General features: G+C 33.7%; 52 protein-coding genes (1 of these 52 running past the window's edge). 32 read left to right on the top strand and 20 right to left on the bottom strand.

The window, feature by feature from the left end:
• From mnmE to gndA, 4 genes are all read left to right on the top strand, one after another.
• Positions 1-1,288, top strand: partial view of a tRNA uridine-5-carboxymethylaminomethyl(34) synthesis GTPase MnmE gene (mnmE, locus tag F5ESL0228_RS08140; protein ID WP_122023438.1) — the 3' portion only. Its footprint begins 98 nt before the window's first position; 1,288 of the gene's 1,386 nt are visible here — the last part of the coding sequence; the start codon falls outside the window, past its left edge; it ends in the stop codon at positions 1,286-1,288.
• Positions 1,289-1,298: 10 nt separating this feature from the next.
• Positions 1,299-3,197 (top strand): tRNA uridine-5-carboxymethylaminomethyl(34) synthesis enzyme MnmG, encoded by a 1,899-nt coding sequence (gene mnmG, locus F5ESL0228_RS08135; RefSeq protein ID WP_122019538.1) that lies wholly within the window; start codon positions 1,299-1,301, stop codon positions 3,195-3,197.
• Positions 3,198-3,461: 264 nt separating this feature from the next.
• A complete protein-coding gene (spxB, locus tag F5ESL0228_RS08130) occupies positions 3,462-5,264 on the top strand; it encodes a pyruvate oxidase (protein ID WP_122023437.1) in 1,803 nt (600 codons plus the stop codon).
• Between the two features lie 106 nt (positions 5,265-5,370).
• Positions 5,371-6,756, top strand: a complete 1,386-nt coding sequence (gene gndA, locus F5ESL0228_RS08125) for an NADP-dependent phosphogluconate dehydrogenase (RefSeq protein ID WP_122023436.1) — start codon at positions 5,371-5,373, stop codon at positions 6,754-6,756.
• Positions 6,757-7,371: 615 nt separating this feature from the next.
• On the opposite strand, the gene F5ESL0228_RS08120 is transcribed toward gndA, so the two are convergent.
• From F5ESL0228_RS08120 to F5ESL0228_RS08050, 15 genes are all read right to left on the bottom strand, one after another.
• The gene (locus F5ESL0228_RS08120) at positions 7,372-7,650 is read right to left on the bottom strand and encodes a hypothetical protein (RefSeq protein ID WP_122019527.1); all 279 of its coding nucleotides are present in this window, start codon (positions 7,648-7,650) and stop codon (positions 7,372-7,374) included.
• A 93-nt stretch (positions 7,651-7,743) separates the two neighbouring features.
• The gene (locus tag F5ESL0228_RS08115) at positions 7,744-9,054 is read right to left on the bottom strand and encodes an NCS2 family permease (RefSeq protein WP_122019524.1); all 1,311 of its coding nucleotides are present in this window, start codon (positions 9,052-9,054) and stop codon (positions 7,744-7,746) included.
• A 125-nt stretch (positions 9,055-9,179) separates the two neighbouring features.
• Positions 9,180-10,634: a DASS family sodium-coupled anion symporter gene (locus tag F5ESL0228_RS08110; protein WP_122023435.1), complete on the bottom strand. Its 1,455-nt coding sequence runs from the start codon at positions 10,632-10,634 to the stop codon at positions 9,180-9,182.
• 101 nt (positions 10,635-10,735) lie between these two features.
• Positions 10,736-12,043: an NCS2 family permease gene (locus F5ESL0228_RS08105; RefSeq protein ID WP_122023434.1), complete on the bottom strand. Its 1,308-nt coding sequence runs from the start codon at positions 12,041-12,043 to the stop codon at positions 10,736-10,738.
• A 377-nt stretch (positions 12,044-12,420) separates the two neighbouring features.
• Positions 12,421-13,266 carry an amino acid ABC transporter substrate-binding protein gene (locus tag F5ESL0228_RS08100; RefSeq protein WP_122023433.1) on the bottom strand — a complete coding sequence of 282 codons (846 nt, stop codon included), beginning with the start codon at positions 13,264-13,266 and terminating at the stop codon, positions 12,421-12,423.
• Positions 13,267-13,279: 13 nt separating this feature from the next.
• The gene (locus F5ESL0228_RS08095) at positions 13,280-13,921 is read right to left on the bottom strand and encodes an amino acid ABC transporter ATP-binding protein (RefSeq protein ID WP_122023432.1); all 642 of its coding nucleotides are present in this window, start codon (positions 13,919-13,921) and stop codon (positions 13,280-13,282) included.
• Positions 13,922-13,937: 16 nt separating this feature from the next.
• Positions 13,938-14,579 (bottom strand): amino acid ABC transporter permease, encoded by a 642-nt coding sequence (locus F5ESL0228_RS08090; protein WP_122023431.1) that lies wholly within the window; start codon positions 14,577-14,579, stop codon positions 13,938-13,940.
• Positions 14,580-15,287: 708 nt separating this feature from the next.
• Positions 15,288-15,977 (bottom strand): deoxynucleoside kinase, encoded by a 690-nt coding sequence (locus F5ESL0228_RS08085; RefSeq protein WP_122023430.1) that lies wholly within the window; start codon positions 15,975-15,977, stop codon positions 15,288-15,290.
• Between the two features lie 15 nt (positions 15,978-15,992).
• A complete protein-coding gene (locus tag F5ESL0228_RS08080) occupies positions 15,993-16,640 on the bottom strand; it encodes a deoxynucleoside kinase (protein ID WP_122019501.1) in 648 nt (215 codons plus the stop codon).
• A gap of 542 nt (positions 16,641-17,182) precedes the next feature.
• A complete protein-coding gene (locus F5ESL0228_RS08075; protein WP_122023429.1) occupies positions 17,183-17,701 on the bottom strand; it encodes an Asp23/Gls24 family envelope stress response protein in 519 nt (172 codons plus the stop codon).
• A 29-nt stretch (positions 17,702-17,730) separates the two neighbouring features.
• Positions 17,731-17,910: a DUF2273 domain-containing protein gene (locus F5ESL0228_RS08070; protein WP_122023428.1), complete on the bottom strand. Its 180-nt coding sequence runs from the start codon at positions 17,908-17,910 to the stop codon at positions 17,731-17,733.
• Positions 17,911-17,921: 11 nt separating this feature from the next.
• On the bottom strand, positions 17,922-18,476 hold the full coding sequence (gene amaP / locus F5ESL0228_RS08065) for an alkaline shock response membrane anchor protein AmaP (RefSeq protein WP_122019489.1): 555 nt from the start codon (positions 18,474-18,476) through the stop codon (positions 17,922-17,924).
• Positions 18,477-18,627: 151 nt separating this feature from the next.
• Entirely contained in the window at positions 18,628-19,350 is a 723-nt protein-coding gene (locus tag F5ESL0228_RS08060; protein WP_122023427.1) for a glucosamine-6-phosphate deaminase, read from the bottom strand.
• A 168-nt stretch (positions 19,351-19,518) separates the two neighbouring features.
• Positions 19,519-21,864, bottom strand: a complete 2,346-nt coding sequence (locus tag F5ESL0228_RS08055) for an ABC transporter ATP-binding protein/permease (RefSeq protein ID WP_122023426.1) — start codon at positions 21,862-21,864, stop codon at positions 19,519-19,521.
• Positions 21,865-21,992: 128 nt separating this feature from the next.
• Positions 21,993-23,060 carry a YdcF family protein gene (locus F5ESL0228_RS08050; protein WP_122023425.1) on the bottom strand — a complete coding sequence of 356 codons (1,068 nt, stop codon included), beginning with the start codon at positions 23,058-23,060 and terminating at the stop codon, positions 21,993-21,995.
• Positions 23,061-23,241: 181 nt separating this feature from the next.
• On the opposite strand from F5ESL0228_RS08050, the gene F5ESL0228_RS08045 reads away from it, so the two are divergent.
• Positions 23,242-23,919 carry a CPBP family intramembrane glutamic endopeptidase gene (locus tag F5ESL0228_RS08045; protein WP_122019562.1) on the top strand — a complete coding sequence of 226 codons (678 nt, stop codon included), beginning with the start codon at positions 23,242-23,244 and terminating at the stop codon, positions 23,917-23,919.
• A 168-nt stretch (positions 23,920-24,087) separates the two neighbouring features.
• Here the strand turns inward: F5ESL0228_RS08045 and F5ESL0228_RS08040 are convergent, their stop codons facing one another.
• The 3 genes from F5ESL0228_RS08040 to cbpB all read right to left on the bottom strand — a co-directional run bounded on the left by F5ESL0228_RS08040 (position 24,088) and on the right by cbpB (position 27,407).
• Positions 24,088-25,959 carry a heavy metal translocating P-type ATPase gene (locus tag F5ESL0228_RS08040; protein ID WP_122023424.1) on the bottom strand — a complete coding sequence of 624 codons (1,872 nt, stop codon included), beginning with the start codon at positions 25,957-25,959 and terminating at the stop codon, positions 24,088-24,090.
• Between the two features lie 138 nt (positions 25,960-26,097).
• A complete protein-coding gene (locus F5ESL0228_RS08035; protein ID WP_122023423.1) occupies positions 26,098-26,676 on the bottom strand; it encodes a hypothetical protein in 579 nt (192 codons plus the stop codon).
• 260 nt (positions 26,677-26,936) lie between these two features.
• Positions 26,937-27,407, bottom strand: coding sequence for a cyclic-di-AMP-binding protein CbpB (cbpB, locus tag F5ESL0228_RS08030; RefSeq protein ID WP_122019468.1), 471 nt, complete (start codon positions 27,405-27,407; stop codon positions 26,937-26,939).
• A 997-nt stretch (positions 27,408-28,404) separates the two neighbouring features.
• On the opposite strand from cbpB, the gene F5ESL0228_RS08020 reads away from it, so the two are divergent.
• The 16 genes from F5ESL0228_RS08020 to rbsU all read left to right on the top strand — a co-directional run bounded on the left by F5ESL0228_RS08020 (position 28,405) and on the right by rbsU (position 43,805).
• Positions 28,405-28,557: a teichoic acid D-Ala incorporation-associated protein DltX gene (locus F5ESL0228_RS08020; RefSeq protein ID WP_122019459.1), complete on the top strand. Its 153-nt coding sequence runs from the start codon at positions 28,405-28,407 to the stop codon at positions 28,555-28,557.
• Positions 28,558-28,570: 13 nt separating this feature from the next.
• Positions 28,571-30,085 carry a D-alanine--poly(phosphoribitol) ligase subunit DltA gene (gene dltA / locus F5ESL0228_RS08015; protein WP_122019456.1) on the top strand — a complete coding sequence of 505 codons (1,515 nt, stop codon included), beginning with the start codon at positions 28,571-28,573 and terminating at the stop codon, positions 30,083-30,085.
• A complete protein-coding gene (gene dltB / locus F5ESL0228_RS08010) occupies positions 30,085-31,323 on the top strand; it encodes a D-alanyl-lipoteichoic acid biosynthesis protein DltB (protein WP_122023422.1) in 1,239 nt (412 codons plus the stop codon). The genes dltA and dltB overlap by 1 nt, the downstream gene beginning before the upstream one ends.
• 35 nt (positions 31,324-31,358) lie before the next feature.
• Positions 31,359-31,598 (top strand): D-alanine--poly(phosphoribitol) ligase subunit DltC, encoded by a 240-nt coding sequence (gene dltC / locus F5ESL0228_RS08005; protein WP_122023421.1) that lies wholly within the window; start codon positions 31,359-31,361, stop codon positions 31,596-31,598.
• Positions 31,591-32,898, top strand: coding sequence for a D-alanyl-lipoteichoic acid biosynthesis protein DltD (dltD, locus tag F5ESL0228_RS08000; RefSeq protein WP_122023420.1), 1,308 nt, complete (start codon positions 31,591-31,593; stop codon positions 32,896-32,898). Before dltC ends, dltD begins: the two co-directional genes overlap by 8 nt.
• Entirely contained in the window at positions 32,898-33,854 is a 957-nt protein-coding gene (locus F5ESL0228_RS07995) for a serine hydrolase (RefSeq protein WP_122023419.1), read from the top strand. The genes dltD and F5ESL0228_RS07995 overlap by 1 nt, the downstream gene beginning before the upstream one ends.
• A 232-nt stretch (positions 33,855-34,086) precedes the next feature.
• A complete protein-coding gene (locus F5ESL0228_RS08565; RefSeq protein ID WP_255409569.1) occupies positions 34,087-34,212 on the top strand; it encodes a hypothetical protein in 126 nt (41 codons plus the stop codon).
• A gap of 108 nt (positions 34,213-34,320) precedes the next feature.
• On the top strand, positions 34,321-34,764 hold the full coding sequence (locus tag F5ESL0228_RS07990; RefSeq protein WP_233553588.1) for a DUF975 family protein: 444 nt from the start codon (positions 34,321-34,323) through the stop codon (positions 34,762-34,764).
• Positions 34,765-35,159: 395 nt separating this feature from the next.
• Entirely contained in the window at positions 35,160-36,404 is a 1,245-nt protein-coding gene (arcA, locus tag F5ESL0228_RS07985; protein ID WP_122023418.1) for an arginine deiminase, read from the top strand.
• Positions 36,405-36,436: 32 nt separating this feature from the next.
• The gene (gene argF / locus F5ESL0228_RS07980; RefSeq protein WP_122023417.1) at positions 36,437-37,483 is read left to right on the top strand and encodes an ornithine carbamoyltransferase; all 1,047 of its coding nucleotides are present in this window, start codon (positions 36,437-36,439) and stop codon (positions 37,481-37,483) included.
• Positions 37,484-37,485: 2 nt separating this feature from the next.
• Positions 37,486-38,919 (top strand): arginine-ornithine antiporter, encoded by a 1,434-nt coding sequence (gene arcD / locus F5ESL0228_RS07975; protein WP_122023416.1) that lies wholly within the window; start codon positions 37,486-37,488, stop codon positions 38,917-38,919.
• Between the two features lie 23 nt (positions 38,920-38,942).
• Complete coding sequence (gene arcC / locus F5ESL0228_RS07970; RefSeq protein WP_122023415.1) at positions 38,943-39,884, top strand: carbamate kinase; 942 nt, start codon at positions 38,943-38,945, stop codon at positions 39,882-39,884.
• A gap of 110 nt (positions 39,885-39,994) precedes the next feature.
• Complete coding sequence (locus tag F5ESL0228_RS07965; RefSeq protein WP_122019420.1) at positions 39,995-40,717, top strand: CdaR family transcriptional regulator; 723 nt, start codon at positions 39,995-39,997, stop codon at positions 40,715-40,717.
• Positions 40,718-41,567: 850 nt separating this feature from the next.
• Positions 41,568-42,482 (top strand): ribokinase, encoded by a 915-nt coding sequence (rbsK, locus tag F5ESL0228_RS07960; protein WP_122019401.1) that lies wholly within the window; start codon positions 41,568-41,570, stop codon positions 42,480-42,482.
• Between the two features lie 25 nt (positions 42,483-42,507).
• Positions 42,508-42,903: a D-ribose pyranase gene (rbsD, locus tag F5ESL0228_RS07955; RefSeq protein WP_122019398.1), complete on the top strand. Its 396-nt coding sequence runs from the start codon at positions 42,508-42,510 to the stop codon at positions 42,901-42,903.
• A gap of 14 nt (positions 42,904-42,917) precedes the next feature.
• Entirely contained in the window at positions 42,918-43,805 is an 888-nt protein-coding gene (rbsU, locus tag F5ESL0228_RS07950; protein WP_122023414.1) for a ribose/proton symporter RbsU, read from the top strand.
• 344 nt (positions 43,806-44,149) lie between these two features.
• Here the strand turns inward: rbsU and F5ESL0228_RS07945 are convergent, their stop codons facing one another.
• Positions 44,150-44,380 carry a hypothetical protein gene (locus F5ESL0228_RS07945; protein ID WP_122023413.1) on the bottom strand — a complete coding sequence of 77 codons (231 nt, stop codon included), beginning with the start codon at positions 44,378-44,380 and terminating at the stop codon, positions 44,150-44,152.
• Between the two features lie 156 nt (positions 44,381-44,536).
• Here F5ESL0228_RS07945 and F5ESL0228_RS07940 point away from each other — a divergent pair, with 156 nt between their 5' ends.
• From F5ESL0228_RS07940 to F5ESL0228_RS07890, 11 genes are all read left to right on the top strand, one after another.
• On the top strand, positions 44,537-45,853 hold the full coding sequence (locus tag F5ESL0228_RS07940; RefSeq protein ID WP_122023412.1) for a PTS sugar transporter subunit IIC: 1,317 nt from the start codon (positions 44,537-44,539) through the stop codon (positions 45,851-45,853).
• Positions 45,837-46,700, top strand: a complete 864-nt coding sequence (locus tag F5ESL0228_RS07935; protein WP_122019380.1) for an alpha/beta hydrolase — start codon at positions 45,837-45,839, stop codon at positions 46,698-46,700. Before F5ESL0228_RS07940 ends, F5ESL0228_RS07935 begins: the two co-directional genes overlap by 17 nt.
• Positions 46,697-49,228, top strand: a complete 2,532-nt coding sequence (locus F5ESL0228_RS07930; RefSeq protein ID WP_122023411.1) for an AAA family ATPase — start codon at positions 46,697-46,699, stop codon at positions 49,226-49,228. The genes F5ESL0228_RS07935 and F5ESL0228_RS07930 overlap by 4 nt, the downstream gene beginning before the upstream one ends.
• A gap of 205 nt (positions 49,229-49,433) precedes the next feature.
• Positions 49,434-51,512 (top strand): ATP-dependent Clp protease ATP-binding subunit, encoded by a 2,079-nt coding sequence (locus F5ESL0228_RS07925; protein WP_122023410.1) that lies wholly within the window; start codon positions 49,434-49,436, stop codon positions 51,510-51,512.
• A gap of 152 nt (positions 51,513-51,664) precedes the next feature.
• On the top strand, positions 51,665-52,339 hold the full coding sequence (locus F5ESL0228_RS07920) for a hypothetical protein (protein ID WP_122023409.1): 675 nt from the start codon (positions 51,665-51,667) through the stop codon (positions 52,337-52,339).
• Positions 52,340-52,520: 181 nt separating this feature from the next.
• A complete protein-coding gene (locus tag F5ESL0228_RS07915; RefSeq protein WP_122023408.1) occupies positions 52,521-52,934 on the top strand; it encodes a hypothetical protein in 414 nt (137 codons plus the stop codon).
• Between the two features lie 14 nt (positions 52,935-52,948).
• Positions 52,949-53,596, top strand: coding sequence for a hypothetical protein (locus F5ESL0228_RS07910; RefSeq protein WP_122023407.1), 648 nt, complete (start codon positions 52,949-52,951; stop codon positions 53,594-53,596).
• A 137-nt stretch (positions 53,597-53,733) separates the two neighbouring features.
• Entirely contained in the window at positions 53,734-54,606 is an 873-nt protein-coding gene (locus F5ESL0228_RS07905; protein ID WP_122023406.1) for a hypothetical protein, read from the top strand.
• 116 nt (positions 54,607-54,722) lie between these two features.
• On the top strand, positions 54,723-55,049 hold the full coding sequence (locus tag F5ESL0228_RS07900; protein WP_122023405.1) for a hypothetical protein: 327 nt from the start codon (positions 54,723-54,725) through the stop codon (positions 55,047-55,049).
• Positions 55,050-55,073: 24 nt separating this feature from the next.
• On the top strand, positions 55,074-56,303 hold the full coding sequence (locus F5ESL0228_RS07895) for an MFS transporter (RefSeq protein WP_122023448.1): 1,230 nt from the start codon (positions 55,074-55,076) through the stop codon (positions 56,301-56,303).
• Between the two features lie 176 nt (positions 56,304-56,479).
• Positions 56,480-57,088, top strand: a complete 609-nt coding sequence (locus F5ESL0228_RS07890) for a recombinase family protein (RefSeq protein ID WP_122023404.1) — start codon at positions 56,480-56,482, stop codon at positions 57,086-57,088.
• Between the two features lie 166 nt (positions 57,089-57,254).
• Here the strand turns inward: F5ESL0228_RS07890 and F5ESL0228_RS08650 are convergent, their stop codons facing one another.
• Positions 57,255-57,341 carry a putative holin-like toxin gene (locus F5ESL0228_RS08650; protein ID WP_369916880.1) on the bottom strand — a complete coding sequence of 29 codons (87 nt, stop codon included), beginning with the start codon at positions 57,339-57,341 and terminating at the stop codon, positions 57,255-57,257.
• Between the last annotated feature and the right edge of the window lie 330 nt (positions 57,342-57,671).

Below are 57,671 nucleotides of genomic sequence, written 5' to 3'. Positions count from 1 at the left end.
CGTAGAAATTGCCAATAGGGTTTTTAAAGGTGGTAATCTACTTAAAGTTTCAAGCCATACAATTCATTATGGGCATATCATTGACCCAGAAAATAATCAGGTGATTGATGAGGTCATGGTGTCCGTGATGCTTGCACCCAAGACTTTTACACGTGAAGACATTGTCGAAATTAATTGTCATGGTGGGATTGTTGTAACCAATCGTATTTTGCAACTGTTGTTAAAAAGCGGTGCCCGGATGGCTGAACCGGGTGAATTTACTAAGCGGGCCTTTGTTAATGGTCGAATTGATTTAACCCAAGCTGAAAGTGTCATGGATATTGTTCGGGCTAAGACAGATCGGGCTCGGCAAGTCGCGGAAAAGCAACTAGAAGGTGGATTGCTGAAAAAAATAAGAGCTATGCGCCAACAAATTTTAGATACATTGGCCAATGTTGAGGTCAATATTGACTATCCTGAATATGATGCGGATACAATTACTGCTGAACAGATTACCAAGGTTTCAAAAGCAGTTATCGAAAAAATTGATGAAATGTTGAAAACTGCTACTGAAGGCACGATATTACGTAATGGCTTAGCCACTGCTATTATTGGTCAGCCAAATGTTGGTAAATCATCCCTTCTTAATTATTTAACAAAAAGTGACACAGCAATTGTTACCGATGTTGCAGGTACTACAAGAGATACGCTAGAAGAATATATTTCAGTTAAGGGTGTTCCACTTAAATTAATTGATACGGCAGGAATTCGTGCTACCGATAACAAAGTGGAAAAAATAGGAGTTGAGCGCTCGAAGCAAGCATTGGCTCAGGCAGATTTAGTTTTATTACTCTTTGACGCAAGTCGAAAATTATCGTTAGAAGATCGAGCATTAATTAAAGCGACTAATCATAAAAAACGAATAGCTGTTTTGAATAAAACAGATTTAGGTCAAAGAATCAGTGTAGAAGAGATTAAGAAGCTAACTGGTAGTAAAGTAATAGCTACATCTATTTTGCATGAGAAAAACCTTGATCTATTAGAACAAGCAATTAATGAACTTTTCTTTAGTGGAATAGAAAATTCTAATGATCAAATAATGGTAACTAATCAGCGTCAAGTAGGACTACTTGAAAAGGCTAAAAAACAGCTTCAGGACGTAATAGCTGCATTAGATAGTGAAGTCCCACTAGATATTGCTCAAATTGATTTTACGGGTGCTTGGAATACACTGGGAGAAATAACTGGTGAAAGCAGTCCAGATGAACTGATTAATGAATTATTTAGTCAATTTTGTTTAGGAAAATAGGTGCAAAAAGATGATTAAAAGTTACGATTCGAACGATTACGACGTAATCGTTGTGGGTGCTGGGCACGCAGGCTGTGAAGCCGCATTAGCTAGTGCAAAAATGGGTGAAAAGACCTTGCTGTTAACGATTAGTTTGGATATGGTTGCTTTTATGCCATGTAACCCTTCGGTTGGCGGCCCTGCCAAAGGAACGGTTGTGCGTGAAATTGATGCACTTGGTGGTCAGATGGGTAAAAGTATTGATGCCACGTATATTCAAATGCGAATGCTTAATACGGGTAAAGGACCTGCTGTGCAAGCACTTCGAGCTCAAGCAGATAAGTGGAAATACCATGAGCATATGAAAAATGTGATTGAGAACACTCCAAATCTTACATTACGTCAGGCTACGGTTGATGAACTGATTGTAGAAAATGGAATATGTAAAGGACTAATTACTAATACTGGCGCTAGATATTATGCAAAAAGTGTTGTTTTAACCACTGGAACATCTGCACGTGGTCGAATCTATATTGGTGAATTAAATTATTCATCAGGACCTAATAACACGATTCCAGCTATCAAGTTATCTGAAAATTTAGAGAAATTGGGGTTTAAGTTGCGGCGCTTTAAGACTGGAACCCCACCACGTGTTAACAGCAATACGATTGACTATTCTAAAACAGAAGAGGAACCAGGGGACAAAACACCGCGTCATTTTTCTTTTGAAAGTAGGGATGAAGATTATCTCAAAGAGCAGGTTTCTTGTTGGATGACATACACTAATCAAGCAACGCATGAGATTATTAATGACAATCTGTCGCGCTCACCGATGTTTTCAGGTCAAATCAAGGGAGTGGGCCCACGATATTGCCCTTCGATTGAAACAAAGATTGTTCGTTTTGCAGATAAACCACGGCATCAGATTTTTCTTGAACCAGAGGGAAAGGATACAAAAGAAGTATACGTTGGCGATTTTTCAACCTCAATGCCAGAAGAAATACAACTAAAAATGTTACACTCCGTTGCGGGTCTTGAGCATGCAGAAATGATGCGACCGGGTTATGCAATTGAATATGATGTGGTTGATCCATGGCAACTTAAACACACGCTAGAAACCAAGATAATTAAAAACTTATTTACTGCAGGCCAGATGAACGGTACTTCTGGATATGAAGAAGCAGCTGGTCAGGGATTAATTGCTGGAATTAATGCAGCGCTGCGTGCTGCTGGCAAGCCTGGGTTTACTTTAGGGCGTGATAAGGCTTATATCGGCGTTTTGATTGATGACTTGGTTACTAAGGGAACCGAAGAACCCTACCGATTGCTTACTTCAAGGGCAGAATACCGTTTGATTTTGCGTAATGATAATGCTGACTTGCGATTGACAGACTATGGTTACGAATTAGGACTCATTTCGCAGCAACGTTATGATCAATTTTTGACCAAAAAAGAGCAGATTAAGAAAGCAACTAATGTGCTTCAAAATATTACAATTCATCCTGAAAAAAAGGTGCAAAAATATTTAACTCAAATTGGTGAAGGGCAAATGACTGCAGGTATTAGAGCAGACCTCTTTTTACGACGCCCACGTGTCAAAATTGTCGATATTGAACAATTGAGTGGGGTGTCTATTTCGAATGATCGCTATGTTAAAGAACAAATTGAAATTAATGTCAAATATGCTGGTTACATTCAAAAAGAACAGCAACAAATTGATCGATTGCATCGGCAAGAAGCTAAAAAAATTCCAACTAAGATTGATTATGAAGCGATTGAAGGCTTGGCAACAGAAGCACGTCAAAAATTTGAGAAAATCCGTCCAGAAACTATTGCTCAAGCAGAGCGAATTTCAGGAGTTAATCCAGCTGACATTGCCATTTTAAGTGTTTATGTTCAAAATGGTCATTACGCAAAAGTAAAAAGATAAATTTAGCAAAAATTTAAAAAATATTTTATAAAAAAATTTAAGGAAAGTGGTACATAAATATCGACTCAATGATCAGGCAATCACAAGTATAAAAACTGATATTATAGAAAATGGATAAAAAATAATTAAACTTTGTGAAACTTATATTTTTATATAGCGCTTACATATTTGTAATAGCTTAGAATTTAATATACTTGAAATTGTGAAATTATATGTTTTAATACAGTATGTAAGTAACATGTATTTAAGGAGATGCACTTTAAAATGGCAAAAATTAATGGCTCAAATGCTATGCTCCAAGTTTTATTGGACTGGCACATTGATCATATTTATGGTTTCCCAGGTGGTTCATTCGATTCAACAATGAATGCTATCCACGATTTCAAAGATAAGTTAAGATACATTGAGGTTAGACATGAGGAAGCTGGTGCTTTAGCGGCAGCAGCTGAATATAAGTTCACTGGTAAAGCTGGAGTATGTTTCGGTTCAGCTGGACCTGGTGCTGTTCACTTGATGAATGGATTATACGATGCTAAATACGACAAGGTACCAATGGTAGCTATTATTGCTAACGTACCAACTAGTCGCCAAGATATTGACTTCTTCCAAGCTTTTGATGAAAAGCCTTGGTTTGATGCAGTTGCTGTTTGGAATCACCAAATTAAAACTGCAGATCAAATTCCTGGAATGATGGATGAAGCTCTTCGTCAAGCTTATGCTAAGAAGGGACCAGCTGTCTTAATTATTCCTAAGGACTTTGGTTGGGATAAGATTAATGACAACTTCCGTGTAACATACAACACTATTTCAAGTATTCCTAACTATGCTGCTCCTAAGAAGGAAGACATTGATGCAGCTGTTAAAGTATTAGCAGAAGCTAAGAACCCAGTTGTATACTACGGTATAGGTATGAAAGGTCATGGGGATGTATTAAAGGCTTTTGCAGAGAAGTTCAAGACACCATTACTTTCATCAGTTATTGCTAAGGGTATTGTTGAAGACGAATTTCCTGCATACATGGGTTCAATTGGTCGTGTTGCTCCAAAACCTAGTGATGATATTCAAATGCATGCAGATGCTGTAATTTGGGTTGGTAACAACTCACCATTCTCAGTATTCTTCTTTGATCCTAAAGCTAAGGTTGTTCAAATTGATGTTGATTCTGAAAAATTGGGTAAACGTCACAATGTTGAAGTTCCAATCTTAGCTGATGGTGCTAAGACTTTGCAAGCAATTATTGATGCTGGTGAAGCACGTGAAGAATCACCACTTTATAAGGCAGCTATTGATGATCGTAAGAACTGGGAAGATTGGGAGCACAGTTTCGATGACTCCGATGAAATGCCAATTCGTCGTGAACCAATTTTTGATGTTATTAATAAATTTGCTGATGACAATGCTCAATTTGCTATTGATGTTGGTAACATCAACATTGACTTCCAACGTTTGGTAAACTTACATGACGAACAAACTTGGGCAACTTCAGGCTTATATGCAACTATGGGCTTTGGTTCACCAGCTGCAATCGCAGCAGCAACTGTTCATCCAGACCGTGAAGTTTGGAACTTAGGTGGTGACGGTGGCTTTGCAATGATGAGTCAAGAATTATTGACAGAAGCTCGTTACAACATGCATATTCTTAACGTTGTATTCACTAACGAAACTTTAGGTTTCATTGAAGCTGAACAAGTTGACCAGTCACACCAACCATTATCAGGTGTTATTATGCCAGATAATGATTGGGCAAAGGTTGCTGAAGGTATGAACGTTAAGGGTGTAACTGTACGTACTAAGAAGGAATTTGAAGACGCAGTTAAGGAATTTAAGCAAATGGATGGACCAATGTTAATCGACATCAAGTTCACTCATGACATGCCATACTCAACTGAATTGAATACCCTTGATGATCCAGACTTTGTTAAGAAGTATCAAGCACAAGACTTGAAGCCATTTAGCTACTTTGCTGAAAAATATGGTTTAGATACTGATACTGCTTCAGGCGCTTCAGAAACTGAAGAAGAACCAGAAGAAGAGTCAGACACTACTTCAGGTGCTTCGGAACATTAATAAAATTAATTTGTAATAAAAAAGCGAAACTTTTTGAAAGTTTCGCTTTTTTTCATCCTTACAAGTATAATAATAGGGAATGATTTTTAACAGTGGAGGAATAAATATGCAACAATTTGGTGTTATCGGTCTATCAGTTATGGGTAAAAATCTAGCTTTAAATGTTAGAAATAATGGTTTCTCCGTTTCTGGTTTTAGTATTGATAAACAAGAAGTTGATGCTTTTGCAAAGTATGAAGATAAAAAATTAAAACCAACTTATTCTTGGAAAGAATTTGTTAATTCATTAGAAAAGCCGAGAAAAATTTTAATTCAGATTATGGCTGGTAAACCAGTTGATGAAACTTTAGATAAATTACTACCTTTACTTGATAAAGGAGATATCTTATTAGATGGTGGTAACTCAAATTTCCATGATACTAATCGACGGTTTCATAAGATGCAGGAGCATGGTCTCCATTTTATTGGTATGGGAGTATCAGGTGGCGAAGAAGGTGCCTTAAATGGCCCAGCTTTGATGCCTGGTGGTGATGAAGCAGCCTACCGCAAAGTTGCACCTATTTTAGAAGCAATCGCTGCTAAGAACGCTGAGGGCCAACCATGTGTTAGTTTTATCGGACCAGAAGGAAGTGGCCATTACGTTAAAATGGTTCATAATGGTATCGAATATGGCATTATGCAAGAATTTTCCGAAGTTTACGATATTTTGCGTAAAGTTGCTGGAAAATCTAACAATGAGATGTCAAAGATCTTTGCTGATTGGAATCAAGGTTTAGTTCAAGCATATCTTAGTGAAATTACTTCTGAAGTTTTGAAGCAAAAAGATGAATTGACTCCTGATTACGTAATTGACCATATTTTGAATGTTGCTTCATACAAGGGTACAGGCAACTGGATGCTTGAAGATGGTGTTCACCTCGGAGTACCAATTAGCGTAATCGCTGAAGCTGTGCTTGCTCGGTTCATGTCAAAGGCTACTACGCGTGAGGGCAAAGAAATTAAATGGAACGGGGAAATTCCGACAGATCTGATTACTAATTTGGAAAAAGCATTACAATTAAGCCAAGCTGTAGCCTATGCTCAAGGATTTCAACAACTTAAGATGGCGGCTGATGCTTACAAGTGGGATTTACGCTATCCAGCAATTGCACAATCATGGGAAGCTGGATGCATTATTCGTTCATCAATGCTTAAAGATATTGAGAAAGCATTTGCAAATAGCAATAAGCTTGATAATATGTTCCAAGACTCTTACTTCAGTGACTTAATGGAAAAGAATATTCCTGCATTGCGGAAAGTTATCGAACTTGCTACTATAGCTGGTATCCCAACACCAACTTTAAGTGCATCATTAAACTACTTAGAATCAATTTTTAATCCAAGTTTGCCAGCTAACTTAATTCAAGGTCAGCGTGATTATTTTGGTGCACATACTTACTTGAGAAATGATCGTGAAGGTGTTTATCACACTGAATGGTATGAAGAAAAATAATTATGTTACACGTGTAACATAAGGCAGTTAGTAATAATTAAATGAGTCCCTGAATTGGACTATGTTGTAAATGTTTATCATATTAGGGCTTGTAGTTGATATTTAATCGGCGTCAAGCCCTTTAGTCTGCACATGATTTGTTCGTTATTTTGTACAAGATTTACAATAGGCAACTGTAGATTTTCTATTGAAGTCGTCCCTTGTTAGTTTTATTTCGAGGTCTGGGGGGTTGATATTATATTTGCTTTTTTGTATCTACGTGGCTAATTGATAAAATATTAAACTTTTAAGTCTAAATTTAATGGCTAAATTTCTCAAAGAAATATGGTTGGTCAAGGCTTGTTTTTGTACGGACTAAATTAAGGTTAGAAAGTAATGATGATAAAGTTTATCAATAATTTTCAAGCAATTGAAAAAATCAAGGTGATGGTTTTAGTTAAATGATTATTTAGCCATTAATGAAAAGGTTCAATTTTTGATCTTTTAGATAATTTAATCATAAAAAAGTCCCAAAAGTTATTTAACTTTTGGGGCTTGCTTCATGATTCTAACAGTTTTAAGTTGATAAAAAATTAGTTGCTATGTTACACGTGTAACAACTTTACTTCAGACGTTTTAAACTAAAAAAAGGTAAGCAATTACTAATAAAATAATACCAATTAAATAATCAATTAAGGCAGCAATACCTTTTTTGTGGAAATGGTAATTAGTTCTAAAAGTATGCTTATTAAACCAATAATCTATACTAAATGAAATTATTGCTACTATAAAAATAAAGCCTAGACCAACCATCATTTTGTAATAATTGGAACTAAAGATCAAATTTAAACTAGGAAGTATGGCCAAAATTGTGAACGATAATGCAACTTTATAATTATTATAAAATTTATTCATTCATAGTTCCTCTTAGTTTGTTAACTATAATAGCTTATTTTTAATATTTATATTATAAAAAAGCCATGTTGTCAAGGCTTTAATAAATTGATTTTACATGTTGGTTATTAAGAAAAAGATAATAAATACTATAAACAAGACATACATCATTGGTGAAACTTTTTTGGCTTGTTTAGATGCAATCATCGTAATGGGATAAGCAATCATCCCTAAAGCTAAACCATCTGAAATGCTGTAAGTTAAAGGCATTCCAATAACAGTTAGAAAAGCTGGAAAGGCAATTTCGAATTTGTCCCAGTTAATTTTTTTAAGATTACCAGCCATTAAAACACCAACTATAATTAATGCAGGTGCTGTAACTGTGGTTGGAATTACGGCTAATAATGGGCTAAAAATCATACTAATTAAAAAGAAGATACCAATAAAAATTGCCGTTAAACCTGTACGTCCGCCCATAGCTATTCCGGCACTTGATTCAACTGAAGTTCCAAGTGGAGCCGTACCAAGAACTGCACCCTCAACCATTGCTAAGGAATCAGATAAAAAGGCTTTTCCAATACGCGGAATTTTGCCATTTTGATCTACCATACCGGCCTGTTCGGTCATCCCAATTAAGGTTCCAGCAGTGTCAAAAAAGGTAACTAATAAAAATGTTAGAACAACCATAAATAGTTGCGGTGTATTGATATCTTTAATGTGGAAAATAGCTTGACCAAAAGTTGGAGTAATACTTGGTGCCCTGGCTATAATTGCCTTTGGAACGGCAATTTGTCCGATTATAACGCCAAAAACTGCGGTTACAACCATTCCAATAAAAATTGAACCAGGTACATTTAAGGCCATTAAGATGACGGTTAGAGTCAATCCAAAAAGTGTGATCCAAACTGCCGGTGTGTTAAATTTACCTAAAGTGACTAGATTAGATTCACTATTGACGATTAGCTTACCATTTTGTAAGCCTATAAAAGCAATAAATAAGCCAATTCCGGCAGAAATAGCATATTTTAAATCTTGAGGGATTGCATCAACTACTTTTTCTCGTAGTTTTAAAACGGTAATTAAAATAAAAAGGACTGAGGCAACTAAAACCGCTGCGAGCGCTGTTTGCCAATTAATGTGCATGCTGCCACAGACGTTATAAGCAAAAAAGGCAGCGCTGCCTAGCGTTGGAGCTAAGGCAATCGGGTAGTTTGCTACTAGTCCCATAATAAAGCAGCCAATTGCAATTGATAATGCAGTAACTGTAAAGGCAGCTCCCTTATCAATTCCTGCTGCATGTAAAATGTTCGGGTTAACAAAAAGGATGTAGGAGAGGCTGACAAAGGTGGTTAATGCAGCAGTTAACTCACGTTTGACAGTGGTATGAGCATCGTTTAAATGAAAGACTTTTTCTAATGTCATCATTTTTCCTCCAAAAAATATTTAAATAATAAAAATACATTATCTAGTGTAGCATAAGCGTATGATTCTAATGAAAAATAATTACAAGAAATCAAAAAAACGAATCTTTTTAGATTCGTTTTTTGAAATTACCACATACCGATAATCTTCATCCATGCTAGCCCGATGATTCCGTAAACCAAGATGTAAAAAATACCAAAGATAAAACTTAACTTCCACCATTCATTTTGCTTAACATATCCTGATGATGCTAAAACAGAAGCTGCTGGACTAGAGTAGTGGGTAGTTGATCCCATGATCGCTGAAAACATTGCCAAAAATTGTGCTGCCATTACTTTAGGGGCACCAGCAGCAATGGCAACTGTTAAAAGCGGTAAATACATTGCAGAGTTATGTGCAGTGGCACTTGCAAATAGGTAATGGGTATAAAACAGTACTAAAGCTAAAATTATTAAAGCAACTAGCCAATTAACTCCTTTAATTTCAGCAGCAATACTGCTAGAGATCCAACCAATGAAACCAAATTGAGTTAACTTTTCTGCCATAAAAACAAGAATAGAAAGCCAAATTAGAATATTCCAAGCTCCTGTTTCACTTAATAAGTCTTTAGGTGAAAGAACACCAGTAAGTAACAATAAAGTTACAGAGACAAAGGCAATTAGAGTGGCATCAATTCCTAATGTACTAGAAAGCATCCATAGAATTAGTGTAATGGCAAAAATTATCGCCATCATTTTTTCAGGTATGGTTAACTTACCCATTTCTTTAAGCTGATCTGTTGCCCACTCTCTTGCATTTGGAGTTTCTTTAACCTCGGGAGGATATAATTTGTAAATAAAATATGGCACTGTAATTAAGCAAATAGCAGCAGGTACAATACTAGCCATTAGCCATGGCATCCAGCTTAGTGTAACACCAGCTTTGCTAGCTAAAGCTACGGCAATTAAGTTTGGGGCACAAGCTGTCATGAATAGTGATGATGTAATAATATTAACTTGGAATTCAGTAAAGACAAGGTAAGAACCCATTTTTTTCCGTGAAGGATCATTAGGTTTTGAACCAAATGTATTTGCTAAGGACTTAATTAATGGATAAACAACACCACCTGCTCTGGCAGCATTAGAAGGTGTAGCTGGGGAAACAAGTAAGTCAATTGCTCCAATCGCATAACCAAGACCTAAGGATTTATGTCCAAACCATTTAACAAAATAAAGGGCAATTCTTTGACCTAAACCTGTTTTAACAATTCCACGTGAAATCATGAATGCCATAACGATTAGCCAAGCTGACGAGTTGGCAAATGCATTAATTGCTCCCTTTTCAATTACCTTGCCATTTACTACTTTATCAGCTAAGGGCACTATGCCTAAAACAATAGTTAAAGTAAAACCAATTAAAGTAACACCACTAATAGAAAGTGGTAAAGTAATACAGCCAGCAATAGTAGCAATAAAAATTGCTAACATATGCCATGCTGCAACTGTTACTCCAGCTGGACGTATAGGGGTAGTGAACCAAAAGATTAAACCTAATACAATCGGCATAATGAATTTTTTATAATCGATATTTTCAAGTGCTTTCATAAAGACCTCTTTTGAAATTTGGGTTAATATATCAATGCAAAATAACATATACTACATTTGCACATTTTACCATAGATATATTTTGTTTAATAGTAAAGTCTTTAGAAATTTAGAACCCATAAGAAGATGATAAAGACGATGAATAAGATCCACATCATAGGGGTGATTTCTTTACCACGTTTAGCGGCAATCATACATATTGGGTAGGTAATTATTCCAAGAGCCAGACCGTCAGAAATTGAATAAGTCAGTGGCATTCCAATTAAAATTAAAAAAGCAGGGACAGCGATCTCCATTTTATCCCAATGTACGTGCAAAGTATTTTGAGCCATTAACACGCCAACAATGATCAATGCTGGGGCGGTTACGTGAGTTGTAAACAAGCTTAATAGAGGACTAAAAATCATTGAAATTAAGAAGAAAATGGCTACAAAGACAGCAGTTAAGCCAGTGCGCCCACCGACAGCAATTCCAGCACTTGATTCTACGAATGCACCTACGGGTGAAGTTCCTAAAATTGATCCCACCATCATTGCTGTAGAATCTGAAGTTAATGCTTTACCAACTCGGGGCATTTTATTATTTTTCATAAAACCAGCTTGCTGTGCCAAGCCAATTAAAGTACCAGCTGTGTCAAAAAAGGTGACAAGTAGAAAAGTTAAAACGACAACCCACATTTGAAGTGAATTAATGTCTTTTATGTGAAAAACAGCTTGCCCAAAAGTTGGCGCAATACTTGGTGCTAAAGAAATCATCTTATTAGGTAATGCAATTTGACCAGTTATAACACCAAAAATGGCTGCTAAAACCATTCCGATAAAGATAGCACCAGGAATATTAATAATCATTAGAATAACTGTTATTAATAATCCAAAAATAGTAATCCAAACTGCAGGATCATGCAATGAGCCAAGACCAACTAAGGTAGACTTATTACCAACGATTAAACCGCCATCTTGCATACCTAAAAAGGCAATAAAAAGACCAATTCCTGCAGAAATGGCAAATTTTAAATCTGCAGGGATTGCATTGATGATTTTTTCTCTTAGTTTAAACATGGTAATTAAGATAAAAATTATTGAAGCAACAAAAACAGCTGCTAATGCGGTTTGCCATGAAACATGCATGCCCACACAAACGGTGTAAGCAAAGAATGCGTTAATACCTAAAGCGGGAGCTTCACCTATCGGATAGTTAGCGACAATCCCCATCAGTGCAGTTCCTAGAGCACTAGCTAAAGCTGTTGCAGTAAAAACGGCTCCCTTGTCCATTCCACTAGCGCCTAAAACACTTGGATTAACAAACAAAATATAAGACATGCTTATAAAAGTCGTCAGGCCCGCTAAAAATTCCACTTTTATACTTGTTTTATATTTATTAAGCTGAAAATAGCTTTTTATAAAATTCATTTGATTACTCCTATAGATAAATGTTCGTATTTTTTGATGAATTAAACAACTTCTATAGTGTAACACTGACACAAATTAATGTAAACACGAATTATATGTGAAAATAATTTTTAAATATAATATTATTTACTGAGTAACTTTAGATAATAAAGTCACAAATTAACTTAAATTTTGTAATAGCCAATTCAATTAAGTAAAATTATGGCTATAAAGAAGATATTAGAGAATATGAAATGACCAAGATGTAAGTATTTCCTGGGAAATATCCATAAAAGCATAAATTGTTTCGATAATTTGCTTGGGGTAAAAAATTTAATAATGCGGCATGTCTACTAGTTATTGAGTTAAGATCAACTGTTAAGATTGTTTTCGGGATATTAGTTATTCAATAATGGTGATTGTGCACGATTGCCAAACCATTTATCATTAATTTTTTTTAGAGTTCCGTCTTGACTGAATTTATTCAAAGCATAGTTAATCTTTTTTTGGAGAAAATGATCGTTTTTCCGAAGACCGACTGCAAATTCTTCTCTTGAAAATGGGGTTGCAACTTCAGTAAATTGTGCCGGATTTTTTTGATGAGAAATATAGTAATTTGCATAGGTACTATCAATTAGGAGCCCTTGAATACGGTGAGCAGTGAGATCAATGAATGCATTTGTAAATGAATCATAAAGAATAGGGGTTTGATTTTTTATCTGATTTTTAAAAATTGTAGGGTAGTTCATTACATCGTTATATCCAGAAGAGCCTGTTTGGACGCCCAAAGTTTTATTCTTCATTGCTTGAGGACGATTGATTTTATTCTTTTTCAATGCTACTAAAACTTGTGAGCCATATAAATAAGTTTTACTAAAAGAAACTTTTTCTTCTCTAGCAGGTGTCTTGCTAAAACCGTTCCAAATCAAATCAATTGTGCCATTACGTAGTTCTGTAGTGTTCATTGACCAATCTATTGTTTGATAATTTACTTTTAAACCATATAATTTGAAAACAGCATTGGCTAAATCAACGTCATAACCAACTAATTGGCCGTTGTTTAGTCGAAAATCTATAGGTACAAATGTATCATCAATTCCAATGGTAATATAGCCTTGCTTTTTGATACGTTCCCAGTTGTCAGTAGAGTTAGTATGCTGGCCAATAGTAATGCCACTACAAGCAGATAAAATCAAACTACAAATAAATAATAATATTAAAGTCACAAAACGTTTAGTCTTCACTCAGATTACCTTCTCATTTATCTAAAGCATTAACTGTAAAAACCATATCAGCGATTTGATTAGCAAACTCCATATCATGGGTAACAATAATTTGTGTTATTTGATTTTGGCTTTTTAGTTGTAAAATGATATCTGCAATTTTGTTTCGTAATGCTGGATCCAATGCAGAAGTTGGCTCATCGTAACATAAAATTCGAGGTTTCATAGCCATTGCTCGAGCAATGGCTACTCGTTGCTTTTGTCCTCCGGAAAGTTGGTAAGGATATAATTGTTCTGCGTTAACTAAGTCAAGTTCATTAAGCAGTTTTCGAGCAGTTTCTTGAGCGACGGAAAGTTTTTCTTTTGATACTAGGGTTGGAGCGAGCGTTATATTATCGATTACTGTTAGGTTAGGAAAAAGTTCGTAGTTCTGGAAGACAACGCCCATAATTTGTTCATTTTGACGAGGTTGAGTTGGGTTGAACTCTTTGTTATTCCAATAAAAATGTCCCTCATCGACTTTTTCAAGTCCATTAAGACAGCGTAGTAAGGTGGTTTTACCTGCACCAGATGAGCCAACAATTGCAAGAATTTGTCTATCAGGGATTGTAAGATTAAGCTTATTTAGAATAACTTTTGAACCAAATTTTTTAGTAATATTTTTTAATTCAAGCATAATTTTTCCTTTTCACTTATTTCCACTTTGAATAATTTTGTTCTATTTGCTTCAATAGAAACGAAATTAAGCCAGTCATTATCAAATAAATAACACCGACTAGGATAAGAGGAATTAAGGTGACATCACGTGCTGTTGCAACATTTCCGGCTCGTAGAAGTTCGCCTAATCCAATTACGTAAACCAAGGAAGTATCTTTAACAAGATTAATGATTTCATTGCCGATTGACGGTATCACAATTTTGTTTACTTGGGGAATAATAACGTGTTGAAGGGTTTGCCAGGAGTTAAGTTGGAGAACACGGGCACTTTCATATTGACCTGTAGGTACGGATTGAAAACCGCCACGAAAAATTTCTGCAAAATAAGCAGAATAATTAATAATTAAGGCAAATAAAGCGGCATCATAACGTTGGAAAATAATTCCAATGATTGGTAACCCATAAAAAATGAAAATAAGCTGCAGTAATAAGGGAGTTCCGCGCATAATCCAGACATAAAATTTCAAGAACAGCCTTAAGAGCTTAAAAGGAGACAATAAGCCTATACTAACAATAATTCCTAAAGGAATAGAAATAATAATTGTCCAGAAAAATAAAAGTAAAGTCATTTGCGCACCTGAAAGTAAAGAAGGCAAGATTGAGATAATGTAATTCATTGGTTAACTCCTTTATAATTCATTTTTCCAGTAGGTGCATGTTTTATTAGCTGTTGTGATCAAACATGCAAGAAATTATCTATAAGCATAACATAAATGATCTAAAGTTGATGTTTTAATTACCAATATTAACAGCTTTTCATGCAAAATGAATTTCAATTGAATTGAGACATATAAGATATTGCTCAAATAAGTATTAACAATTTAGTTTTTCTGCTAGATTGACATGATTTTCAAATTCTTACTCGTTTTTATATTTCTAACGTCTTTAGGAATAATATTAATCAAAGATATGTAAAATGAGTTGTAACTAATTGAGCAAAAGATTTACTGGACACTAATCATTGAAGTTTATAGTTAAAAGGTTATGCCCGCCACTATTTCACACCAAGGACTAGAAATTTCTTAATTTAAGAACTTAAAATTTCTATTTTGGTCCATGATTCATAGGATTATGCAACTCTTAATGATTCTTAATTGTGAAATGTTTTACGGCTTTGAGAAAATTTGAAAAATCTTGATAAACTAGAAGATGTAATTAAAGACTACGTTGAGTATTGCAATGCAAAAGAAATAAGGACAAATAAAAAGGACCAATCCTGATCGAATATCAAGAATTAGTCCTTAACTAAAAAATTAATAATTTATTCTAATCTAGAAAAAAGAATATTGTCTTTTAGACTGACTGTTTTTTAATTAGGTTGTATATTATTGTTCTGCAATTTCAATTTCAGTTGATTTATCCCATGATTGAGGTAATTTTCCAATCTCTTTTAACTTTTTAACAATTTGATCTAGAACAATTTTCCTGTCTTGGTCATTGGTAATAAAGTCAAGCTGATCGCCATCAATTTCCATTTTGGGCGAGTGATCATAATTTTCATACCATGGCTTATAATAGCGTAATAAGCGTTTATAATAGTCTTCAAGCGTTGCATCATAACTAAGTTGCTCATAAGGACGACCACGTTTTTTAATTCTTTTAAGCATTGTATTATATGACACTTTAATGTGAACTAATAAATCAGGGTTCTTTTTTGGCATATGATTAAGCTCAGTCATCATATTATTTAAAAGTTCATAGTATGTGTCAATTTCTTCTTTAGTTGCACGGCCTATATCGGCATTCATCTGGAAAAAGAGAGCATCTTCATAAATTGAGCGATCAAGAACATTATTGTCATCAGTCAATGCATCTTTGATACTTCTAAAACGTGTGTTTAAGAAAAATACTTGTAATAAAAAGGCATAATTTTTAGGATCTGCATAAAAGAGTGGTAAGACGGGGTTATCATCAACACTTTCATAAAAAGGTTTAGTTCCTAAATAATTAGCTAAAATACTGGTTAAACTGGATTTACCGGCTCCAATTGGCCCACTTAAAACAATAACTGTCATCACTTTCCTTCTTCATTATAAATTTCCAATCGTAAGCAGTTTATCGTCAATTTGCTTTAAAACTTCTTTTTTAGCAGTTTCATCGAGGATAAAATCAAACTGATCACCATCAATTGACATTTTCGGTGATGCGTTATAACTTTCATACCATGGCTCGTAATAATTAATCAAGCGCGAATAATAATCCTTTAAGCTGGGGTCCGTACTTATCTGCTCGTAAGAGCGACCGCGCTTTTTGATTCTATTTAGCATGGTATCAAGTGATACGTGAATATAGATCAATAAGTCAGGTTTTTTACTCGGATTACCTGGAGTATCTTCCAGCATATTTTTCAGCAAACTATCGTAAATTTTAAATTCTGTTGGATCAGCAACAGAATTTTCCGCATTCATTTTAAAGAAGAGAGCATCTTCATAAATTGAACGATCCGAAACACTGTTCTTTTCCTTAATTGCTTGATTAATTTGAGCCAAACGATGGTTGAGTAGATAGATATTAAGCAAAAAAGTATATCGTTTCATATCTTGATAATACAAGGGAAGGACCGGATTATTATCAACTCCCTCATAGAAAGCTTGTGTACCTAAATGTTCAGCTAAAATACTGGTTAAACTGGATTTACCGGCTCCAATTGGCCCACTTAAAACAATAACTGTCATCACGTTCTTTCTTAAATACTATATCTTGATTACTTTCTAGTTTAGTACAATATATAGTGGCAAACAAGAGGAAAATAAATTGAAATTGGATGGCAAATGTCAAGTGATTTTGTATAATACAGTACAATTTTTTGCTTGTCTATTGATCACAAAACATGTTACACGTGAAACTTATAAAAATCTTGGTTGAAACTCGAAAGAGATGTAGTTATGAATTAATCTCACGCAATTGAGGTGTTTCATAATTGTTAGACATACTGAGATACACCTAAATAATGATTATTACTCAGACTGTGTTTAAAAAAGTGACTGCTATAATGATGTTTTTGGAGAAACAGCTGTTTACTTAGTTGAACTGTAATTATCTGAACGATTTTATGATCAGCTTGTTAGGATAAATCAAATGGATACTTAAATTTATGTATATTGTTTTAACAATATTAAAAGATCTAACAAATAAAATACACGCCCCAATAAATATTGGGATCGTGTATTTAAAACTAATTAGTAAATGTTAAACTTTTTGATTACACCCCAGTTAAAGTTTAGTTTACTCTATTAGTCATTTGTTTTTTTTTTATATCTTCTGTCTTATCGTCAATTTTGTTTTCAACTTTATCTACGCGGCTACCAATTTTTTCTTTAGCATCTTTGGTTGTGCCAGTGATTTTGTCTTGCAAGCTAACGGAATCTTTTTCATGTTGCTCTTTAGTCTTAATATCGACAACAGTAACATTGACTTCAACTGTATCCAAGCCGGTCATTTCTTTGACTTTATCAAAAATCTTTTTCTTGATTTGGTCATATAACTTGGCTATTTCAACACCGTATTCTGCGACAATTTCAATGTCAACGGCAACTTGCTTTTTGCCAACTTCAACATTGATGCCATTGGTAACATCGTCGGTATTAACGATTTTATCAGCTAAGTTTGAGAAGAAACCACCATTAACTGTTAGGAGTCCTTTAATATCAGATAAAGCAATTCCAATAATTTTTTGAATTACCTTTGAATCATAATTTAAGTCACCTTTAACTTCGTGTTTTGAATTATTTTCTGTCATATAAATTTCCTTTCATATGTTTATTTTGTTTATTTGTTTTTTAAATTTTTAAGCAATGGTCCATAATGACCAACTAAAGCACCAACAACTAACATTACTATTACAAAAATCGTCTTAAAAAATCCCAATCCTATAAAGCAAAATGCTAATAGTATTCCAAGTATTGCACCACTTATTTCTGGAAAGTACTTTTGTAAATTTTCTTTCATTTCTGCCTCCTTTATTGAACTCGTTGTTCTGATTTAGCAGAAGAATGATAGTTTACAAATTTGATTTTGATTTTGGGCTTCTGCTCAATTCCTAAATATTGTTTGAGGTTTTTTTCCAGTTCTGCTAAATAATCATTAAGCAGGTTTGATACGTTTTCACTAGAACCGAGATCACCACTAATCCGTATTTTAATTTTACGATTAGTTAACCTTGAATCAACCTTGGCTTTGTTCAAATATGGTAAGTCCGCTAAAGAATTCATCACATAACCATTAATTGCTTTACTGGTGATTTTAACTTGTCCGTCCCGCTTATGAATTAAATTGAAGTATCGTTGTACTGGCCAGAATAAGATGGTTATCAAACTAATAACTAGTATTAAAAGGATAACTGCACTGATACCTACTAAGTACCAGGAAAAAATTGGGTTAAGCTTACCTAATGAAGGCAAGCTAATCTTTAAATATTGTTGCCAAAGATTATTATTTTCCCAAAGAAGGTAAACTGGTATGGGTAATAATAAAATTATCCAGAGGATCAGTAACCATTTTTTACTCCGCTTCAATTAATCACCATCCTTTCTTAGTATATCCTAATTATAATACACAATATTTAGTCAGCCTAATGATATGCACCAATCATATACAATATTGCGTTAATATATTAAAATAAAAAGAGCTACTTAAAGCAGCTCTTTAAAAAGGTATGATAAGATATTAACGATAATTTTCAGTTAATTTGCTTGCGGCTTCTTGATCCACAATTAAAGTAACGTTGCCATGATTTTGTAAAATGGAGGCAGGGACTTCTTCAGTTACTGGCCCCTCAACCATCTTCTTGACAGCATCGGCTTTATTTTCGCCAAAAGCCATGATTACAATCTTTTTAGCAGACATAATATTAGCAATTCCCATACAAATTGCAGATTTAGGCACTTCGTCAATATTGCTGAAGAACCGAGAGTTAGCTTTAATAGTGTTTTTGGTTAGTTTCACTTCATGAGTGACTGAATCAAAAGAGGTTCCAGGTTCATTAAAAGCGATGTGACCATTTTGTCCTAGACCAAGAAGTTGGATGTCGATTGGATTGTCCTGAATGATCTGGTTGTAATCAGCAGAAGTACCCTCAGGATCCTTGATAGCTTTAATGCCATCAGGTACATATGAATTCTTAAATGGCTTTTGTTCAAATAAATGCTTTTGCATAAAATAATGATAGCTTTGGTCATTATCGGCTGAAAGGCCAACATATTCATCTAAATTGATACTAGTCAATTTGCTGTTATCTAAATTGCTCTTAGTCCATTGTTGATAAAGATCTTCAGGCGTGGAACCAGTGGCTAAACCGATAACTTTAGCACCACTTTCGATGCTTTTTTGAAAGATTTCAAACGCTTTTGTACTTGCCTCAGCTTTATTACCTGTAATTATAACTTTCATATGTATTCCTCCCAAAATAACTAAATTAATTATAAATTGGTATATGCCAATTTGTCAATAGAAGAAATCTTATTCCACTAATTTTTAATATTAAGAAATATGAAAAGAGGTGTCATTGTTTCACATGTAACAATGACACCCCTTTTTGCTATCCTTATTTTGGGAAACCTATTCACTTCTTAAAGCAATTGCCGCATCTTTTCTAGCAGCCATTCTAGCAGGCAAGTGGCCTCCTATCATGGTTAAAATTGTCGAAATAATAATTAAAATTAATGCATGAAGTGGATTTAACTGGGCAACATTTGATAGGTCAGTTATGGAATACAGTATGCTGTTAATTGGAAAAATCAGTAGCCAAGCAATGATAATTCCTAAAATTCCTGAGAAAACACCCAAAATAAATGTCTCAGCATCAAAAACGCGTGTAATATCTTTTTTTCTTGCTCCTAAGGCTTTCAAAATACCAATTTCTTTTGTTCTTTCTAAAACTGAAGTATAGGTTAGAATACCAATCATAATCATTGAAGTTACCAATGAAATTGCTGCAAAAGCAACTAATACTGTAGTGATTCCGTTAAGCAAGCCACCAGTCATTGATGTCACTGCACTAGACATATCGGTGTAAACAATTTGATCTTTTTTATTCTTTCCTTTATTCCATTTGTCTAAATAGTTTAAAACTTTAGTTTTTGAATCAAAATTATTTGGATAAATCATAATTCCTGCAGGAATAACTGAGCCACCAATTGATTGGAGCATTTGCTTTTTAGCAGCGGAGGTCATGCTTTGACCAGTCATCACGTTTTGATCAGATTTTTGTTGAGCTTTGACAATAGCAGATTTTTGGTTTTGCTTAATAATCTTTAATGCCAAACGGTCATTATATACAATTCCGTGAGACAGAAGCTCCATAGAATCTTTACTTTTAGGTCTAATTACACTAACAATTCGAAGTTTAATATTGCTACGGTTATACATTTCTTGGTCTACCTTTTTCGGAATAAACATCCCAGTAGGTAATTGCTGATAATAATTATTGTTATCAATAATTTTAAACTCTCGACCAACTAACTTATTAAGGTCAACTTTGTCACCATCTTTAATGGTAAAACCAAGATTTTTAAGCACATTATCAATAACGGTGTTTTGATCATCTACAACTAAAACTAAATCAGTTAATTTTTGGGGCCAAGTGCCAGACAATAAATGATAGTTTTCTTTTAAAATATTACCTTTACTTTTATCAAGTGTAGTTGGAAAAACTGTTGAGCCCATGAATGACATGCCAGCAGCTTGGGTTTGTATTTGAGAATATGCTTGTGACATCGTGGAACCCGCTTCTAATGGAGAAAATTGTACGCGCTTAATTTTACCATTAACTTTTCCTAAAAGATTCAAGTTTACAGCAACTTGATAAGAAATATTATTTGCATAGTCCGGATTAATTCGTTTTACATAATTAATATAACTTTTTGAAATTTTATTTCTATGGGCATTTTGTTGCGCCTTAGCTTTTCTAACAGTCACATAACCCCGATTTTTGACTACCTGATCGGTATCATTTTTTGAGGAAAAACTATCTAAGTTAGTAGCACTTTGAGTGATAGAAACTGGATACTTAGCTAATGCTTTGCTCATTGTTGTGTCTATCTGTTTTTGAAAACCATTAGATAAAGCTAATACAATTGCAATTGAAATAATACCAATGCTTGAAGCAAATGCAGTTAAAGTGGTTCTTCCTTTTTTAGTTAAAATATTGGTAAAACTAAGTTTGATTGCATTCCAATATGACATTTTCGTCCGCTTTAAGTTGAAGGTGTCACTTTCATCAGTTGGTGTGAATGGATTAGAATCATTCAATATCCTACCATCTTGAAAATTAACAATTCTAGTTGCATATTCTGTGGCTAGCTCCGGATTGTGTGTAACCATTATAACTAAGCGATCCTGAGATAGCTTTTTAATCAACTGCATAATTTGTTCTGATGTTTCAGTATCTAAAGCACCTGTCGGTTCATCACAAAGTAAAATGTCAGGGTTATTAGCTAATGCTCTAGCAATTGCTACTCGTTGCATTTGACCACCCGATAATTGATTGGGGTTTTTGTGAACCTGATCTTTCAATCCAACTTGTGTTAGGGCATTAATTGCACGCTTATGACGTTCAACTGTTGAGATCCCAGATAGATTCATTCCTAGTTCTACATTGGCACTGATTGATAAGTGTGAAATTAAGTTATAGTTTTGAAAAACAAAGCCAACAGAATTATTTCGATAAGCATCCCAGTCAGTCTCTTTGAAATTTTTAGTTGATTTGCCATTGATAATCAAGTCGCCACTGTCATATCGATCAAGTCCGCCAATAACATTTAACATTGTTGTCTTGCCAGAGCCACTAGGTCCTAAAATAGCCACAAATTCTTGGTTACGAAATGAGACAGAAATGTCATTCAATGCATGAGTTGATGTATCTCCAATATGATATGTTTTGCGTAAATTTTTTAATTGTAACATATTTATTTCCTTGTATAAATTATTAGTAAGTTATAGATTAATAGACACTAGTTTAACATTTCTAAAAATTAAAGCCCACGTAAACTATAAATTAAAATTACTTTTTAGTAAGTGAGTTCAATTTATATCTACCATATAAGGTTGATCACTGTTGCTAAAGTGAAAAAAAGCAGTATTGCAATAGTTATAATTAAATGACGCTTTTTATTAATTAGTAAGACTCCTACAAATTCCCTCATAATTGCGTTTGGTAAAAAGTAAAATCTAGTATAACAACCAATTCCATTAGCGTTTAATCCGGCTGCTTTAGCAATAAGCGAAGCACGAAAAATATGGTAGTTGTTACTGAAAAATTTTGCTCGATATTTTGAGCTTCCAAAGTCTTGAAAAGCAAGGCTAGACGAAAAAAGCATATTTTGGTAAGTATTTTTAGACCTACTTTCACATAAGATAAGATTCGGATTAATACCTTGGTCAATTGCGTATTCAGCCATTGCTTGGGCTTCGGAAATATCTTCATCATTACCCTTTCCGCCTGACATGATGAATTTAGGTGCTTTGTTTCCTTTTTTTATTTGCTTATCAGCATATTGAATAGCACAATTAATGCGAGTTGCCAACAGGGGAGTTACTTTTTTGCCATTAGACAAGCCAGCACCTAAAACTATTAAATAGTCTTGATTATATTGTCGGGGAACAAACTGATATAATAAAAGATTAATGAGAAAGTTATAGGCCACAAGAACTAAATAAATAATAATACCCGCTGGTGCTAGGGAAAGGAACTTAATCCAAGAGGGTAGTTGCCTAAACGGACCAATGATTAGTATCCACAAAATCAAGATGGCAAACCCAAGAAAAAGTGTTAGTAGATTACCAATTGTATGACTTTCATGGTGCCAAACGATATATGCATTCCAGAGAAAAAAGATCCAAGAAAAAGCAAGTAACAATACGAATAGACTAATAACTAAACCTATTAAAATTTTATAAGTTAAAATCAAAAAATGAGAATTGGTTATCAGAATTAAAGCAGATAACCAAACAATTGCTAAAAAAAGGAAAAAGGTAAAGAAAATACCATTAATTAATCGACGTGGTTCAATTAGCCAAAAGGTTAAAAAAAGAACAAACGATATAAATACAATTATTGAAAGCCAGCTGAACGACTTTGCCTGACTAAAAAAACTAACCATAATTATTACCTTATAATAAATATATCAATATCATAATTGAATTGCCCAAGATTTAGTGATTGTTATCAATTTTGAAAAAATGTTTCGAACTTTTTAAAACGTGACAATTACTGTCAAAAGTTAAAGGATGATATACTTGATAAGCAAGCAAAATCAAATTTTAAGAATAGGATGTTAGATGATGAAAAAAGCAATTTATTTCCTGGGGAATATTATTATCATGATTGTATCTTTTCTTTTATACTCTTTCGTTCAGCCACTGTATTTTTATCCTCAGAAAGTTATGCAGAAATATCATCTTGATGTAAATGTATATATGATAACCGTAGTGACAATTACCGTCTTGGTATTATCTCTATTATTTTATCTTTATCGTGGCCAATTGAGAAGGAAAAATGTTTGGAAATATAATGCAAGTCCACATTGGGACATGCACCGTTTGCTAGTTGCATGTCTTGGTTTTATTTTACTAATTTGCGTAAGCATAGGGATACCTATCTTACTGGGTATTAACGGACATACGACTTCAGCCAATCAAATGCAGCTAAATGAAATTTCGCAAAAAGCAGGTGTTTACTTTAGACCGATGGTAGTTATAGTTGCACCGCTTTTTGAGGAAACTATTTTTCGTGGCATGCTATTTAATACCTTTTTTGGGAATAAAAGTATTTTAAATAAATGGTTAGGAATTATTGTGAGTGGCTTTGTTTTTGGCTATGCTCATAACCCCGCCTTTACCAAGTTTCTTTTCGTATATTGGGCATTAGGAAGCATATTAGCATGGGTATATGTGAAGACTAAGGACTTGCGCTATTCAATAATGGCTCATATTTTATATAATTTTTTGGGTTTTATTTGATAAATACCTAACAATTTTATTATAAATGATTATTTTGGTTATAAAGCCAAAAATATGTAAGTAAATTAACACTTTAATTAACAAAATAAAGGGAGTCAAAAAGTTAGACAACTTTTTGACTCCCTTTAAGGATTATTAGCTATTTTAGATATATTTTTTATTTAGCAATTATTTACTTGGTAAAATTCCTGTTTCTGCCATGGTTTTGGGTTTTGTTTTAGCAAGTAAGGCTAAACTAATTGAAATCATATCAACAATTTCTTGTAAAATAGCTCCCCAAAAAGCTGGAATAACTCCTGTGAATGCAATTAATTCAATAATAACAACTATTGTAATAGCAGTTAAAACATCGATATTTGCTACTTTCATAGTATGTTTGGCAATCGCTATAGCATCATTAATTTTAGACAGGTCATTTACCATAATGATGGCATCAGCACTTTCACTGGCCGCTGAGGCTCCCTTAGCTCCCATTGCAATTCCTACATCTGCAGCTGATAAGCTTGGTGCGTCATTGATTCCATCTCCTGTCATTACAACTGGTCGCTGGTCTGTTGGCACGTTTTTAATAGCTTCAATTTTTTGTGCTGGTAATAAGTTATAACGAATATCATTAACGCCAACATCTTGACCAATTTTGGTGGCAACATCTTTGTGATCACCGGTTAGCATCATAATATGTGCATTACTCTGCCTTTTTAGTCGAGCAACTGTTTCGGCACTTTCTGGTCGAACTTGATCTTTAAAGGTAATATAGCCAGCGTACTTGTCATCAATTGAAATGTAAATAGCGGTTGAATTAACTGCTTGAATAGATTTATCAGGTTCAATGAAACTAAGTTTTCCAACCTTGACGGTATGTCCTGCAACTTTTCCGCTGATTCCTTGGCTAGTCGTTTCCTGAATATCGGTAGCAGGTTGCAGTAAGCTTTTATCAGTAGCATCAACTAATGAATTAGCGATGATATGTGTTGATTGCTGTTCAACGCTCGTCGCATAGCTTTGAATAGTTTCTTTACTATAATTACTTCCATTATCAGCAGGAACAATTTCATCGATAACTAATTGATTTTCAGTGAGTGTTCCAGTTTTATCAAAGGCAAATGTTTTTGCAGTTGCAAGTTTTTCGATTGTTGGTCCAGACTTAACAATAATGTGATTTTTAGACATTGAACTCATTCCAGAGACAATGGCAACTGGAGCCGCAATTAATAGAGGGCAGGGTGATGCGACAACCATTACTTCGGCAAAATTAACTGGATTTCCTGAATGAATCCAAGCAGCAATTCCGATCGTTAAAGAAATAATTGTAAAAGGTACAGCGTAACGATCTGCCATTTTAACAAATTTTGCTGGTTGTGACTGAGAAGATTTAACTAGTGAAACAATAGTTTGATATTCCGAATCGCTGGCTTTTTTATTAACAACCATTTCCACAGCAACACTACCATTAATTGAGCCAGACATTAATTCATCGCCAATTTTTTTATTAACCGGAATAGATTCACCAGTAAGTGATGATTGATCAAAGCTGGATTCGCCATTAACGACATAGCCATCGACAGGAACTTGTTCACCAGGTTTGATTAAAACATGATCATTGACCTGAAGTTGATCAACAGCAACTGAAATCAATTTATTATTTACAATTTTATTAGCGATTGTAGGAGAATTACTTAATAAGGACCGTAGTTCTTTATCAGCTTGACCAGTTGCATAGTCTTCTAAAGTTTGACCACCAGTCATCATGATGAGAATCATCCATTCAGCCCAGTAATCACCAATTAAAATTGTTGAAACGACAGCAATGATAGCTAAAATATCAACACCATATCGACCAGATTTAAAGTCACTCAAAATTTCATTAAATAACGAAATAGACATCATAATTCCCACCAGATCAATTAAGATTGTTTGAATTGGAAATTGTAATTTGCCAATTTCAAATAAGCTACTAGGATGAATGCCGAATTGACAAATGAGTCCAATAATACCGATAACTAGTACAAGAATAAATTTCCACTGCTGTTTTAAATTCATAAATTATTTTGCCTCCTACAAACTGATTTATATATTTTAAATTCTATCACTAAATATTGCGATTTAATTAGAATAAGTCTAAATTATTAATATATAGCCTGCACTTTTCAATAAAAAAATGCAACAAAAAAAGAAAGCTTAGCTTTCTTTCATTGAATAATCTTTTAATTTGATAATCTTATTTTGTCTCGTATTCTTTTTTTTATTTATGTGTGAGTAACCATTTTTTTTATTTTTAAATTGATGTGCATTCTTAGATGGGTTAATTTGTAAAATTTTAGAGCGTTCAAGTGAATCAAGGACATCAGAAGAAGACATGGTGATAAAGTTATCATTATCTCCATAATCATTTGTTTCCGTAAAATAATAATTAATTTTATTAATACTTTTAGCTGAAAATTGCTCATTGTGCGCAAGATTAATCAGTAAGGTATGTAATTGTGTAGCAGAAACCAATTCATGTTGTAATATTTCAAAAATCCAAGACAAATTATTGTTCACTGTCTTAAGCTGTTTATCAACTTTATCTTTGTAAAAAGCATCAGTAATCACTACTGTTTCATTTAAGTTATTTGTATCACGATCGATGCTCTTAAGTTGGTTAACTAATTTTTGTTTTTCTTTTAAAGATAGTCCTTGGCTATTTGGGTATGTCCAATTTTTAATAATAGCATCAACTAAAACTGTTAATTGCTTAGAGAGTGTTTCATTCATCATTTTAATATCTTTCTATAAGCATTAAATGTTTAAATTCATACAATTATAGTTTACATGGATTTAAACTTATAATTATTATGTTATTCTATCTGTATTTTATATATTTAAGCTTGATAAGTTTAAGCATCATACTCGTTAACAAGCATATAACTTAGTAATTACCTTTAAAAATACACCTTAATTATAATACGTTTTAATTAAAAGTACATGCTATTATAAGAAAAAATAATAGTTAAATAAGAAGATATTAGTTGCACTTGTTATTTTATTTGTGATAATTTATATTTTTTATTTAAGTTATGAGCAATATAATTAAATGCTTTTATCCATTCACGTCTAGTTAGTAATCCTTGAAAAACGCCATAATCATCGACAACGGGGAGAAATGCATTGTCAACTAATAGATGTAGTTGCGTTTCTAGTGTTGTTTTGGAAAAATTAACTTTATCAAATTTTGTTTGCATAACATCATGAACTTTTAAATTATTTAATGGTGCTAGAGAAATTTTATTTGTTTCCATCATTTCAGTGGTAATCATTGATAAACTTAATAAACCAACAATTCGATTTTGACGGTCAAGTACGGGGATTTTTGAATATTTAACACGGGTCAAAATTAAGAAAGCGTGATATAGCGGGTTGTCATCTTCGACAAAAGCAATTCGGGATGCGGGAATGATAAAGGTGCCTGATTTTTCTTCAAGCATCTGCTTAATTGCGGGTGAAAACATTTAAATACAGTACCTTTCATTGAAATAATTTTACATCTTGCTAGCAAAATACAGGAAAAGGCTCGCAAAATATGCGAGCCTGTTAGTTTTCATCTACTTTGAAGGAGTAAGAATGAATGAAATAAAAAAGTGGGAGTATGTAGTAAGTAGTTAACTGCTTACTACAATATTAATCATATGCTTTAAATATAAAATAAAGGTACAATTTGTCTTATAAATTAGTAAAGCTTTTCTTTAGAACTGTTAAAGAAATAGAAAAACCCACGCAACACACGTGGGTCGAAAGGGATAGATATGAAAATGACCAATAAGTCATTTAAGTTTTTCATTATATTATTCTCGGAGGAGTATGAATGAAAAACAAAAGTTGAGTGTAATATGGTGAAGTTTTAATGTTTTAACCATATCGCTTTTTTATTTTATACGGTAAATGTGAAAAAAGTGTGACGAAATCACAAATACCTACCTCAACATTGCTAAAATTGTTTATTAAAGAACACATTGTTATAATTAGGAATGTTGGACAAAAGATTGTACTTTAAAGTGAAAGGAGAACAAATGGATAAACAGATTTATCGAAAGAAAATAACCTTTTGGTTACGCTTTTCTGGGTGGCTTTGCCTACTGCCTGCATCTCTTTGGCTTTGGCTATATCAGGTTCTTACACCGTCAAATTATACAGGCTTAGCCATATGTGAATTGGTAATAATTATCTTATTTGCGGCTTTTATTTTAACAACCGCGAATAGTGAGTATTGGCTAAAAACTAAAAATCTTTTTGGACTATTACTAATTACTCTTCTATTTGTCTCATTTTTAATTTTTATTCCTCTTTGCTTTGCCTATAATGATTGCCGAATATTGAATAATAGATGATGATAGGGAAATTTTAAATTTAGTAAAAGATTAAGCAAACAGCTTTGTCTAGATAGATACAGTAGTACTATATTTAATAGTATATTTTATGTGTTTGATGTTAAGAAAGATATGAAGATATATGGTAAAAAAAGAAAAATCTGATTCCCGAAGTAAGCAAGTTGGGAAATTTGCTCTAACAACACTTGTTTATTGTGTTATTTTAATAGCATTAATTTATTTGTATCAATATAGCGGCCTAACTTCGGTTCACTTTATTTATAACGAATTTTAAGGTGGTATACAGAATGATTAAAGATGTAATTCGAAAAATTGATGAAGTTGCTTTAGCTGAGCCGGATCGGATAGCTTATGATTATCTAGGACAGACTAATACATATGCTGATCTCAAGCAACGCTCTGATGCTTGGGCACATAAAATTGCTACTTTACCAATTGCTCCTAAAAGTCCAATTATGATTTGGGGTGGTCAAGACTTTGAAATGATCGCTAGCTTTCTGGGATGTGTCAAAGCAGGGCATGCATATATCCCGATTGCCAGCTATTCTAATGCTGAAAGAATTATAATGATTCAAGATGTTGCCAAAGCTGAAGCAATTTTAGCGATTGATGAACTTCCCGCAGTAGATTTATCTTCAATGCAGGTGATAAAGTCTAGTCAGGTTGAAAACGGTAATTTTACGATTGATCCTGGTAATTTTGTTTCAGGTGATGATAACTTTTACATTATTTTCACTTCAGGAACAAGTGGCAAACCTAAGGGTGTTCAAATCAGTCATGAGAATTTACTTAGTTTTATTAATTGGGAGATGAGTGATTTTGATTTGCCAGATCATCCTAGTTTCCTTTCACAGGCACCGTATTCATTTGATTTATCAGTCATGAGCCTTTATCCGGCACTGGTTGGTGCAGGTAAGTTAGTTGTCTTACCACATGATGTAACAGAAAATTTCGCACAATTATTTGTGACAATGCCACAGCTTCATTTCAACATCTGGGTTTCAACACCATCTTTTGCACAGATGTGTTTTTTGGATAAAACATTTGATGGCAAGCACCATCCAGAGTTAACTCATTTTCTATTTTGTGGTGAGGAGTTACCTCATACGGAAGCAGCAATGTTGAAGAAAAAATTTCCTAAGGCACGTATTTTTAACACATATGGTCCTACAGAAACAACAGTTGCAGTTACTCAAGTTGAGATTACCGATGAAATTTTGGATAAATATGATCGTTTACCAATTGGTCGGGTTAAAGAAGATACAAAAATTATAATTGATAAGACCAAAGGTGATCAGCCTAATGAGGGTGAAATTATCATTTCTGGACCGAGTACGTCTAAGGGATATATGAATAATCTCGAAAAAACAGCTAAGGCTTTTTTCAAAAATTCTAATGATGAATATATGAGCCATCGTTCTGGAGATGAGGGATTCTTTGATCAAGATTTACTTTTTTATCGTGGTCGAATTGACTTTCAAATTAAATTTAATGGTTATCGAATAGAACTTGAGGAAATAAATCATTACATTGGTAAAAGTAAGCTAGTTGCCCATGGTGTAGCTGCTCCTAAATACAGTAAAGACCACACCGTTAAACAAATCGTAGCAGAAATCGAACTAAAAGAAGGTGTGAAGGAACAATATTCTGAAGAAGAAATCACTAAAAGAATTCGTGCCGATTTGGCAAAAAATTTGATGCCGTACATGATTCCTCAACGCTATGTTTATCGAGAAAAATTGCCAGTTTCCCAAAATGGTAAAGTTGATATTAAAGCGGTGATTAAGGAGGTCAACGAGTAGTGAATTTTAACTTCATAAACTTGCAGCCTTACGGAAATCCACAATACTTTATCTATTTAATGATAGGATTAATTCCAATAATTTTGGGTTTGTATTACGGTCATCGGTTGAAGATCTATGAAGCAGCTTTTTCGCTTGTGTTCCTGTTTCTTATCTTTGATGGAGATAAATGGCAACAAGGGGTAAGTTTAATTATTTATTTGTTGTTTCAGTTGTTTGTTACTTATAGTTATCTTTATTATCGAAAAAATGGTAAGAATAGAACGTGGATCTTTTATTTAGCTGTAATTTTAGCAATGCTTCCGCTAGTGCTCGTGAAAGTACAAACAGCTTTTCCAAAGGCTAAAATCCCAGGGGTGCTTGCATTTTTAGGGATTTCATATATTACCTTTAAAACAGTCCAGATAATCATGGAAGTGCGGGATGGCGCAATTAAAGAACTGAACTTAGGGACCTATTTACGTTTCTTATTGTTCTTTCCCACAATCTCATCAGGACCAATTGATCGTTACAGAAGGTTTGCCAAAGAGTGTGATCTTGCTCCAAAACGTGATCAATATCTTACTGACTTGACTCTAGCGACACGCTATTTATTTCAAGGTTTTCTGTATAAGTTTATTTTGGGATGGTTTTTTGGAACATATTGGTTACCGAGAATTTCTAAACTAGCGTTAATTGTAGGAACGGCTAATGGAGGGTTGAAATTATCTTGGTGGCTAGTTGCTTATATGTATTGCTATAGCATGTATTTATTCTTTGATTTTGCAGGTTATTCATTATTTGCAGTGTCAATTTCATATTTCATGGGCATTCATACACCGGTAAACTTTAATAAACCGTTTATTTCGCAAAATATTAAAGAATTCTGGAATCGTTGGCATATGACGCTGTCTTTTTGGTTCCGTGACTACATTTACATGCGTTTTACCTTCTTTGCCATGAAGAAAAAATTGATTAAAAATCCGATTAGGTTATCACAAGTGTCGTATCTGCTACTATTTTTAGTAATGGGTTTTTGGCACGGGTTAACTTGGTATTATATTGTTTATGGACTATTTCATGCAATCGCGATTATTATTAACGATTATTGGATTAGGTTTAAGAAAAAGCATAAGGATCAAGTACCATCAAATAAATTTACCAAATGGTTTGCAATTTTTGTAACTTTTAATATTGTTTGTTTTAGTTTTTTGATTTTTTCAGGCTTTTTGAGCCAATTATGGTTTGGCTGGAAGTAAAGAAAAATTTTAGTTATTAGTTAGAGGTATAAATAATGGATACAAAAAAAGAAGTTTTAGCTGTTTTACAAGACTTAACTGGTGAAGATTTAACCGATCGAATGGATGAGAATATTTTTGATAATGGGTTAATGGATTCAATGGCAAGCGTTCAGATGTTGTTAAATTTACAGGAAAAATTTGATATTGATGTACCGGTTTCCGAATTTGACAGAAGTGAATGGGATACTCCAAACAAAATCGTTACAAAGGTGGAAAGTTTAGAAAATGAATAATAAACGCCGGCTGTGGCAAATTTTTGGCCCAGTTCTTTGCGCTTTTATCTTATTACTGGTTATTTTTCTGTTACCTTGGGAACGAACCTTTTCTAAGGACGCTATATACCAAGCTGCTAACTCGCAAACTACAACTATTTTTAAAGGTTCACGAATGAAGCAGAATGCTTTCGATGATAACTATGTGCCGTTTTATGGCTCAAGTGAGTTATCAAGACTTGACCCCCTGCATCCGAGTGTATTAGCAGAAAAATATCATCGTAATTATCGACCATTTTTGCTAGGTGGTCCAGGTAGCCAATCTTTAGCGCAGTTTTTAGGTATGCAAGGTACTGCCAAGCAGTTAAAGAATAAAAAGGCAGTTGTGATTATTTCTCCGCAATGGTTTACTAAAAATGGTCAAAATCCAGATGCATTTGCGTTATATTATTCGCCATTGCAAGCTTGTAATTTTCTTTTAGGAATTAAGCAAGATAATTTAACAAATCGTTATGCTGCTAAGCGTTTTCTACAAATGCCAGAGGTAAAGGGAATAATTAAGTCAGGAATGAAACGAATAGCTAATGGCAAACAGCTAACGGCTACACAACGTTTTATTCTTGAAAACCAGAGAAGAATGCTTAATAACGAAGATAAATTCTTTAGTACATTCCAATTGCGTGATCGGATTAAAAAGATCAATGAACATGCACGTCTCTTGCCAAATACATACTCGGTTGCAGCGCTTAACAAAATAGCCAAGTATCAGGCAGCTATTCATACCAATACTAATGATTTTGGTATTAATAATCGATTCTTTAAGACACGACTAAATAAGAGAACTTTAGTTAAGCTGAAGGGTAGCCAGCGTAATTTCGATTATACTAAATCTGTTGAATACAGTGATTTTGAATTAATGCTACACCAATTTGCTAAACAGCATACTAATGTATTATTTATTATTCCACCAATTAATGAAAAATGGGCAAACTATACGGGTTTATCACAAACAATGTATCAGAAGTCTGTTTCTAAGATTAAGTACCAATTAGCTAGTCAGGGTTTTGATAATATTGAGGATCTATCTAAACGTGGTAGTGAGAAGTACTTTATGGAGGATACAATTCATCTCGGATGGCGTGGATGGGTAGCTGTTGATCAAGCAGTTAAGCCATTTATGGAAGAAAAGAATGTTCCATACAAATATAATTTGCATAATTATTTCTTTTCTAAAAAATGGCAAAATAAACCATACCAAATTAGTGTAACTGATAATACTCCAGTAAATGGTAGTCAAAAAGAATCTTTAAAAGGAAATTAGTGCGCCAGCAAATTGATTCTTTAGGGATCAAAGGCTCAGTTTTAGTTATAAAAAATGGCAAGACTTTGCTTGATTATGCTTTAAATAATGCAACTGACACTAGTTATTTGATTAATTCGGTTCAAAAGTCGATGACAGCAGCGATGCTGATGCGGTTAGTGCAAGCAAGAGAATTAAGTTTGCAAGATCGGCTTAGTAAATTTTATCCTGAAATTCCGGGTGCTCAAAAAATTACGATCAAAAATCTGTTAACAATGACGGCTGGTCTTGATTTAAAACCTGGGGAAAAGTTAGGACAAAAAAAATTTAAATCAGATCAAGATAATATTCAGGCTGATGTTCAAAAAACGGTTTTTGTGCCTAAAATGTTAGGCAAGTGGTACTATAGTTCATTAAATTATGTTTATTTATGTGGTATCATGACAAAAATTACAAAACAGAGCTATGAACAACTGTTTCGAGATGCTTATGTTGTCCCTCTAGGATTAAGACATACTGAATTTTTATGGTCGAAATCAGACAAAATTGTTGCTACTAAGTTGGTGCCAGGGATGATATATCATAAAGGATATTATGAAACGGTTAAGCATCAAGCAGCACTAAAGGCGGCTCGAAATGAATTAGGTGCTGGATCTATTGTAATGTCAAATCAAGATATTGCTAAGGTAATGCACTATATTCTAGCTGGTAAATTTTTAACAAGTAAAAGTCGTAAATTGCTTTATAAAGTAAGTCCGCCACTGTCTTATAATGGTGGCTTATATAATAATAATCTGTTAAAAACGAAGACTGCTAATGGAGCTGGAGAAGGATACTATACTTTTATGCGTAGTACCAATGATGCAAAAACAATGATAATTATCCAATCGAATAAGACTCAAAATGGCGAGTTTTCTGTGTTAAAAAAGCAGATCGATAAAATTATGGTACAATTACTCAACCCTATAGTAAAATGAATAAATCTTGTCTTTTAGTTGATTGCATGCTAGAATTTTGTTGTGCCGTCATAGGGAAATAGATATTTTCTCCGGTAGCGAAAATGTGATTTTCTATTTATGTGGTCAGGTGACGGTACAACACTGTGTGAGCTTAGTTCCGATGTTGGTGGAACTAGGCTTTTTGTATATTCTTTGCAAAATTATGGCAGTGTACGCTAAAATGATGAGTATAACTCATAAGGAGGTTATTATGAATAGAGCTGAATTAAAAAAACAAGCTAAACAAGAGCTTCGGGGAAATTGGGGATGGGCAACCGTACTTGGCTTGGTAATGTTATTAATTAATGGCGTTCTGTATGGTCAAGATCTTAAATAATACGCTGTTAGTCTAGTTAGTGGTAATTTTACAACTTGGAGTAAGTCTGCTAGTTCCGTTGCCAGTAGCGGAGGTAAATTTGCATTAAGTTTTATCAGTGGCTTTTTTATGTTAAGTTTGGTAATTACATTTTTAAATTTAACAAGAGGCAGAAAATTCAATCTTGGCAAAGCAATTTTTGCAGTATTTACTGATGGTAGATTCATCCCAGAATTATTAAACTATCTTTTTAACTGTATCTTTACGTATTTATGGACACTATTATTGGTGGTTCCAGGAATTATTAAAGGTTATTCATACGCATTAACACCATATATTGTCAATGATTTGGTCGAAAGTGGTAAAGAAGTAAAAATGACAACGGGTATTACTGAAAGTCGGAGCTTGATGTCAGGATATAAGTGGCAATTATTTATGCTAGACTTAAGTTTTATTGGTTGGTATATTGTGGCATTTATAACTTTGGGAATTGGTTTAATTTGGGTAGTACCATATGTTCAAACAACTAAAGCAAACTTTTACCGGCAACTAGCTGGTGATCAATTTAGATAAAAAATAAACTAAGCAAAATTTAATCTTACGATTAATTCTGGTTTAGCTAAGTTAAGACTGTGTTCTGATATTTTATCAGGACATGGTCTTTTTAATTATAGCTTGTCTTATAGTAATGTTATTAAAGCTGCAGATTATTGGATAAATTATCATTTAAAATTAATAGGCTAATTAGAGGCGAAAGGCCTCTTTTTTATATAAAAATTAAATGAATATAATCAGTAAATAAGTATATCAAATTGATAATCTATTGATCAACTTTTGTTATCTAAATGGATAAAAAAGATTATCGAAAATACCGTTTTTTAGATAATTGCTTTTTGTAATAATAAATATTGTAATTTCATGAAAGCGCTTTTTATAGATATTACAATTGTTGCAAAAGGAGAATAATTATGGAAAATCCAGCAATAAATGTTAATTCAGAAATTGGCAAATTAAAAACTGTATTGTTGAAACGTCCAGGCGCGGAAGTTGAAAATATTACTCCAGATACAATGGAGAACCTTTTATTTGATGATATACCATTTTTAAAAATAGCTCAAAAAGAACATGACTATTTTGCAGAAACACTTAGAAAAAACGGCGTTGAAACCTTGTATATCGATGAACTTGCAGTTGAAACACTATCACAAAGTTCTGAAATTAAGCAGGAGTTTATTAATTGTTATCTTGATGAGCATGGATATGATTCTGGAGTAACATATGATGTTTTACAAGACTATCTAAACAGTTTCGATGTACATGATATGGTAACAAAATTATATAGTGGTGTACGTCGTAATGAAATCGATATGGATTTACGAAATGAAACTTTGCATGATTTAGCGGGTAGCGATGCAAATGATCCTTTTTTACTTGATCCATTGCCTAATGCATATTTCACTAGAGATCCACAAGCTTCAATTGGTTCAGGAATAACAATTAATCACATGACTTTTAAAGCTCGTCAACCAGAGTCATTATTTACAGAATTTGTTATGAAGTATCATCCTCGTTTTGCAGGCCATGTAAATGTATGGAGAGATCGTAATCACAATACTCGAATTGAGGGTGGTGATGAACTAGTTTTAAATGATCATGTTTTAGCTATTGGGGTTTCGCAGAGAACATCATCTAAATCGATTGAAGGTTTAGCAAAAGAACTGTTCTCTAATAATGATAGTCATTTTGATACTGTTGTTGCTATAGAGATTCCTCATAATCATGCAATGATGCATTTAGATACAGTATTTACAATGGTTAACAAAGACCAATTTACTGTCTTCCCAGGGATTATGGATGAAGCTGGTAAAATGAATATTTTTGTCATGACACCAGGTGAAAACGGCAAAATAAACATGGAACATCATACTGATCTGAGTGAAACATTAAAGCAAGTATTAAATCTTTCAGAGTTAGATTTAATTCTAACTGGAAACGGTGACGATATTGTTGCGCCAAGAGAGCAATGGAATGATGGTTCAAACACATTAACTATTGCACCAGGTGAAGTTGTAACTTATAACCGTAACTACGTAAGTAATGAAATTTTACGTGAACATGATATTTTGGTTCACGAAGTTATTTCAAGTGAGTTGTCTAGAGGGCGTGGCGGTCCTCGTTGTATGTCCCAACCACTATGGCGTGAAGATTTATAAAACTAAAGTTTTAATAAAAAAGGAAAAGTAATATGGCTATTAATTCAGTATTTCAAGGTCGTTCACTATTAGCAGAGAAAGATTTTACCCCAGGTGAAATTCAATATTTAATTGATTTAGGATTACATTTAAAAACTCTACAACAAAATCATATACCGCATCATTATTTAGAGGGTAAAAATATTGCATTGTTATTTGAAAAAACATCAACAAGAACTAGATCTGCTTTTACAACAGCAGCTATTGAACTGGGAGCTCATCCAGAATATTTAGGTGCTAATGATATTCAATTAGGCAAGAAAGAGTCAGTAGAAGATACTGCTATTGTTTTAGGACGAATGTTTGATGGAATTGAATTTAGAGGATTTAAGCAATCTGATGTAGAAGAATTAGCTAAATACTCAGGTGTACCTGTTTGGAATGGGTTAACAGATCAATGGCATCCAACACAAATGATTGCAGATTTCATGACAATTAAAGAAAATTTTGGTCATTTACGTGGCTTGACTCTAGCTTTTGTTGGTGATGGACGTAACAATATGGCTAATTCATTATTAGTTACAGGAGCTATGTTAGGAGTAAATATTCGTATAGTTGCTCCTGAAGAATTACATCCTTCTCAAGAAGTTGTAGATTTGGCTAATAAATTTGCTGCGGAATCAGGAGCAGAATTGCTAGTTACAGCAGATATTGATGAAGGCGTAAAGAAAGCTAATGTTATCTACACTGATGTTTGGGTTTCAATGGGAGAGTCAGATTGGGAGAATAGAGTTAAATTATTAAAACCATATCAGGTTAATATGGAAATGATGAAAAAGACTGGTACAAGTAAAGAGGAGTTAATTTTTATGCACTGTCTGCCAGCATTTCATGATACTAATACTGAATATGGTAAGGAAGTTGAAGAAAATTACGGGATTACTGAAATGGAAGTAACTGACGAAGTTTTCCGTAGTGAATATGCACGTCAATGGGATGAAGCTGAGAATCGTAAGCACTCCATTAAGGCAATAATGGCTGCCACTTTAGGCAACATGTTTATTCCATCTGTACCAGAATTGGAAAAGGCAGGAAAATAATTATGTCTGATACTAAGGAGAATGGAATTGCTCTACCTGCCTTAGTTGCTTTAGTTGTTAGTTCGGCAATTGGTTCAGGTATCTTTGATTTGCCTTCAACTTTAGCTCAATCTGCTACGCCTGGTGCAGCTTTGGTAGCATGGGCAATTACGGGTGTAGGTATTTTAATGCTAGCTTTGTGCTTAAATAGTTTGGTTTTAAATAAGCCTGAATTAACTGGAGTATCAGACTACGCTAGAGCAGGTTTTGGTGATTTCGCTGGATTTATTTCTGGTTGGGGCTACTGGCTATCTTCATGGCTAGGAAATGTTGCTTTTGCAACGATGTTAATGTCATCTTTAGGATATTTTTTTCCACCACTAAAATCTGGCAATAGTCTAAGTGCAATTATTGTGGCTTCAATTATTTCTTGGGCACTGACAATTTTAGTTACACGTGGGATTGAATCAGCAGCGATTATTAATGCAATTGTGACAGTCACTAAAATGATCCCGATCTTTGCATTTGTTGTAATTGCACTTATTAGTTTTAAAATGGGTGTATTTACAAATCATTTTTGGGCTAATATGTCTTCTAATTTTAATGGAAGTGTGACGTATTCTTCGGCGAATGCTACAGGCATATTTACCCAAATTAAAGGTTGCATCATGGTAATGATGTGGGTGTTTGTAGGTATCGAAGGTGCGACAACAATGGCTGCACGTGCTAAGAAAAAGTCGGATGCAGGTAGAGCGACTATTATTGGATTGTTTTCTCTTCTAACTATTTATGTTGTTGTGTCTATTTTACCTTACGGCTATTTACCACTATCTAAGTTACAAACCATGCGTCACCCTGTTTTACTTTATTTATTTAAGGAAATGACTGGACCGATAGGAGGAGCATTTATTGCTATAGGTTTAATTATATCGATTTTAGGTGCCTGGTTATCATGGACAATGTTACCAGTTGAGGCTACATCATTAATGGCAGAACAAGGTCTTCTTCCTAAATGGTTTGGCAAATTAAATAAGCATCGCTCTCCAGCTAATTCTTTATGGTTAACAGAAATTTTAATTCAATTATTTTTAATTACACTATTGTTTACAGATCAGGCATATAATTTCGCATATTCTTTATGTACATCTTCAATTGCCGTTTGTTACGCCTTGGTTGGTGCATATCAATTAAAATTAGGGTTACAAAATAGAAACTCTCATATGATTCTACCAGGGTTTATAGCTTTGGCTTTTGAAGTAATAGGAATGATTTTTGCTGGTTTACAGTATTTGTGGCTGTGTACGATTGCTTATTTAATTGGTTTTGTTTTGTACTATCGTGCAAGAAAAGAAAATGGTCAATCTATAAGTAACGTTGAATGGATATTAATGATTATTATTGGCCTTTTGGCAGTAGCAGCAATAGTTGCGTTGATAATGGGTAAATTGAAAGCATAATGAAATATTAGGAAGTATAAAATATGAAAAAAATTGTTGTTGCATTAGGTGGTAATGCAATTTTAACAGATGATCCATCCGCACAAGCTCAACAAGCAGCGCTAATGAAGACAGCTGATTTTTTAACAGATTTCATTGCTCAGGGTGATATTCAATTAGTTATTACTCATGGCAATGGACCACAGGTTGGTAATTTATTATTGCAAGAGCTTGATGGTAGTTCAGATAGTAATCCAGCTATGCCATTAGACACAGTAGGTGCGATGACTCAAGGTGAGATTGGCTTGTGGTTAGCTAATGCATTAAATATGAGCTCATCGCATCGACATCTGCCAATAAATGTGTCTACTGTTTTAACTAGAGCTGTAGTTGATGAGCAAGATAGTGCATTTAATAATCCATCTAAACCGATCGGCCCGTTCTACACCAAGGATGAAGTAGATACTATTAAAGAAGAACACCCAGATTGGGAAATAGTAGAAGATGCAGGGCGTGGATTTAGAAGAGTTGTACCATCTCCCAAGCCAGTTAGTATTCTTGAAGCCGACTCAATTAAACTATTAGTTGAAAATAATACAACACTAATTGCTAGTGGAGGCGGGGGAGTACCTGTTGTTAAACATGATAATAAAATCAGTGGAATTGAAGCTGTAATTGATAAAGACTTTTCAGCTGCTAAGTTAGCGGAGTTAGTAGATGCTGATGAATTGATAATTTTAACGGCTGTAAAGTATGTAACTTTAAACTATCAAAAACCTAATCAAACAGATTTACATGAAGTTAAAGTATCACAAATGAAACAATATTTAACAGATAATCAATTTGCAAGTGGATCAATGAAGCCAAAAGTAGAAGCAGCAGTTTCATTTGTTGAAAAAACAAATCGTAAAGCAGTGATTACATCTCTTGATAATGTTGGATCATATTTAAATAATGATGATGGTACTATAATCATTCCAGATTAGATTAAGATTATATCAGCATAAAAATAAAGTCTATTTAAGTTATTTAATTGCCTATTTGTAAATAGTAAATTATATTATAAAAATTCGTTATACAATAGGAGAAAGTAAATATGCTTGAAAAATTTATGCATGAGTGGTTATACGTTTCAGATTATGATGTACCTGTTGCAAACAATGGTTTTAGCGGGCGAGCAAAAATTAATGGCGTAGATCTGGAACAGAAATATATTGCGCTGGTAGCCACATCTAATTATAACAATTTGCCTGAATGGCGTTTAGCATTTAATTTGGATAAAAATAAACGAGTTTATGTTATGAAACCACAACACAAATCTGACTTTTTAGCAATTTTGCCCAAAAAAGTTTATGTTGGTATAGGGAAACATCATTTTGATTTATCGGGAAGTATTAAGGAAGCCTTATTTTCATTAATGCTAACTAATAAATTTGATTCTATTGTTCATTACGATGAAATCGCTAATATGTATATTATTGCACATTCAACATTAGATTATCCGTTATTACGTAAGCGATTAAGTCAAATTGATGAGGATACACAATTAACTTTATGGTTGTATGCAAAGAATCAGGTGTCAATTTCATCGCTTGCACAAATGTTAATGGTGCATCCCAAAACAGTTGAGTATCGCTTGCAAAAAATTAAGTCTTTAACTGGATTTGATCCACGTAAGGGAATAGATCTAATACCTTTAGTGGTTTCCTATATAAAAGAAAAAACTGAAAATATACATATACTCGAAACTGAATTGCAAAGTTTTTCTAATGAAATGTTACCTAGAGATAAAACAATCTCTGTGAGTACTAATAATTAAGTTATTTTAACTATAATCTAAAACTCCTTAAATAATATAATCAAGTGTTCGGAAAAACTAGTTTCTGAAACCTAAAAATAGATCAAGTATTCCTTTAGGAAAATCTTGATCTATTATTTTTTTCTTAAAATAGCTCTTTCTTCTCTGCATTTCTACTCCAATATTGGCTTAAATTCATCATCATAAATATTAAACTAATATCGGTTTCTACTTTTTCTTTCCGCGTATTGGAATTAGGACAAAGAGTAGGATCTTGAGCATCATTGTTGGATGGTAAGCTGGTCTACCAGTATTTGGCCTGTGATATGATTTTGATACATGAAAAGCACACCTTTTTTGTGATGAATTAATAATATCAATACAGTGAAATGTAGACTAGTATGTTAGTTAAGTTGTCAAAGGTGTCGAAAAATTACTGAAACTGGGAATTTGTTTACGAAGATAATTAAGAGCGGCGCAATTTTAGAGCCATAAATTTCTTGTAAGTATTTTATCTAACCACCATCTTCTGTAAAGATAGCGGCAAGTTCTGTTACGCTTAAAAAGCCATTAAAGGAAATTAATCGCCCAGTGGCTAAACGAGAATGCTTAGCCAAGCATTTTGCGTTAGTGCTGAAACACTAGCGATTAAAAAAAGCATTGCTGCCAATCATGATGCCCATAATGGTTACCAAAGCAATGAATAGTGGGAGTTGTCTTTTTTATAAATTACACCTTTACTGAATAAATAACTTCAATAATTATGGTTTAAACTGGTATAAAAAAACTTAAATTACAATTTGGAAGCGGTTTTAAGTATGCTATAATTTTGACGTAGGCTAATTTAGCAAATTGCCGAAAGGAGAAAAAGATGAACAAAGTTACAGTTATTGGCAGCATTAATCTTGATACCAATCTGCGTGTTGAGCGCATGGTTAAGCCGGGGGAAACTATTCATGCTAAGGAACATTATTCAGCCGCTGGTGGTAAGGGTGCCAATCAGGCAGTGGCAGCTGCGAGGTCGGGTTGTGTGACTAGCTTTATCGGGGCTGTTGGTGATGATGCACCGGGTACCGAGATGTTAGACTTGCTTAAACAGGAAAAAATTGATATTTCTGGAATTACTACGATTAAGAATGAGTCAACTGGTCAAGCCTTTATTTCGGTTGATGATGAAGGGCAAAACTCAATTACGATTTATGCTGGTGCCAATTATGATTTTCATGTCAAGGATATTGATAAAAAAAGCAAATTGATTTCTAGCAGTGACTTTGTGATTGCGCAATTTGAAACTCCGGTAGAAGCAACAATTAAGGGGTTTGAAATTGCTCGTGCTAATGGGGTCAAGACAATTTTAAACCCTGCGCCAGCAATGGCTAAGATTCCGGCAGAGTTGCTTAGGTTAACTGATATGATTGCACCAAATGAGACAGAAGCTGAGACAATTACCGGAGTACATGTTGCTGATAAAACTAGTGCTCGCCAAGCTGCCGTTAAATTGCATGAGTTAGGTGTTAAGGCAGTAATTATTACGATCGGTTCAAAAGGTGCTTTTTATGATTTTGACGGGCAGAGCGAGTTGGTCCCAGCATTTAAGGTCAAGGCAGTTGACACGACTGCTGCTGGGGATACTTTTATTGGTTCCATGTCTAGTTTATTAAAACCAGATTTTTCTAACTTGCATGAGGCGATAATTTTTGCCAACAAGGCATCATCATTAACAGTGCAACGGTATGGTGCTCAACCATCAATCCCATACAAGAAAGAAATCGATCAAGTTAAGTAGTTTTGATAGTAGAAAGTGAAGCAACATGAAAAAAACAAAGGTAATTAATTCAGATTTGTCACGTGTAATTGCAACAATGGGTCATTTTGATAAATTAGCAATTGGTGACGCGGGCACGCCAGTTCCTAAGGGCACAGAAAAAATTGACTTAGCCGTAACTAAGGGAATTCCTAGTTTTATGGATGTCTTAAACAATGTGCTTGAGGAATTAGAAATTCAACGAATTTTTTTAGCTAGTGAAATTAAAACGGAAAATCCCGAAATGTTGGCTAAAATTAAAAAGCGTCTACCAGACACACCAATTGAATTTATTACTCATGAGGAATTAAAGGAAAGCCTGAAGGACTGCAAGGCTTTTGTTAGAACTGGTGAAATGACGCCATTTGCAAATATTTTACTTGAAAGTAACGTTGTTTTTTAAATTAGGAGAAAAAATTGAATACAACAGCATTATTAGTTGGTCTAGGCCCACTTTTGGGCTGGGGGTTATTTCCAACAATTGCTTCAAAAATTGGTGGTAAACCTGCTAACCAAATCTTGGGAACGACTTTAGGAACTTTTGTTTTTGGTTTAGTTTATGCCCTTATCGGTGGTTATACAATGCCAACGGGTTCGGCATTATTATTGTCGATTATTTCCGGTATTGGTTGGGCCAGCGCGGAAATTGTTACCTTTATGTCGTTTGGCTTGGTTGGCTCATCGCGGGCAATGCCAATTACGACAGCCTTTCAATTATTAGGTGCTTCATTATGGGGTGTCATTGCTTTAGGTAACTGGCCGGGGATTCCTGCTAAAATTATTGGGACAATTGCTTTAGTGGCGATTATTATTGGTGCCTATATGACAGTTTGGTCCGAAAAAAAAACCGCGCAAAAGTCAAGCTTACTGAAAAAAGCGACGATTTGGTTGTTATTTGGTGAAATTGGTTACTGGGCTTACTCAGCAGCTCCACAAGCAGCGCACGTTGATGGTCAACACGCATTTTTGCCGCAAGCAATAGGGATGTTATTAACAGGAATTGTTTATGGCATTTATGTTGCAATTAAAAATAAAGATGAAAACCCGTTTACGGAAATTGTTTCTTATAAACAAATTTTTGCTGGTTTCTTTTTTGCCTTTGCAGCTTTGACCTACCTGATCTCGGCACAGCCCAACATGAACGGACTAGCTACTGGTTTTGTTTTATCGCAGACTTCGGTTATCTTAGCGACATTGACTGGTATTTGGTTTTTAGATCAGAAAAAGACTAAGAAAGAGATGGCAGTTACGATTGCTGGGTTGGTGATTATTTTAATTGCTGCTGCGGTAACAGAATTTGTCTAACTAAAAACAAACGAAAATAAACAACTAATAAAAGAAAAGTTGCTAGGAAAAACCAGATACTAAAATGATGCTCAAGATCCTACTCTTTGCCCTAATCCAATACGCGAAAATAAAAAAAGTAGAAACCGATATTGGTTTAATTTTTATGATGATGAATTTAAGCCAATATTGGAGTAGAAATGCAGAGAAGAAGGAGCTATTTTAAGAAAAAAATAATAGATCAAGATTTTTCCTAAAGGAATACTTGGTCTAATTTTTGGTCTAAGAAGCTAGTTTTCCCGATACTTACTTTTAGTTTAAGTTAAAAAAAGCAGGATGTTTCCTGCTTTTTTTATGCTAAATACTTATAAATTTAGATCATCAATATTGTTTGGAAATAATCTACCAGAATAATTTGAACTTGTATTATCATTTTCACGAAGTGCTTCTTTGATCTGGCTGGAACTCAGATGATCAATTAAATATACTTTTAATGCTTTATTAGTTAATGTATCCAAGTCAATATCATATGTCTTTAAATATTTTGCTGCCAGCTTTTCAACTTTTTCATTTAACTCGATTTTTCTTTTACTCATTTTTTCACCCTCTAAAAATTAATTCTATTATAACATTTTATGTTTATCTAATAAAAAAATAATAAGAGTAAACTATATGTGAAGATTGCTGAAAAATCATAAAGAGAGTATTATTTTAATTCAAATATATAATTAGAATTAAAAGGGGATTGGCAAATGTTAGATTATGCAGCTAGATTTATATTGAAAATTCGTTCGAATCCCTTTTTTAGAGCTATTCAGCGAACACTTGTTATGCTGATGCCAATTGCGGTGCTAGGTTCGTATTTTAAACTGATTCTTGACTTGATTTTCTCACCAGAAGGTATGGTTTACAATATTTTTGGGCTAGATAAAATTATCCCAGATCATTTATGGTATGCGGGATTATTTGTAAGCCGAGGAATGATTGAGGTAACTTTTGGTGTATTTGGAGTTTATGCATGCTTTTTTATGGCACGTTATACAGCTCATATTTATCATAAAGATGCAACTTTAGCGGGCTTGACTAGCGTCATCATTTTACTCTTTTGTTCTTATGGGTCTACAAGTGGGCAGCGATCAGGGAATGTGTATTCTTCTGGAATACTCCAGATAAACTCTGTCTTTATTTCTTTAGTTGTGGGTTATATGGTAGGACAAGTTTTCCACTTACTAGGTAAAGAATATTTACCAGTAAAAGTAGAAAGTACTAAAATTATTCGACAACGTGCATGGGATGCATTGCTACCAGCAATGGTTTCACTGAGCATAGGAATTATATTGGGTATAATTATTTATGAATTACAATTAAAAGTCATAAATTCTGCTAGTTTCAGCGAAATAGTTAGTCGTGTTCAAACTACTAATAATATTGGTGAAGTTATAATTTTGACAATTGTGATCACATTTTTGAATTGGATCGGTATTGGTTTTCCATTAAGATCAATCGGTGAATCACTTAATAATGCATATACAGCTGAAAATATGACAGTTGCTTTTCAACATGGCAGTTCATGGAATGTTCCATATAAGTTTTTAGGTAGTTCATTAATAAATAGCTATGGAGTAATGGGGGGAGCAAGTATACTTTTAGCGATCATAGTTTTGCTTTTGCTACAACATAATAATCCCGAAATTGAGGCAATAGCCAAGGTTAATCTCTTGCCAGCTGCTTTTGGTTCAACAATTGGATTGGCCGTTGGTCTGCCTATATTGCTGAATCCAATTTTTTTACTTCCGAGTATGTTAATCCCAATAATTAATATACTATTGGCAGCTGGAGCAATCTATTTCCGTTTAATTCCAGTTTGTGTATACCCAATTTTGAAAGGAACCCCTGGAATTTTAATTTCATTTTTTGGGACAAATGGTAACTGGTCTGCTTTGTTTTTTACGATTTTGTTATTCATACTAGATATAGCAATGTTATGGCCTATCATTAAGATTAATGATCTAGTAAATTTAAAGCTAAGATCCAAGGAAAGGGGGACTATTAATGCACAAAAATCCTAATTTTAAATGGTTAATGTTATTATTACTAATATTATTGCTTCTAGCTGTTCCCAGTTATGTTTGGATGAAAAAAGAAAATAATGCGCGTGCACAAAGAAGTAAATCGCAACTTTCTCCCGTAATTATGGTTCCAGGATCAAGTGCAACGACGGAACGCTTTAATGAACTAATTGACCTACTTAATCAATCGTCGGAAAATCATCATAGTGTGATGAAAATCACTGTTTCACGTGAATCAAAATTGTCCTATAGCGGCACAATTGGGAAAAATGATTTAGAACCGTTTATTATTATTGGCTTTGCTAATAATAAAGATGGGTATGCAAATATAAAAAAACAGGCAACTTGGCTTGATACAGCCTTTGACTCACTGATGCATAATTACAAATTTAATAATTTTAAGGCTTTTGGTCATTCTAATGGTGGGTTGATTTGGACTTATTGGTTAGAACATTATTATTCACAGTACAATGGTGAAACTAAAATGAAGCGTTTATTAACGTTGGGTACTCCATATAATTTTACAGAAACAAACACTGATAATCGTACGCAGATGTTGGCTGATTTTGTAAAGAATCGTTCAAAATTACCAAAAAATTTGAGAGTTTATTCTTTATCGGGGGGTAAAGATTATGACTCCGATGGAATAGTTCCCGAAAGTAGCGTGGCTGCAGGAAAGTTCATTTTTCAAAATCAGGTTAAAGCATATACAGCTATGACAGTAACTGGTAAAGAAGCAGATCATTCCGATTTACCACAGAATAAGCAAGTAGTGCAAACTATTCGACAATATTTGCTTCACCAGTCTAGAAAATTTGAAAATAAAGGGAAGGATATTCAAAAGTGAGATATCAAAAACAGCCTACGCATATCGAAGTAATTGGTGGTCGTGTTAATAATTTGAAAAATATTAATGTTGATATTCCCTTGCATCAATTTGTTGTAATTTCTGGGCTTAGCGGATCTGGTAAGTCCAGTCTCGCAATGGGAATTTTGTATTCCGAAGGAGCAAGACGTTATCTGGATTCCCTTGCAACTTATACTCGTCGCCGAATTAGTCAGGTGGGGAAAGCAAATGTGGATGAAGTAAAGCATATTCCCTCAGCACTGGCTTTAAAGCAGCGACCGACGGTTCCTGGCATACGTTCAACAGTTGGAACAGTAACGGAAATTTTTAATATTCTGCGGCTGATTTTTTCACGGTTGGGGTCACCAGTTTGTCCGAATGGCCATCGTCTTATGCCAACTATTAAAATTGCGCAAGCGATGGATTTAAGTGGTGAAGCAATGGGAAGAATTAATTGTCCTGTATGTGGAGTCCAGTTTTATGCTTTTAGTGCTGAAGACTTCGCCTTTAATTCAGATGGCGCATGTCAAACTTGTCAGGGATTGGGTCAGGTAGAGCAGCTTGATGACAAAAAAATTGTTGCCGATGAAAATTTATCTTTAGAAAATGGGGCAATTGCAACTTGGCAAATTCCAGGTCGTAATTGGATGTGGCGGATTGCTCGTGAACTTGGTGTGAGAACCGATGTTCCTTACCATGAATTAACAACTAGAGAACGAGAAATAGTCTTACATGGACAAGAACGTAAAGTACCAGTAGATATCCCAACTTCGACGGGACGTGTCTATCATTTGGATGCTCTATATGAGAATGCTTATAATGCAGTAATTAATTCGCGCAAAACAACTAAATCTGAACGTGGACTTGAGCGTATTAATACTTTTTATCACTTTAGTACCTGTCCAAGGTGCCATGGTTATCGAATTGATCCAAGCCGCTGGCAGCAATTGGTTGCTGGGAAAAGCATTGTGGCAGCTGAACAATTAACGTTGGGTGAGTTACCACAATACTTAGACAAAATTAAACAGGAATTACCCATAGAAATGCAAGATTTAGCGGAAAATCTGTTGGGCGAATTATTGCATCAAGTTACACCATTATTAAAATTAGGTTTAGATTATCTAAGTCTTGATCGACCTGCCAATAGCTTGTCAACCGGTGAATTACAGCGAATTCAACTGGGGCGAACTTTAAGAACGGAAACTACTGGTGTACTCTATGTATTGGATGAACCATCGGTAGGATTACATCCGGCTAACATAGACGGATTAATTGATATTTTTCATGAGCTTATTAATCAGGGGAATTCTTTAGTAGTTGTTGATCATGAAACTGCAATTATTGATGCGGCTGATTGGGTAATTGAAATTGGTCCAGGCTCTGGCAGTCAAGGCGGACAAGTTATTTCTCAAGGAACGCCCAATCAGCTTAAACAAGATTCAAATTCATTAATAGGACCATATTTAACCGGAACTGCACAGTTGTTAGTGCGGGAACCAGCTTCAAAACAGCAACTCTTTAAGCAAGGTAAATTAGACTTTACGGTTGACCATCATTTTAATCTTAATAATGTTCATGTCCAAATTCCGCTGGGCAAAATGACGGCGGTTACTGGTTTCTCTGGAGCCGGAAAAACTACATTAATTCTCGATGCTTTGCTTCCGGCCTTAAAGGCACAAAAAGCGCATAAAAGCACTCCAAGCTGGGTTACAGATTTATCTGCAACTGGGATTAATAATGTAGTCAGTGTTGATTCTACTCCTGTAGGTAAGAATCAGCGCTCAACGGTTGCAACTTATACTGATATCATGAATAATTTACGCCAATTGTATGCACGTCAGCCATTAGCCAAGCAGTTACATTATCCAGCTTCGTACTTTTCATACAATAATAAGCAGGGAGCATGTCCAGCTTGTGGTGGTAGTGGCGTGATTGCACTGGACATACAGTATTTACCCGATATAGTTGAAACTTGTTCTTTATGTAATGGTCATCGCTATAATAAAGAAGTTTTACAAGTTAAATGGCATAACCTGAGCATTGCTGATGTACTCGCTTATTCTGTGGATGAAGCTTTAAACAAGAAGCTATTTAAGGGTGAACCCAAAATCTTGCAAACAGTGACCACTCTGCATGAAATGGGATTGGGGTACTTACACTTAGGCGAAGCGACTCCTGCATTATCCGGTGGAGAAGCGCAACGATTAAAATTAATCAAGCATTTGCATCGCCAGCAAAAAGGAACTTTGTTTGTTTTTGATGAGCCCACAGTTGGCTTACATCCACAAGATGTGAGAACTCTGCTAAAAGTCTTGCAAAAATTGCTGGATCATGATGCAACCATTATTACTATTACCCACGATTTAGATATGATGGCAAATAGTGATTATATGATCGACTTGGGACCACGAGGTGGAAAAAATGGTGGTCAAATTGTAGCTGATGGTACTCCTCGTGATATTCTCCCAAAGCAGGCAAGCCTAACAGCAGGATATTTGCAAAAACATTTAAAATTATATCAAAAATAATCTTAATGCTTTAAGGATAATCAATTAATGACTATCTTTAAAGCTTTTTCTATTTAAGATTGATCTTAGACTTAGTTGTGGAAAAATAAGACATATCTCTTGCACTCTGTGGATAACCTGCTAAAATATAAAGTATAAGAAATTAGCACTCAAAGCTTTTGAGTGCTAATAAATAATTTATAACCTATGTGAGGGGTGGCTATATATGACATATTTTGACAATGAATTTGATAATTTGTTTAATGAATTAAACAATTCTTTCTTTAATGATAGTAATAATAGTAACGGATCAATTCCAATTCATTATTCAGGCAGTATGAATATGGCACCGCAAAATCTGAACACAAATGCTCAAGCACAACAGAAAAAGCCTATCGGTGTCGATCTAGTTGAACAAGCCAAAAATAATAAATATGATCCAGTGATTGGACGAGACGAACAGATTCAAGAGGTTATTGAAATTTTAAGTCGGCGCAAGAAGAATAATCCAGTGCTAATTGGACCGGCTGGAGTTGGTAAAACGGCAATTGTTGAAGGGTTAGCCCAAAAGATTGCTCAAGGCGATGTTCCCGAAAAGATGAAGGATAAGCATATCATTGCAATTAACATTAACGATATGGTTGCAGGTTCTAGTTTGCGGGGTAGCTTTGAAGAACGCTTGAAAAAAGTAATTGATGAAGCTAAAAACAACCCTAATATCATTCTATTTATTGATGAATTGCATAATATTGTTGGCGCAGGGTCAACAGATTCGGAAAATAATAGTGGTGATGCCTCTAATATTTTAAAACCAACTTTAGCTAGCGGTGACTTAAACCTAATTGGTGCAACGACGACAGGAGAGTATCGTCAAATTGAAAATGATGCGGCTTTGGCAAGACGTTTCCAACCAGTTGATGTGCCAGAACCTTCTACTGATGTAACGGTTAAAATTTTAGAAGGTCTTAAGAAAAAATATGAGGACTATCATCATGTTAAATATAGTGATAGTGCTTTACGCTTAGCAGTCGAATTGTCACAGCGTTATATTCAAGGACGTTATCTACCGGATAAGGCAATTGATTTAATTGATGAAGCTGGAGCGAAGAAGGGGCTTGATGCTGTACCAAATGATGAAGTAAGTCTGAAAAAACAGATTAAGCAATTAGAAAATGAAAAAACTTCTGCTGCACAAAATGAAGATTATGCAAAGGCGAGTGAACTCAAGAAACGAATTGAAAAATTACGTGAGCAAATGGATCATTTAGACCAAGCTTCAGTTCCGCGTGTGACAGACCAGGATATTTATGCTTTAATTGAAACTAAGACTAAGATCCCAATGAGTGAATTGCATGCAAGTGAAGGGCAGAAGAACCTTGACTTAGCTGAAAAATTAAAAGCAACTGTAATTGATCAAGATAATGCTATCGAGGTTATCACGGATGCAATTGCCCGCAAACAAGTTTTTAAAGATAATAATCGTCCTACTGGCTCGTTTTTACTCACTGGTCCAACCGGTGTTGGTAAAACAGAACTAGCTAAACAATTAGCAATTCAATTGTTTGGTGGCGAAAATCATTTAATTCGCTTAGATATGTCGGAATATCAAGATCAAATGGCCGTGAATAAGCTAATTGGGTCAGCACCGGGATATGTTGGCTATGGTGAAGGTGGTCAATTGACCGAAAAGGTACGTCACCAGCCATACAGTTTAATTTTATTTGATGAAATTGAAAAAGCTAATCCTCAGATTTTTAATGCTTTATTACAAATTATGGATGATGGTCGCTTAACAGATGCGCAAGGGCGAACTGTTTCCTTTAAAGATACAATTTTAATTATGACCTCAAATGCTGGCTACACTGATAACCTACTCAAGGATGGTCAAGCTGATCATGATAAGTTGGTTAAGGCACTTGAAGCATATTTCAGACCAGAATTTTTGAATCGACTGGACGCAATTGTTCCATTTAATTCGCTAACGCAAGTTGATATGACAAAAATTATTGATATCTATCTAAAGAAGATGGCTCATGTTTTAGCTAAAAAAGACGTCAAGCTGATAGTTTCACCTGAAGCAAAAACTTATTTTGCACAAAAAGGCTATGACAAGAAGTTTGGTGCAAGACCTTTACGTCGAGTTGTTGAACAGGAAATGGAAACGCCAATTGCAAAATTATTAATGAAATCACCGGATACTAAGGAAGTTAACTTTACGGCAGATGGTGCCCATGTGTACTTAAATGGGGATGCCATTATTGATATTAATGTACAACCTGTAGATAAGAATAATCACGCAAAATAAAACAGAATAATTTTAACAAGTTCAAAAACCCTCTAGATTTAATTTAGAGGGTTTTTGATGCCTAAATTAAGAGTTTTATAATTTATAATACAGTTTGGTATGAAAAATTTATCTCTTGCTTATTTAACGCTATTAAAAAGATGATAATTCATGTGAAAACAGTTGTGATCGCTTTTTTGTTTTCTTTTATGTTTTATTCCAGTCTAGCAATCTTTAATGCTTTAATATTTCAAGCAACGGATACTATGGCTAATATCGTCATTCATGATAAGCAGACAATGTTAAGCAATCAACTTAATTTAACTTCTGTGCCAGAATTGCAGAAAGCCAAAATGGAATGGAATAAACGCCAAGAAAAAATAAACGTCCGAAAAATTACTGGGAATTGGCAAGGTAAAGAGGTGTCTATCAAGACCAAATGGGGCAACCATAGTTTTACCGAAAGCGAGTTAACACAGCTTTTTGCGAATAAAACAATCACAATTAATACTGAACGGGGCCAAGTTAGCGGCAAATTAGCAGAGCAAACGTATAAAGGTAATAAATTTTTTGGCTTTAAGCCAGATTTACCAGATAAAGCACAAAGTGAAGACTATGTTACTGGTACATTTGTACCAACAAATAAGCAAGTAAGTTTTAAAAAGCAATTTGGGACGCATATTTTTACGCCAGAAGAACAAAATCAATTGTTGCAGGGCGAAGAAATCACTGTCCAGGCTACTAGTAAGAGCGGCAAGCCTTATGCAGTAAAGGGGCAGCTCAAAAATTACGTCTATAAGGGGAAGCGTCATTTTGGCTTTAAAGCAAAATTTAATAGAAAGAAGTGATTATTATGGTGCGAAAACGTATAATCATGGCAAAAATCAAATTTATAATCGAGTACATCTAATGGTCTAATCAATTTCTACTAGTTTTAGTTAAATCACTTGATTTATTTAAATCGTAAGCGTTATAATTAATTTAATATTTGAAATAAATTAAAATATTAATATTGGATAAGGTAAAACAATGAATAACATGACCAATATAGTAAGTGATGGCATTAGAAGCTCTAACAGTATTGTTTCGCCAGCTATTATTTATTTAAAAAAAGCTTTGAAATTAAATATGAGTGAAATTATGGATGAAATTCTATCTATAAAAAGTAACAATGTCAAGCTATTATATTCGGTTAAAGCATGTAGCAATTCTGAAGTAATCAAATACTTATCTAAGTATGTATCTGGTTTTAGCGTTTCTTCAACTGAAGAATATAGATATATTAAGCAATTTAAAAACAAATTGATTTCAGCTACTGGATTTAATTTTAGTAATTACTTATTAAATAAAGATACTATATTTTACTTTAATTCAATAGAGCAATTACAAACCTTTCTAAAATCAAATGAATATAAAAAAATTGCAATATTGGAATCAGAATAAAGGGAATTAGAACTATGTTTTCAAATAAGAGTTTTTACTCAAGATTTGGGTTTTCTATTTCACAATTAAAGGAAATAGAGCTATTAAAAACTCAGTATAACTTTAAGATAACTAATATTCTAATTCATCAAGAAAATAAAGTATTCTATGATCACTCTAGCCTAAGTATATTTATAAATAAAATTCTAACCCTTGATATTTTAAAACATGTCACAACCATTAACTTAGGAGGAGGTTGGGATAATCTCTTTTTAAAAAAGCAAATTGCTAAATTTATTACTTATCTAAAAATACCAAGTAAATATTCTATTTTTATAGAGCCTGGTTCTGTAATTGTAAGAACAACTGGTATTCTTAAAGCTAAAGTAATAGATCAAGAGATAAATGGAAAATTCAGAAATGTTGTTCTGAATACTTCCCAATTTAATGATAGTTCATGGTATGTTCCCAGAATTATAGCTAGTAATAGTATAAAAAATTCACCAAAAATGAAAACTTTTATATATGGAAACACATGTTATGAAAATGATTATTTTGGATACATTGATGATTCTCCTCTTTCTATAGGAAACACCGTGTTTCTATATCCAGTTGGAGCATATTATTTTACTACTCATAGAGAATTACATGGAATAAAATTTCCACGAGAATATTTTTTATAATCATAGGTTTAAAAATGAATTTATATAAAAACCAACTTCAAGAATTTAATGATCTTAGTGACATACAAAGTGATATGGGGTTAACAATTTCCAGCAAAAAATTAACTAGTCTAGATTTAGTAGGAAATGAATAGATTTTGGTTAATTTTAATAATGCCATTAGACAAGAATGGATAAAAAAGATAAGTGAAACCACTTCAAAGATTTATAAGTCTACTCTTTGGGGTACAACCATAAAAGATATTCAAAATTTTAACTACCATTTTTCTTACGAAACTTTATTGAATGATGAAAATGAATTTGCAGAGTTAATGGGATATTCAATTAATGGAATGTTTAATAAAACTTTTCTATTCTCAAGTGGCATGAATACAATTACAAGCCTTCTCTTTTGCTTAAATAGTTTTTTAAAGAATAACTTGGAAATTCAGGCTAGCGTTGGTTATTATGAAACAAAATATTTTTTAAAGATATTAGCTAGTATGGGAATTAAAATTAATTTAGACTGGAAATTAAATAGTACTTCAAATGTATTCTTTTTTGAACCAATAAAGTATGATACTTCATTGTCTGTTACAAATATAGAAAAATTGATTTTATCAATTAATACATCGAAAGCTAAATTGAAAATTTTGATAATGGATTCATCAATGCACAATGTAACAAATCTATTAGAAAATATAAAAAACAAGATTTCAAACATTGATAATATTATCTTTTTTGATATACGTTCTGGTCTTAAACTTGATCATGAGGGTTTAGAACTAACCAATTTAGGCATTTGTACTAGTTTCGTCACTATACACAACAAACCGCTATTTACTATGATAAAAAACTATATTGAACAATACAAAGGAATAACCGGGAATAACCTATCTCTTGCCTCTTTATGTTTAAGCCATTATTTTAAAACATTAAAATCTAAAACATATTCTAGAAAAGTCCAAGATCAAGTTACATGGGCATGGGAAAAATTAAATCCCTTAAAGTCTAAGATAGTAAAAAAATAGTATGGAGCAAAGTTAATCTTTTCGATGAAATTTTCACAGTACCATTTTTATTTATAGAACTCAACAGCGACAGTGAAAAATATTATTTAAGTACTATCAAACAATTTCAAAAAGATATGCTCAAAAAAGGAATACCAATTGATTACAGAAACAGTTGGGGATTTTACAAAAAAAATGGTTTTATCCAATCAAATGCTTTTGGCGAAACTAAGATTGCAGGACTATTTGCTACAGGAAGTGTAACTATGCCAATATCTGGAGTTCCAGAAGCAATATATTCAGCTCAAATTACAGGATTCTATGTAGGGCGTCTATTAAAAAAATATACTATTGCTGATCCAAGTGGTAGATTTCCTTTCTTTCCTCGAGAAGCCAACTGGGATTATAGCTTGCAACATGATATTGAAGAGTTAAGTCAGAGCAAAGATAATATATCTAATTAAATAATATTTAAGGACGGGAAAGTGTTGTTAAAAAAGAAATATTTAAACGTTTATAAGTTACTAGCTGGGCGAGTAGCAACTAATATTGCTGATAGTTTATTCTATATGGCGCTTCTTTGGTATTTTAAAGAAACTGGTCATTCACCATTAATGGTAGCGCTAATTTTTTCAATTGAAGCTGGAATTGACATAATTTCATTTGGATTTGGTCCGTTAATTGATCGTCTATCCGTTAAAAAATTACTAAAATATTCAACTCTCATACAAATTATGATTAGCGTTATTATTGTTTGTGTACTAAACCTTAAGCAAAATAATGTAATCATTGACATATTTTTACTGCTATTATTCAGTATATCAACAACATTATCATCAATTATATATCCAACAGAATATAAATTATTGCCACTCTTTGTTGAAAAAAATGATTTACTCCACTTCAATGGACTTTTTCAAATAAGCTATAAAATATTAGATTTGGTTTTAGATGGTATAACTACATTTGTTATTGCTACAACTTCTATTAGTGTAACTATTATTTTGTCGGCAGTTATCTTTGCCATTGCACTTTTTACCTATGCAAAAGTTCAAATTAATATACTTGCAAAAGATGTACTAAAAAGTGAAGAATATTTCACAGGTTCATATTTAAAGGATTTACAAATTGGTTGGATTACTTTAAAAAATGAAAGCAATATTATTAAATTGATGTTACCGTTATGCGTGGTTAACTTTTTCTTTGGTATTTTTGACATTGGATTACCATATTTTGCACAAAGTTATATACACGATTCGGCAATTGGTTACGGTGGTCTATTGATGGCATCCTCTCTAGGAAGCATATTAGGAGCATTTGTTATACAGCATTTTAAGTTAGGAAAAAAGAATATGGCAGCTTTTATTTCTTTCTGCTTTTTAGGAGCGGGGGTATTTAGACTTTTGGTTCCCTTAACTGTAAATGCTAGTGTAGTTTTCGCCTTGGTCAATTCTGCAATCTCTTCTTTATGGATTACAATGATGAACATTAATTTTGAAGCTCTAGTGCAAACCAGTTTTTCATCGGCAGTTTTAGGTAGAATTGATACTATCAATGATAGTTTACTTTCGCTAATGATACCATTAGGTACATTTGTAGGAAGTTGGATTATAGAAAAATTTGGTTCAATAAGCACACAATACGTTTATGGTATGGCATTACTAATTAGTTCAATCTACTATTTTAATGTAACGAGATATAGAAAAAATTCAAAATGAACTCATTCTTGAAATTTGTCTAAAATATAACTATTCTGATATCATAGATACTTGCGATACATTATATGTACTTTATATTAATGATCATTAGAGTACACTCTATTGTTCATATAAAGAAATGTGCTATACTAAATTTTATTACTGTTCAATAGACTATGTTCAAAATGATTTAAAAAATGGCAAAAATTGGATATGCAAGAGTTAGTACCCGTGATCAAAATTTAGATCGACAAATTGAATCATTGGAAAAAATAAAAGTTGATAAATTGTTCTGTGACAAAATGTCGGGGGCAAATACTAAGCGCCCCCAATTACAGAACATGTTAGATTATATCCGTGAAGATGATGTTGTGATCGTAACTGAACTTGATCGACTAGGGCATAATAACCAAGATTTAACCAAAATCATGGGAACTATCAAAGCTAAGGGAGCAACACTTGATATTTTGAATTTCCCCTCTTTGCGTGGTATTGAAGACCCAAATTTGCGGCAGCTAATGAATAATTTAATTTTGGAATTATACAAGTATCAAGCCGAAAGCGAGCGTAAACGAATTAAGGAGCGCCAACGTCAAGGTATCGAACTAGCTAAGACAGAGGGTCGTTATCACGGTAGAAAGCCTAAATATTCTGAAAATAGTCCGCAATTGCAACATGCTTTTAAACTTTATCAAAGTGGTATGTCTGATACTGCTGTTAGTAAGGTAACTGGAATCAATCGAATAACATTTAAACGATACAGAGAAAAATATGGAATAACACAGTCAAGTTCTTGCACAAAATAAAACTAAACGTGCTACAATATGGTTATAAAGAAAAAGAAGCCTTGTACAAACAAGACTTCTCTTCTGAATTTCAAGCAGCCGCTTTAAAGGCGGTTGGCAAATTATTAGTTGGTAATAAGACCAATCCCATAACTCGCCAAAGTTTTTGTTGGGACGGTCTTTTTGTTTACTTGTGTTTGTCGATATAAGTCAACAAGACAATAATAAACGTGGCGAATGCCAGTGCTAGTTCTAGCGCATGATAAACGCTCAATGACTGTAAACCTTTCTGAAGAATTTCGTGCCATAAGCACCCTCTCCTTTCTAAGGAAAAACAGCCAACCGCCCTCAAAACAATTTGCTATCAATTCAGCTTAATTATAGCAAATATTGAAGTATTCCTAAATAACATTAGCCTTTAGTTTCAAACATAATGGTTTTTAGTTTTATTTAATAAGTGCCATTTTGTTAACAAATTCGTGTGTGAAAAAAGGAATAAGTCTTGATATAAAAACTTATTACTTGAATTTTAAATAGCCGTTTTAATTTTATTATATTTAACCTTGAAAGATTTGATTGAAGTTAATTTATTTGACCGTCAAAA

The sequence above is a fragment of the Lactobacillus sp. ESL0228 genome, assembly GCF_003692825.1.
Classification (GTDB): domain Bacteria; phylum Bacillota; class Bacilli; order Lactobacillales; family Lactobacillaceae; genus Lactobacillus.
The sequence above is the reverse complement of the archived record's forward strand: the minus strand, read 5'-3'. Positions and strand labels throughout refer to the sequence as shown.

Excerpts from the sequence above, each read along its gene's own strand:
- mnmG (WP_122019538.1), top strand. The coding sequence starts at position 1,299 with ATGATTAAAAGTTACGATTCGAACGATTACGACGTAATCGTTGTGGGT.
- spxB (WP_122023437.1), top strand. The coding sequence starts at position 3,462 with ATGGCAAAAATTAATGGCTCAAATGCTATGCTCCAAGTTTTATTGGAC.
- gndA (WP_122023436.1), top strand. The coding sequence starts at position 5,371 with ATGCAACAATTTGGTGTTATCGGTCTATCAGTTATGGGTAAAAATCTA.
- F5ESL0228_RS08120 (WP_122019527.1), bottom strand. The coding sequence starts at position 7,650 with ATGAATAAATTTTATAATAATTATAAAGTTGCATTATCGTTCACAATT.
- F5ESL0228_RS08115 (WP_122019524.1), bottom strand. The coding sequence starts at position 9,054 with ATGATGACATTAGAAAAAGTCTTTCATTTAAACGATGCTCATACCACT.
- F5ESL0228_RS08110 (WP_122023435.1), bottom strand. The coding sequence starts at position 10,634 with ATGAAAGCACTTGAAAATATCGATTATAAAAAATTCATTATGCCGATT.
- F5ESL0228_RS08105 (WP_122023434.1), bottom strand. The coding sequence starts at position 12,043 with ATGAATTTTATAAAAAGCTATTTTCAGCTTAATAAATATAAAACAAGT.
- F5ESL0228_RS08095 (WP_122023432.1), bottom strand. The coding sequence starts at position 13,921 with ATGCTTGAATTAAAAAATATTACTAAAAAATTTGGTTCAAAAGTTATT.
- F5ESL0228_RS08090 (WP_122023431.1), bottom strand. The coding sequence starts at position 14,579 with ATGAATTACATTATCTCAATCTTGCCTTCTTTACTTTCAGGTGCGCAA.
- F5ESL0228_RS08085 (WP_122023430.1), bottom strand. The coding sequence starts at position 15,977 with ATGACAGTTATTGTTTTAAGTGGGCCAATTGGAGCCGGTAAATCCAGT.
- F5ESL0228_RS08075 (WP_122023429.1), bottom strand. The coding sequence starts at position 17,701 with ATGACAGAAAATAATTCAAAACACGAAGTTAAAGGTGACTTAAATTAT.
- F5ESL0228_RS08070 (WP_122023428.1), bottom strand. The coding sequence starts at position 17,910 with ATGAAAGAAAATTTACAAAAGTACTTTCCAGAAATAAGTGGTGCAATA.
- F5ESL0228_RS08060 (WP_122023427.1), bottom strand. The coding sequence starts at position 19,350 with ATGAAAGTTATAATTACAGGTAATAAAGCTGAGGCAAGTACAAAAGCG.
- F5ESL0228_RS08055 (WP_122023426.1), bottom strand. The coding sequence starts at position 21,864 with ATGTTACAATTAAAAAATTTACGCAAAACATATCATATTGGAGATACA.
- F5ESL0228_RS08050 (WP_122023425.1), bottom strand. The coding sequence starts at position 23,060 with ATGGTTAGTTTTTTTAGTCAGGCAAAGTCGTTCAGCTGGCTTTCAATA.
- F5ESL0228_RS08045 (WP_122019562.1), top strand. The coding sequence starts at position 23,242 with ATGAAAAAAGCAATTTATTTCCTGGGGAATATTATTATCATGATTGTA.
- F5ESL0228_RS08040 (WP_122023424.1), bottom strand. The coding sequence starts at position 25,959 with ATGAATTTAAAACAGCAGTGGAAATTTATTCTTGTACTAGTTATCGGT.
- F5ESL0228_RS08035 (WP_122023423.1), bottom strand. The coding sequence starts at position 26,676 with ATGATGAATGAAACACTCTCTAAGCAATTAACAGTTTTAGTTGATGCT.
- cbpB (WP_122019468.1), bottom strand. The coding sequence starts at position 27,407 with ATGTTTTCACCCGCAATTAAGCAGATGCTTGAAGAAAAATCAGGCACC.
- F5ESL0228_RS08020 (WP_122019459.1), top strand. The coding sequence starts at position 28,405 with ATGGTAAAAAAAGAAAAATCTGATTCCCGAAGTAAGCAAGTTGGGAAA.
- dltA (WP_122019456.1), top strand. The coding sequence starts at position 28,571 with ATGATTAAAGATGTAATTCGAAAAATTGATGAAGTTGCTTTAGCTGAG.
- dltC (WP_122023421.1), top strand. The coding sequence starts at position 31,359 with ATGGATACAAAAAAAGAAGTTTTAGCTGTTTTACAAGACTTAACTGGT.
- dltD (WP_122023420.1), top strand. The coding sequence starts at position 31,591 with ATGAATAATAAACGCCGGCTGTGGCAAATTTTTGGCCCAGTTCTTTGC.
- F5ESL0228_RS08565 (WP_255409569.1), top strand. The coding sequence starts at position 34,087 with ATGAATAGAGCTGAATTAAAAAAACAAGCTAAACAAGAGCTTCGGGGA.
- F5ESL0228_RS07990 (WP_233553588.1), top strand. The coding sequence starts at position 34,321 with ATGTTAAGTTTGGTAATTACATTTTTAAATTTAACAAGAGGCAGAAAA.
- arcA (WP_122023418.1), top strand. The coding sequence starts at position 35,160 with ATGGAAAATCCAGCAATAAATGTTAATTCAGAAATTGGCAAATTAAAA.
- argF (WP_122023417.1), top strand. The coding sequence starts at position 36,437 with ATGGCTATTAATTCAGTATTTCAAGGTCGTTCACTATTAGCAGAGAAA.
- arcD (WP_122023416.1), top strand. The coding sequence starts at position 37,486 with ATGTCTGATACTAAGGAGAATGGAATTGCTCTACCTGCCTTAGTTGCT.
- arcC (WP_122023415.1), top strand. The coding sequence starts at position 38,943 with ATGAAAAAAATTGTTGTTGCATTAGGTGGTAATGCAATTTTAACAGAT.
- F5ESL0228_RS07965 (WP_122019420.1), top strand. The coding sequence starts at position 39,995 with ATGCTTGAAAAATTTATGCATGAGTGGTTATACGTTTCAGATTATGAT.
- rbsK (WP_122019401.1), top strand. The coding sequence starts at position 41,568 with ATGAACAAAGTTACAGTTATTGGCAGCATTAATCTTGATACCAATCTG.
- rbsD (WP_122019398.1), top strand. The coding sequence starts at position 42,508 with ATGAAAAAAACAAAGGTAATTAATTCAGATTTGTCACGTGTAATTGCA.
- F5ESL0228_RS07945 (WP_122023413.1), bottom strand. The coding sequence starts at position 44,380 with ATGAGTAAAAGAAAAATCGAGTTAAATGAAAAAGTTGAAAAGCTGGCA.
- F5ESL0228_RS07940 (WP_122023412.1), top strand. The coding sequence starts at position 44,537 with ATGTTAGATTATGCAGCTAGATTTATATTGAAAATTCGTTCGAATCCC.
- F5ESL0228_RS07935 (WP_122019380.1), top strand. The coding sequence starts at position 45,837 with ATGCACAAAAATCCTAATTTTAAATGGTTAATGTTATTATTACTAATA.
- F5ESL0228_RS07925 (WP_122023410.1), top strand. The coding sequence starts at position 49,434 with ATGACATATTTTGACAATGAATTTGATAATTTGTTTAATGAATTAAAC.
- F5ESL0228_RS07915 (WP_122023408.1), top strand. The coding sequence starts at position 52,521 with ATGAATAACATGACCAATATAGTAAGTGATGGCATTAGAAGCTCTAAC.
- F5ESL0228_RS07910 (WP_122023407.1), top strand. The coding sequence starts at position 52,949 with ATGTTTTCAAATAAGAGTTTTTACTCAAGATTTGGGTTTTCTATTTCA.
- F5ESL0228_RS07900 (WP_122023405.1), top strand. The coding sequence starts at position 54,723 with ATGCTCAAAAAAGGAATACCAATTGATTACAGAAACAGTTGGGGATTT.
- F5ESL0228_RS07890 (WP_122023404.1), top strand. The coding sequence starts at position 56,480 with ATGGCAAAAATTGGATATGCAAGAGTTAGTACCCGTGATCAAAATTTA.